This is a genomic window from Amycolatopsis sp. NPDC104775 (assembly GCF_055583325.1).
Genome location: NZ_JBVJOE010000011.1, coordinates 1 through 55,908 on the forward strand (window position 1 = coordinate 1; position 55,908 = coordinate 55,908).

The 55,908-nt window shown below is 70.2% G+C and carries 55 protein-coding genes and 1 rRNA gene (1 of these 56 only partly in view); 26 read left to right on the forward strand and 30 right to left on the reverse strand.

The genetic code is table 11. From position 1 onward, the window contains the following. A 5S ribosomal RNA gene (gene rrf / locus ACZ63D_RS35820) occupies window positions 1–86 on the forward strand; the annotation flags it as partial. A gap of 1,212 nt (window positions 87–1,298) precedes the next feature. On the opposite strand, the gene ACZ63D_RS35825 is transcribed toward rrf, so the two are convergent. The 6 genes from ACZ63D_RS35825 to ACZ63D_RS35850 all read right to left on the reverse strand — a co-directional run bounded on the left by ACZ63D_RS35825 (window position 1,299) and on the right by ACZ63D_RS35850 (window position 6,859). Beyond that, window positions 1,299–2,501 (reverse strand): L,D-transpeptidase, encoded by a 1,203-nt coding sequence (locus tag ACZ63D_RS35825; protein WP_465358767.1) that lies wholly within the window; start codon window positions 2,499–2,501, stop codon window positions 1,299–1,301. A 133-nt stretch (window positions 2,502–2,634) separates the two neighbouring features. Continuing rightward, window positions 2,635–3,504 (reverse strand): patatin-like phospholipase family protein, encoded by an 870-nt coding sequence (locus ACZ63D_RS35830; RefSeq protein WP_465358768.1) that lies wholly within the window; start codon window positions 3,502–3,504, stop codon window positions 2,635–2,637. Between the two features lie 65 nt (window positions 3,505–3,569). Continuing rightward, window positions 3,570–4,238: a DedA family protein gene (locus tag ACZ63D_RS35835; protein ID WP_465358769.1), complete on the reverse strand. Its 669-nt coding sequence runs from the start codon at window positions 4,236–4,238 to the stop codon at window positions 3,570–3,572. 103 nt (window positions 4,239–4,341) lie between these two features. Then, window positions 4,342–5,343 (reverse strand): lipoyl synthase, encoded by a 1,002-nt coding sequence (gene lipA, locus ACZ63D_RS35840; protein WP_465358770.1) that lies wholly within the window; start codon window positions 5,341–5,343, stop codon window positions 4,342–4,344. Between the two features lie 30 nt (window positions 5,344–5,373). Then, window positions 5,374–6,318, reverse strand: a complete 945-nt coding sequence (locus tag ACZ63D_RS35845; RefSeq protein WP_465358771.1) for an oxidoreductase — start codon at window positions 6,316–6,318, stop codon at window positions 5,374–5,376. 19 nt (window positions 6,319–6,337) lie between these two features. Continuing rightward, window positions 6,338–6,859 carry a hypothetical protein gene (locus ACZ63D_RS35850; RefSeq protein WP_465358772.1) on the reverse strand — a complete coding sequence of 174 codons (522 nt, stop codon included), beginning with the start codon at window positions 6,857–6,859 and terminating at the stop codon, window positions 6,338–6,340. Window positions 6,860–6,991: 132 nt separating this feature from the next. On the opposite strand from ACZ63D_RS35850, the gene ACZ63D_RS35855 reads away from it, so the two are divergent. Then, on the forward strand, window positions 6,992–7,612 hold the full coding sequence (locus ACZ63D_RS35855; RefSeq protein ID WP_465358773.1) for a TetR/AcrR family transcriptional regulator: 621 nt from the start codon (window positions 6,992–6,994) through the stop codon (window positions 7,610–7,612). A gap of 25 nt (window positions 7,613–7,637) precedes the next feature. After that, entirely contained in the window at window positions 7,638–8,573 is a 936-nt protein-coding gene (locus ACZ63D_RS35860; protein WP_465358774.1) for an LLM class F420-dependent oxidoreductase, read from the forward strand. 218 nt (window positions 8,574–8,791) lie between these two features. Here ACZ63D_RS35860 and lipB read toward each other — a convergent pair whose 3' ends face one another. The 7 genes from lipB to lpdA all read right to left on the reverse strand — a co-directional run bounded on the left by lipB (window position 8,792) and on the right by lpdA (window position 15,971). Then, a complete protein-coding gene (gene lipB, locus ACZ63D_RS35865) occupies window positions 8,792–9,535 on the reverse strand; it encodes a lipoyl(octanoyl) transferase LipB (protein WP_465358775.1) in 744 nt (247 codons plus the stop codon). Further along, window positions 9,532–10,161, reverse strand: a complete 630-nt coding sequence (locus ACZ63D_RS35870; protein ID WP_465358776.1) for a phosphatase PAP2 family protein — start codon at window positions 10,159–10,161, stop codon at window positions 9,532–9,534. Before ACZ63D_RS35870 ends, lipB begins: the two co-directional genes overlap by 4 nt. Beyond that, window positions 10,158–11,036, reverse strand: a complete 879-nt coding sequence (locus tag ACZ63D_RS35875; RefSeq protein WP_465358777.1) for a TIGR01777 family oxidoreductase — start codon at window positions 11,034–11,036, stop codon at window positions 10,158–10,160. Before ACZ63D_RS35875 ends, ACZ63D_RS35870 begins: the two co-directional genes overlap by 4 nt. A gap of 15 nt (window positions 11,037–11,051) precedes the next feature. Beyond that, entirely contained in the window at window positions 11,052–11,537 is a 486-nt protein-coding gene (locus ACZ63D_RS35880) for an ArsR/SmtB family transcription factor (protein WP_465358778.1), read from the reverse strand. A gap of 5 nt (window positions 11,538–11,542) precedes the next feature. After that, window positions 11,543–12,652 carry a serine hydrolase gene (locus tag ACZ63D_RS35885; RefSeq protein ID WP_465358779.1) on the reverse strand — a complete coding sequence of 370 codons (1,110 nt, stop codon included), beginning with the start codon at window positions 12,650–12,652 and terminating at the stop codon, window positions 11,543–11,545. A 114-nt stretch (window positions 12,653–12,766) separates the two neighbouring features. Beyond that, window positions 12,767–14,542 (reverse strand): 2-oxoglutarate dehydrogenase, E2 component, dihydrolipoamide succinyltransferase, encoded by a 1,776-nt coding sequence (sucB, locus tag ACZ63D_RS35890; protein ID WP_465358780.1) that lies wholly within the window; start codon window positions 14,540–14,542, stop codon window positions 12,767–12,769. 55 nt (window positions 14,543–14,597) lie between these two features. Further along, window positions 14,598–15,971 carry a dihydrolipoyl dehydrogenase gene (gene lpdA / locus ACZ63D_RS35895; protein ID WP_101435013.1) on the reverse strand — a complete coding sequence of 458 codons (1,374 nt, stop codon included), beginning with the start codon at window positions 15,969–15,971 and terminating at the stop codon, window positions 14,598–14,600. A 193-nt stretch (window positions 15,972–16,164) separates the two neighbouring features. Here lpdA and ACZ63D_RS35900 point away from each other — a divergent pair, with 193 nt between their 5' ends. Beyond that, window positions 16,165–16,512, forward strand: coding sequence for an oxidoreductase (locus ACZ63D_RS35900; protein WP_465358781.1), 348 nt, complete (start codon window positions 16,165–16,167; stop codon window positions 16,510–16,512). 391 nt (window positions 16,513–16,903) lie between these two features. Here ACZ63D_RS35900 and ACZ63D_RS35905 read toward each other — a convergent pair whose 3' ends face one another. Further along, window positions 16,904–17,887, reverse strand: a complete 984-nt coding sequence (locus tag ACZ63D_RS35905) for an SMI1/KNR4 family protein (RefSeq protein WP_465358782.1) — start codon at window positions 17,885–17,887, stop codon at window positions 16,904–16,906. A gap of 72 nt (window positions 17,888–17,959) precedes the next feature. Continuing rightward, window positions 17,960–19,462 (reverse strand): leucyl aminopeptidase, encoded by a 1,503-nt coding sequence (locus ACZ63D_RS35910; RefSeq protein WP_465358783.1) that lies wholly within the window; start codon window positions 19,460–19,462, stop codon window positions 17,960–17,962. 102 nt (window positions 19,463–19,564) lie between these two features. Here ACZ63D_RS35910 and ACZ63D_RS35915 point away from each other — a divergent pair, with 102 nt between their 5' ends. Next, window positions 19,565–20,422 (forward strand): sulfatase, encoded by an 858-nt coding sequence (locus ACZ63D_RS35915; protein ID WP_465358784.1) that lies wholly within the window; start codon window positions 19,565–19,567, stop codon window positions 20,420–20,422. After that, entirely contained in the window at window positions 20,415–21,041 is a 627-nt protein-coding gene (locus tag ACZ63D_RS35920) for a ribonuclease FAU-1 family protein (RefSeq protein ID WP_465358785.1), read from the forward strand. Before ACZ63D_RS35915 ends, ACZ63D_RS35920 begins: the two co-directional genes overlap by 8 nt. 1 nt (window position 21,042) lies before the next feature. Here ACZ63D_RS35920 and ACZ63D_RS35925 read toward each other — a convergent pair whose 3' ends face one another. Beyond that, the gene (locus tag ACZ63D_RS35925) at window positions 21,043–21,345 is read right to left on the reverse strand and encodes a hypothetical protein (protein WP_465358786.1); all 303 of its coding nucleotides are present in this window, start codon (window positions 21,343–21,345) and stop codon (window positions 21,043–21,045) included. Window positions 21,346–21,441: 96 nt separating this feature from the next. Between ACZ63D_RS35925 and ACZ63D_RS35930 the strand changes: the two genes are divergently transcribed. Further along, complete coding sequence (locus tag ACZ63D_RS35930) at window positions 21,442–22,545, forward strand: branched-chain amino acid aminotransferase (protein WP_465358787.1); 1,104 nt, start codon at window positions 21,442–21,444, stop codon at window positions 22,543–22,545. A gap of 53 nt (window positions 22,546–22,598) precedes the next feature. Here the strand turns inward: ACZ63D_RS35930 and cobT are convergent, their stop codons facing one another. Beyond that, complete coding sequence (gene cobT, locus ACZ63D_RS35935) at window positions 22,599–23,669, reverse strand: nicotinate-nucleotide--dimethylbenzimidazole phosphoribosyltransferase (RefSeq protein WP_465358788.1); 1,071 nt, start codon at window positions 23,667–23,669, stop codon at window positions 22,599–22,601. Between the two features lie 79 nt (window positions 23,670–23,748). On the opposite strand from cobT, the gene ACZ63D_RS35940 reads away from it, so the two are divergent. After that, complete coding sequence (locus ACZ63D_RS35940) at window positions 23,749–24,450, forward strand: IspD/TarI family cytidylyltransferase (RefSeq protein WP_465358789.1); 702 nt, start codon at window positions 23,749–23,751, stop codon at window positions 24,448–24,450. A 52-nt stretch (window positions 24,451–24,502) separates the two neighbouring features. Here ACZ63D_RS35940 and ACZ63D_RS35945 read toward each other — a convergent pair whose 3' ends face one another. Together ACZ63D_RS35945 and ACZ63D_RS35950 are read right to left on the reverse strand one after the other, a co-directional pair. Continuing rightward, window positions 24,503–25,492 (reverse strand): aldo/keto reductase family protein, encoded by a 990-nt coding sequence (locus ACZ63D_RS35945; RefSeq protein WP_465358790.1) that lies wholly within the window; start codon window positions 25,490–25,492, stop codon window positions 24,503–24,505. 54 nt (window positions 25,493–25,546) lie between these two features. Continuing rightward, complete coding sequence (locus ACZ63D_RS35950; RefSeq protein ID WP_465358791.1) at window positions 25,547–26,206, reverse strand: DUF3043 domain-containing protein; 660 nt, start codon at window positions 26,204–26,206, stop codon at window positions 25,547–25,549. A gap of 144 nt (window positions 26,207–26,350) precedes the next feature. Here ACZ63D_RS35950 and ACZ63D_RS35955 point away from each other — a divergent pair, with 144 nt between their 5' ends. Further along, complete coding sequence (locus ACZ63D_RS35955; RefSeq protein ID WP_465358792.1) at window positions 26,351–26,728, forward strand: HesB/IscA family protein; 378 nt, start codon at window positions 26,351–26,353, stop codon at window positions 26,726–26,728. A 64-nt stretch (window positions 26,729–26,792) separates the two neighbouring features. Here ACZ63D_RS35955 and ACZ63D_RS35960 read toward each other — a convergent pair whose 3' ends face one another. Further along, entirely contained in the window at window positions 26,793–26,981 is a 189-nt protein-coding gene (locus ACZ63D_RS35960; RefSeq protein WP_465358793.1) for a hypothetical protein, read from the reverse strand. Window positions 26,982–27,136: 155 nt separating this feature from the next. Here ACZ63D_RS35960 and ACZ63D_RS35965 point away from each other — a divergent pair, with 155 nt between their 5' ends. After that, a complete protein-coding gene (locus tag ACZ63D_RS35965) occupies window positions 27,137–28,171 on the forward strand; it encodes a carbohydrate kinase family protein (RefSeq protein ID WP_465358794.1) in 1,035 nt (344 codons plus the stop codon). A gap of 48 nt (window positions 28,172–28,219) precedes the next feature. On the opposite strand, the gene asnB is transcribed toward ACZ63D_RS35965, so the two are convergent. Next, window positions 28,220–30,154 (reverse strand): asparagine synthase (glutamine-hydrolyzing), encoded by a 1,935-nt coding sequence (gene asnB, locus ACZ63D_RS35970; protein WP_465358795.1) that lies wholly within the window; start codon window positions 30,152–30,154, stop codon window positions 28,220–28,222. A gap of 212 nt (window positions 30,155–30,366) precedes the next feature. Between asnB and ctaC the strand changes: the two genes are divergently transcribed. Together ctaC and ACZ63D_RS35980 are read left to right on the forward strand one after the other, a co-directional pair. After that, on the forward strand, window positions 30,367–31,314 hold the full coding sequence (gene ctaC / locus ACZ63D_RS35975; protein WP_465358796.1) for an aa3-type cytochrome oxidase subunit II: 948 nt from the start codon (window positions 30,367–30,369) through the stop codon (window positions 31,312–31,314). A gap of 32 nt (window positions 31,315–31,346) precedes the next feature. Further along, window positions 31,347–31,769 (forward strand): cytochrome c oxidase subunit 4, encoded by a 423-nt coding sequence (locus ACZ63D_RS35980; RefSeq protein ID WP_037809532.1) that lies wholly within the window; start codon window positions 31,347–31,349, stop codon window positions 31,767–31,769. A gap of 11 nt (window positions 31,770–31,780) precedes the next feature. On the opposite strand, the gene ACZ63D_RS35985 is transcribed toward ACZ63D_RS35980, so the two are convergent. Next, the gene (locus ACZ63D_RS35985) at window positions 31,781–32,689 is read right to left on the reverse strand and encodes a DMT family transporter (protein ID WP_465358797.1); all 909 of its coding nucleotides are present in this window, start codon (window positions 32,687–32,689) and stop codon (window positions 31,781–31,783) included. A gap of 83 nt (window positions 32,690–32,772) precedes the next feature. On the opposite strand from ACZ63D_RS35985, the gene ACZ63D_RS35990 reads away from it, so the two are divergent. Beyond that, window positions 32,773–33,738 (forward strand): GlxA family transcriptional regulator, encoded by a 966-nt coding sequence (locus ACZ63D_RS35990; RefSeq protein ID WP_465358798.1) that lies wholly within the window; start codon window positions 32,773–32,775, stop codon window positions 33,736–33,738. A gap of 63 nt (window positions 33,739–33,801) precedes the next feature. Here the strand turns inward: ACZ63D_RS35990 and trpD are convergent, their stop codons facing one another. The 3 genes from trpD to ACZ63D_RS36005 form a co-directional block, all read right to left on the reverse strand. Continuing rightward, window positions 33,802–34,845: an anthranilate phosphoribosyltransferase gene (trpD, locus tag ACZ63D_RS35995; RefSeq protein ID WP_465358799.1), complete on the reverse strand. Its 1,044-nt coding sequence runs from the start codon at window positions 34,843–34,845 to the stop codon at window positions 33,802–33,804. A 5-nt stretch (window positions 34,846–34,850) separates the two neighbouring features. Continuing rightward, the gene (locus ACZ63D_RS36000) at window positions 34,851–35,264 is read right to left on the reverse strand and encodes a hypothetical protein (protein WP_009074814.1); all 414 of its coding nucleotides are present in this window, start codon (window positions 35,262–35,264) and stop codon (window positions 34,851–34,853) included. A gap of 61 nt (window positions 35,265–35,325) precedes the next feature. Continuing rightward, a complete protein-coding gene (locus ACZ63D_RS36005) occupies window positions 35,326–35,751 on the reverse strand; it encodes a hypothetical protein (protein WP_465358800.1) in 426 nt (141 codons plus the stop codon). Window positions 35,752–35,858: 107 nt separating this feature from the next. On the opposite strand from ACZ63D_RS36005, the gene ctaE reads away from it, so the two are divergent. Genes ctaE through qcrB form a run of 4 tightly spaced genes read left to right on the forward strand, consistent with a single transcriptional unit; the run spans window position 35,859 to window position 40,165 of the window. Continuing rightward, window positions 35,859–36,485 (forward strand): aa3-type cytochrome oxidase subunit III, encoded by a 627-nt coding sequence (gene ctaE, locus ACZ63D_RS36010; RefSeq protein WP_465358801.1) that lies wholly within the window; start codon window positions 35,859–35,861, stop codon window positions 36,483–36,485. Between the two features lie 55 nt (window positions 36,486–36,540). After that, window positions 36,541–37,359: a cytochrome bc1 complex diheme cytochrome c subunit gene (gene qcrC, locus ACZ63D_RS36015; RefSeq protein WP_465358802.1), complete on the forward strand. Its 819-nt coding sequence runs from the start codon at window positions 36,541–36,543 to the stop codon at window positions 37,357–37,359. Then, on the forward strand, window positions 37,356–38,507 hold the full coding sequence (gene qcrA / locus ACZ63D_RS36020; protein WP_465358803.1) for a cytochrome bc1 complex Rieske iron-sulfur subunit: 1,152 nt from the start codon (window positions 37,356–37,358) through the stop codon (window positions 38,505–38,507). The genes qcrC and qcrA overlap by 4 nt, the downstream gene beginning before the upstream one ends. Then, a complete protein-coding gene (gene qcrB / locus ACZ63D_RS36025) occupies window positions 38,504–40,165 on the forward strand; it encodes a cytochrome bc1 complex cytochrome b subunit (protein WP_465358804.1) in 1,662 nt (553 codons plus the stop codon). Before qcrA ends, qcrB begins: the two co-directional genes overlap by 4 nt. A 63-nt stretch (window positions 40,166–40,228) precedes the next feature. Here qcrB and ACZ63D_RS36030 read toward each other — a convergent pair whose 3' ends face one another. The 4 genes from ACZ63D_RS36030 to ACZ63D_RS36045 all read right to left on the reverse strand — a co-directional run bounded on the left by ACZ63D_RS36030 (window position 40,229) and on the right by ACZ63D_RS36045 (window position 43,261). After that, window positions 40,229–40,681 (reverse strand): GNAT family N-acetyltransferase, encoded by a 453-nt coding sequence (locus tag ACZ63D_RS36030; RefSeq protein ID WP_465358805.1) that lies wholly within the window; start codon window positions 40,679–40,681, stop codon window positions 40,229–40,231. A gap of 30 nt (window positions 40,682–40,711) precedes the next feature. Beyond that, the gene (locus ACZ63D_RS36035; RefSeq protein ID WP_465358806.1) at window positions 40,712–40,978 is read right to left on the reverse strand and encodes a GNAT family N-acetyltransferase; all 267 of its coding nucleotides are present in this window, start codon (window positions 40,976–40,978) and stop codon (window positions 40,712–40,714) included. 196 nt (window positions 40,979–41,174) lie between these two features. Beyond that, window positions 41,175–41,459 carry an Lrp/AsnC family transcriptional regulator gene (locus tag ACZ63D_RS36040; RefSeq protein ID WP_409182262.1) on the reverse strand — a complete coding sequence of 95 codons (285 nt, stop codon included), beginning with the start codon at window positions 41,457–41,459 and terminating at the stop codon, window positions 41,175–41,177. Window positions 41,460–41,542: 83 nt separating this feature from the next. Beyond that, window positions 41,543–43,261, reverse strand: coding sequence for a DEDD exonuclease domain-containing protein (locus ACZ63D_RS36045; RefSeq protein ID WP_465358807.1), 1,719 nt, complete (start codon window positions 43,259–43,261; stop codon window positions 41,543–41,545). A 120-nt stretch (window positions 43,262–43,381) separates the two neighbouring features. Between ACZ63D_RS36045 and ACZ63D_RS36050 the strand changes: the two genes are divergently transcribed. The 4 genes from ACZ63D_RS36050 (at window position 43,382) to ACZ63D_RS36065 (ending at window position 48,689) form a co-directional block, all read left to right on the forward strand. After that, window positions 43,382–44,788, forward strand: a complete 1,407-nt coding sequence (locus ACZ63D_RS36050; protein ID WP_465358808.1) for an NYN domain-containing protein — start codon at window positions 43,382–43,384, stop codon at window positions 44,786–44,788. Between the two features lie 517 nt (window positions 44,789–45,305). Next, window positions 45,306–45,527, forward strand: a complete 222-nt coding sequence (locus tag ACZ63D_RS36055; RefSeq protein ID WP_465359010.1) for a hypothetical protein — start codon at window positions 45,306–45,308, stop codon at window positions 45,525–45,527. Between the two features lie 426 nt (window positions 45,528–45,953). Beyond that, window positions 45,954–47,015 (forward strand): C40 family peptidase, encoded by a 1,062-nt coding sequence (locus ACZ63D_RS36060; protein ID WP_465358809.1) that lies wholly within the window; start codon window positions 45,954–45,956, stop codon window positions 47,013–47,015. Window positions 47,016–47,531: 516 nt separating this feature from the next. Then, complete coding sequence (locus tag ACZ63D_RS36065; protein WP_465358810.1) at window positions 47,532–48,689, forward strand: glycosyltransferase family 4 protein; 1,158 nt, start codon at window positions 47,532–47,534, stop codon at window positions 48,687–48,689. A gap of 7 nt (window positions 48,690–48,696) precedes the next feature. On the opposite strand, the gene ACZ63D_RS36070 is transcribed toward ACZ63D_RS36065, so the two are convergent. Next, window positions 48,697–49,308, reverse strand: a complete 612-nt coding sequence (locus tag ACZ63D_RS36070; RefSeq protein ID WP_465358811.1) for a nucleoside/nucleotide kinase family protein — start codon at window positions 49,306–49,308, stop codon at window positions 48,697–48,699. 307 nt (window positions 49,309–49,615) lie between these two features. Here ACZ63D_RS36070 and ACZ63D_RS36075 point away from each other — a divergent pair, with 307 nt between their 5' ends. From ACZ63D_RS36075 to ACZ63D_RS36095, 5 genes are all read left to right on the forward strand, one after another. Further along, window positions 49,616–50,845 carry a cytochrome P450 family protein gene (locus tag ACZ63D_RS36075; protein WP_465358812.1) on the forward strand — a complete coding sequence of 410 codons (1,230 nt, stop codon included), beginning with the start codon at window positions 49,616–49,618 and terminating at the stop codon, window positions 50,843–50,845. 45 nt (window positions 50,846–50,890) lie between these two features. Further along, a complete protein-coding gene (locus ACZ63D_RS36080) occupies window positions 50,891–52,177 on the forward strand; it encodes an adenosylmethionine--8-amino-7-oxononanoate transaminase (RefSeq protein ID WP_465358813.1) in 1,287 nt (428 codons plus the stop codon). A 140-nt stretch (window positions 52,178–52,317) separates the two neighbouring features. Continuing rightward, window positions 52,318–54,492 (forward strand): SulP family inorganic anion transporter, encoded by a 2,175-nt coding sequence (locus ACZ63D_RS36085; protein WP_465358814.1) that lies wholly within the window; start codon window positions 52,318–52,320, stop codon window positions 54,490–54,492. Window positions 54,493–54,577: 85 nt separating this feature from the next. Continuing rightward, window positions 54,578–55,303 carry a dethiobiotin synthase gene (gene bioD, locus ACZ63D_RS36090; protein ID WP_465358815.1) on the forward strand — a complete coding sequence of 242 codons (726 nt, stop codon included), beginning with the start codon at window positions 54,578–54,580 and terminating at the stop codon, window positions 55,301–55,303. 162 nt (window positions 55,304–55,465) lie between these two features. Further along, on the forward strand, window positions 55,466–55,908 hold the 5' portion of the coding sequence (locus tag ACZ63D_RS36095; protein WP_465358816.1) for a DUF2567 domain-containing protein. It continues 157 nt past the right edge of the window; 443 of the gene's 600 nt are visible here — the first part of the coding sequence; it begins with the start codon at window positions 55,466–55,468; the stop codon falls past the right edge of the window.

The window sequence follows — 55,908 nt, forward strand, 5'->3', positions numbered from 1 at the left end:
GTCCCATTCCGAACCCGGAAGCTAAGCCTGACTGCGCCGATGGTACTGCAACCGAAGGGTTGTGGGAGAGTAGGACACCGCCGAACTCAACATGATGGGAGCGGGGCTCCGGTCGAGAACCAGAAAACGGTTCTCCCGGAACCCCGCTCTCTTTTTTGCGTTGTGGCGTGAAGGCCCGAACCCGTGACCAGGGTCCGGGCCTTTGGCGTATCCAAGCTATTTCCGCAAAGGTAAATGACTGCCGCGGGCGGCGCTTCATACACATGACGGGAGGGCCCGGGAGAAACGTGGCCAGCAGCCCCGTCAGGAGAAGAACTGCCAGTGGCGGAGAGGCGATGCGCAGCCAGCGCGGTACATGGACAGGCGCTATGCGCCAGTAATCAGCCAGCAGGACCGAGGGGCGGCCTTCCCGTCCTGGCTACCTCGACGCTCGAGCCCGCGGCGAGAAGATTCGGTCCGGCATCCGCGGCCTGGCTAGGCATCGTCACCCGGTTCCGGTTGCACGGCTCATCGGTGCAGGAACAATCATTCGGCATGGACTAGCCATGATGCCTGCGGTTTGGTGGAGATGCGATTTGGTCCACGAGCCGCGGACTAGGCATCGTCGCACGGTTCGGTGGCAAGGTTTGTCGGCCGGTATCAGTCGTTCGGGATGGACTAGCCATCATCTCCGCAGTCCGGCGGAGACGCGCTTTGATTCAGGCGCCGCGGCCTGGCAAGGGGCTAGCCCTCCTCGCCTGATCCGGCGGTCACGCGGCTCGGCCCGGGATCCGCGGTCTAGCTTGGGCCGGGCTAAGCCTCGCCCGCTCTCGCTCCCGCCCCGTCCGGGCCTCGCCCCTGCCCCGGGGTGCCCGCACCGCCTCCGCACCGCCGCGGCGTGCCCGCGCCGCCTGCAGCGCGCCGCGCCCCCCGGGGCCTCGCATCTCGCGCCTCGTCGAGGCGAGGCGAAGCGCGCCCGCACCGCTCTGAGGAGTTGCCTCCCGGCTCGGCCTAGAACCAGGGCTCCGAGGCGGGCCAAGCCGCGCTGCCTCGCCTTGCCTCGCCCTGTCCCGCCTTGCCTCGCCCCGGTGCCTCGCATCTCGCGTCTCGGCACAGAACCTCGGCACAGAACCTGGACTCCAAGACAAGCTAGGCCTAGCCGCCCACCCCAACCGCCGCCCAGCTCGATCCCCGGGCCTGCGTCGCACCTGCGTCCAGGCAAAGAAAAAGGGCACCGGAGCAAGTAGCTCCGGCGCCCTTCTCTGTCGAACCGTTCAGCCGAACCCGGCCTCAACCTGGCCCTGTCCGGGGCCGCTGGGTTACTTCAGGGCTGAGCCCTTCTGCCAGTCGGTCCAGGACTTGGACCAGTCGCCGTACAGGTCCCACACCGGGAGCTGCGGGCCGCCCGAGTTGGTGACCTCTACGACGTCTCCGAGGCCGAAGTTGTTGAAGAACCATTCGGCGTTGGCGGCGTTCAGGTTGATGCAGCCGTGCGAGACGTTCGAGTTGCCTTGCTGGCCGACGCTGTTCGGGTTCTCGTGGACGAACTCTCCGTCGTTCGAGATGCGTTCGGAGAACTTCTCGTTCGAGCGGTACGCCTTCGGGTCCGGCGGGCACACGCCATACGTGCAGGAGTCCATCGTGTAGTTCGCCTGCTTGTCCGAGATGACGTGCGGGCCGAGGTGGGTGGGCGTCGCGTCCTTGCCCATCGAGATCGGCATCGACTTCACCATCGAACCGTTGTGGAAGATCTGCATTTGCTCGCTGTTGCCGTCGGCTTTCGCGATCCACGAATCGTGCACCTTGTACGTTTCGGTGCGATCGTCCGCTCCGTAGACGCCATTTCCGAAATCGACGCCGTAAATCTTCGCGGTGACCGTCAGCGTGGTGCCCGGCTTCCAGTATTCCTTCGGCCGGTAGTGGACGTTCTTGTCGTCCATCCAATACCAGCTGCCGTCCTGTTTGGGCGACGACTCGACCGTCAGCGCCTTCTCCACGTCCGCCTTGTTCTTCACCGGGACGCCGAAGCTGAACACGATCGGCTGGCCCACGCCGACACCGGAAGCCTTCACCGCGTTCGGGGCCGGGATCAGGTTCGCGTTCGCCTGTTTCTTCGGCGACAGCGTGGTCACCTGGCCCTGCTGCTCGACGGATTTCCCGTCCGCGCCTTGGGCATGCGCCTTCACCTGGTAGGTGCCGCCGTAGCCGAGGACCTCGGTCGTCTTCCAGCTGAGCTTGTCCGGCGAGAACTCGCCCGCGACGGTTTTGCCTTTGGAGCTCGTGACCGTGACGTCCGTGAGCTTCCCGTTCGCCGCCTTCACGACGATCGGCGTGCTCGGGCTGATCCCAGTCGCGTTGGCCGGTTCGATCGACACCGAGGCCGGTGTCGCGGACTGGTTCGACCCGTCCGGCGCACCGGGCTTGCCGGCGTCGCCGCCGCCGTCCCCGGAGGAACAGGCGGAAAGCAGCAAGGTCGCCGCGAGAATTCCGGCGAGCGGAAAAAATGTCTTCTTCGGGAACATGATGTCTCTTTTGTGAGGGTCCAGGACAGGCAGGGTTCGACTGCAAAACTACGCGATCGGAAAGACGCCCCGACCGGCGGATCGGTGCATCAGGGTGACGCGGATCACGGCCCCGATTCCCGGCCGCGGAGGATCAGGGGCGCAGCAATCCGGGGGCTCCGTACAACCCTGGGCCGTCGACGGTGAGTTCCTTCAAGTGGTCCCGGGCGGCGTGGTAGGCCTGAGCGGCCAGGTCGTCGGTGCGCGAGAAGTCCAGCGGGCTCACCCGGACCGGCGCCGGGCCGGGCAGGTAGACCACCGGCACCGAGCGAGCCGCGACGGGTGCCTCCAGTACGGCCTGGTTGCGCATGCTGATCATCGCGGTGAACATCATCACCTCGGCGAAAGTCCGTGGTGCGCCCGGCATTTTGCCGGGGAACGCGCAGTCGAGGACGACCAGCGATTTCGCGCCCATCCGCAGCGCTTGGCGCATCGGGACGTTGGCGACCAGGCCGCCGTCGTAAAGCAGCCGGTCCTCGTGCGGCACCGGCGGGTAGATGCCGGGGATCGCGCAGCTCGCCAGGAGCGGGGCTTGCAGCGGACCCGAGGTGAGCAGGACCGGCTCGGCGGTGTCGACGTCGGTGGTGACGACGCCGAGCGGCAGCGCCAGATCCTCGAACCGGCGGCCGGCGCCGAGGTGGTCGTCGACGATCTTGGCGAGGCCGGTGTTCGGGAACAGATGCGTCTTGCTGTGCCGGAGCGTCCGGACCTGGCTGAGCACGCCGCCGGGGAAGGCCTCGGCTTTCGTCATGTGCGCCCAGATGTCGCGGAGCCGCTGGATCCGGTCGTCGCCGGGCAGGGCCAGCACCGCGGCGTTCAGCGAGCCGACGGACGTGCCGACCGCCAGATCCGGCGTGATCTCCGCTTCGTCCAGTGCTTGCAGCATGCCCACCTGCAGCGCGCCGAGGCTGCCGCCCCCGCCGAGGACGAACGCGACCGGCTTCGGGAGGTCTAGTGCCTGCATACGGTCGAATCTAATCAGCGGAACGGTCCCCGGGCGGGTGACTTCGCGTGAGTTAGGTCGCCGGGCTAGCTTCCGGCGCGGACGGGCTCTTCCGGTCGCTCGTCCGGCGAACCGGACACGCCGAGGGCTTTGCGTTTCTTCAAGCGCAGCAAGAAGAACACCAGCACCCCGGCCACCAGCGCGGCCACCACCAGGAACCCGGTGTTCATCGCGCTCTCGACCTTCTTGGCCGCCTCGCCCAGCGCGGCGCCGAGGCTGATGTGCACGAGCGACCAGCAGAGCGCGCCGGCTGCGGTCGCCGGGAGGAATTTGCGGAACGGCAGGTTCGACGCTCCCGCGGCGGCCGGGGTCAGCGTGCGCAGCACGGGCAGGAACCGGGCGAAGAACACCGCCCACGCGCCTCGGCGTTCGAGGACGCCGGTGGCCTTGTCCCAGGCGTCAAGGCCGTACTTGCGGATCAGCTTGGTCTCCCGCAGCCGCGGGCCGAACTTCCGGCCGAGGACGTAACCGACCGAATCGCCCAGTGCCGCGCAGACGGTGACCACCGCCCACAGCGTCAGGAAGCGGGGCACGGACGTCGCCGTGGTCGCCGCGATCAGCAAGCCCGACTCGCCCGGGGCGATGAAGCCGAGACCGATCGTGCACTCGGCGAACACGAGCCCGCCGGCTGCCGCGACGAGACCCGGTTGGGGGAGTGCCTGCAACCAGTCGAGGATGTCCGTTACTAAAGCCACACGATCACTTTACTGATTCTTGGGAATTGAGTGCCACGTTCGGGTGACCTGGAGACGAGAGAGGGGCCCCAGTGCGTCACTGGGGCCCCTCACTGGGACGGTGTCAGCGGGTCAGCAGGCTGCTGGCTTCTTGTGCCGCCGGTCCTTCGGCGGTCAGGTGGGCGAGGTTCTCCGGGAGTTCCTCGCCCCGGTGGGCCTTGGTCTGCGCGTACAACCGTCCGGCGCGGTACGACGAGCGGACCAGCGGTCCCGCCATCACGCCCGGGAAGCCGATCGCCTCGGCGGTCTTCGCGTGCTCCACGAACTCTTCCGGCTTGACCCACCGGTCGACCGGGTGGTGCCGGGGTGAAGGGCGCAGGTACTGGGTGATCGTGATGATCTCGCACCCGGCGTCGAACAGGTCCTGCAACGCGACGGTGACTTCTTCCGGGGTTTCGCCCATGCCGAGGATCAGGTTCGACTTCGTCACGAGTCCGGCCGCCCTGGCCTGGGTGATGACGTCCAGCGAGCGGGCGTAGCGGAACCCGGGACGGATCCGCTTGAAGATCCGCGGCACCGTCTCCACGTTGTGCGCCAGCACCTCCGGACGCGACCCGAACACCTCCGCCAGCTGATCCGGCTCGGCGTTGAAGTCCGGGATCAACAGCTCCACACCCGTGCCCGGGTTCAACGCATGGATCTGCCGCACCGTCTCCGCGTACAGCCACGCACCGCCATCGGCCAGATCGTCGCGAGCGACACCGGTGATCGTCGAATACCGCAACCCCATCGCCTGCACCGACTCCGCGACCTTCCGCGGCTCAGTACGGTCCAGCTCAGCAGGCTTGCCCGTGTCGATCTGACAGAAGTCGCAGCGACGCGTGCACTGGTCGCCGCCGATCAGGAAGGTGGCTTCCCGGTCTTCCCAGCACTCGTAAATGTTGGGACAACCCGCCTCTTCACAGACCGTGTGCAGGCCTTCCCGGCGAACCAGGCCCTTGAGTTCGGTGAACTCCGGACCCATCCGCACCCGCGTCTTGATCCACGACGGCTTCTTCTCAATCGGCGTCTCACTGTTGCGCACCTCAAGCCGCAACAACTTCCGCCCCTCCGGTGCAGCACTCACGGGTTCCACCCTACGCCCGGAAAACCGGCCTCACCTCGGGTCGGGTGTGACGCCGGTCAGCTCGGCGGTCAGGTCCCACAATGCGGTCCCGGCCTGCGGATTCCGGGCTGGAGCAAGGGTGGCGACCTTCGTCGGGCGGCCGCGGACGGTGAAGACCGGTCCGAGATAGTCGCCGCCTTCGACGTCGGGTGCGGTCGCGGCGTACAGCTGCGGCAGCGCGCCCTGTTCGACGCGCTGGGCCAGCAGCATTCCGCCGAGCTTGCCGATTTCCCGGAGTGCGGTGCGCAGCAACGGGTTTTGGTACGAGCTGGCCATGTTCGTGGTCAGTCCGGTCGCGCTGTAGCCGGGATGCGCGAGCACGCTGAGCACAGTGGAATCGGCCGCGCGAAGGCGCCGGTCCAGTTCGATGCCGAAGGTTTGGTTCGCCAGTTTCGCCTGGCCGTACGCGGCTGCCGCGCGGTACGGGCGGCGCTCGGCGTTCGGGTCGTCCAGGTGCAGGCGCGCGCCGATAGCGGCGACGCTGGAAAGAGTGACGACGCGGCCGGCGGGTGCGCCGCGAAGAGCGGGCATCAGCAGCCAGGTCAGCGCGGCGTGCCCGAGGTGGTTCGTGCCGAATTGCAGCTCGAAACCGTCGGCGGTGCGGCCCTGCGCGGTGGCCATGACGCCGGCGTTGTTCATCAGCACGTCGAGCGAGTCGCCGGCGAGGTCGCGCACCTTGGCGGCGGCTTCGCGGACGGACGCCAGGTCGGCGAGGTCCAGCCGGACGAGTTCGGGTTTCGCTCCCGAAGCCGCGGCGCGGACCCGATCGAGCGCGGTTTCGCCGCGTTCCGGCGAGCGGCAGCCGAGCAGCACGCGGGCTCCGCTCGCGGCGAGGACTTCCGCCGAACGCAGGCCGAGGCCGGAATTCGCTCCGGTGATCAGGACGGTCCGGCCGCTCTGGTCGGGGATCCGGGCCTCGGTCCAGCGTTCGTTCATCGGGTCAGCTAACTACATCTCACGCACTCGGCGCGAGCAGGCGCAGCAGATGCCCGACCGGGCCGCGCCTGCGGACCGGGCCGGTGCCGCCGGCGCGCAGCAGCGCGTCGAGCGTCCGCCCGACCTGGACGATCTCGTCGGCGGGCTCGTCCGGTTCGGCGAGGCCCGCGGTGAGCGCCAGCATGTGCAATTCGGTGCGGTGCAACGGTTCCAGTGCCGGGCAGCGCTCGAGCGCGCCGTCCAGCACCGTGCGGAGGTCTTCGTGATCGTGCTGCGCCTGCCGCCACGCCCGGGTGACGGCGTCGACCTGGTCGCCCGGAAGCTCGGCCTCGTCGGGATCGGCGAACTCGGCGCGCAGGTAGCCGCTGAGCAGCTGCGTCCACTTGTACTGCAGTGCCAGCAGCAGGTTCTCTTCGGTGCCGAACTCTTCGGCGGCACCGGGGATCTCAGCCAGCGACAGCGGCGCTCGCGGCGCCCGCCTCGCCTGGCGGACAGCGGCATCGAGGATTTCCCGCCGCCGGTAGAAGTCGGTCCAGCTCATGGTGTGGCTCCCCTTCCGTGACCCGGGTCATACTGCCGGTCTGCGGCATACTCCCGGTACGGACCTGACGCAGCCAACATACCACGGGTATGGTCCGGTGGGTCCCGGCGTAAGGTTGTGAGCGTGCCGACAATGAGGTCCCGACGACTCGACTACTCCGAGTCGACCCGTTCCGCCCTGGTCGACAGCGCGGTCGAACTGTTCACCAAACGCGGCTACGCGGGCACCTCGCTCGACGAGGTGGCCAAACGCGCCCGCGTCACGAAAGGCGCGCTTTACCACCATTTCAGCGGGAAGCAGGCGCTTTTCGAGGCCGCGTTCGAACAGGTGGAAAGCCTGGTCTACGACCGGCTCCAGAAGATCATGACCGGCGACGGCGCGCCGTGGGAGCGCGCGATGGGCGGCCTGCAGGCGTTCATCCGCAGCTGCCTCGACCCCTCGTACCAGCGGATCGCCATCCACGAAGGCCCGGTGGTGATGGGCTGGGAACGCTGGCGCGAAGCCGAGGAACAGTCCAGTTTCGGGCTCGTCCGCTCCGGGCTGCAGCTGCTCGTCGACGCGGGCGAGGTGGAGCCGGTGCCGGTCGACCTGACCGCGCGGCTGCTGTTCGGCGCGTTGTCCAGCGCGGCCACCGAGATCGCCGGGGCGGCCGACCCGAAGAAGGTCGGGGCCGAGATCGAGGACGTCATCACGCGGATGCTGTCCCGGCTGCGCCGCCCGGCGGGAGCCGGGGAACGGCCCGCCGCGGGGTGACCAGTCCGCCGTTAGGCTGGCGGACATGGACTTGAGGATCTTCACCGAACCCCAGCAGGGCGCGAGCTACGACGACCTGCTGCGGGTCGCGCGGACCACCGAAGCCGCGGGATACGACGCGTTCTTCCGCAGCGACCACTACCTCAAGATGGGCAGCGCGGACGGCCTTCCCGGGCCGACCGACGCGTGGATCACCCTCGCCGGCCTCGCCCGCGAGACCGAGCGGATCCGGCTCGGCACGCTCGTCACCGCGGCCACCTTCCGCCACCCCGGCCCGCTCGCGATCTCGGTCGCGCAGGTGGACCAGATGTCCGGCGGACGCGTGGAATTCGGCTTCGGCTCCGGCTGGTACGACGACGAGCACACCGCCTACGGCCTCACCCTGCCGCCGCTCAAGGAGCGGTTCGACCGCTACGCCGAGCAGCTCGCGGTGATCACCGGCCTGTGGAAGACCCCGGCGGGGGAGAAGTTCTCCTACTCCGGCGACTACTACACGCTGACCGACTCGCCCGCGCTGCCGAAGCCCGCGCAGTCGCCCGCGCCGCCGGTGATCATCGGCGGGGGCGGCAAGAAGCGCACCCCGGCGCTGGCCGCGCAGTACGCCGACGAGTTCAACCTGCCGTTCGTGGACGCCGAAACCGCGCTCGCGCAGTTCAAGCGGGTGGACGCGGCGGCGGAGGCGATCGGCCGCGACCCCAAGGAAATCCTGCGTTCGGTCGCGCTCGTGCTGGCGGCGGGCCGGGACGAGGCGGAGGTCTCGCGGCGGGCGTCCGCGATCGGCCGGGAGACCGGCGAGCTGCGCGCCAACGGGCTGGCCGGGACCGCGGCGGAGATCGTGGACCGGATTGGGCAGTGGCGGGAGAAGACTGGGATCACCCGGGTGTACTTGCAGGTGCTCGATCTTGCCGATCTCGACCACATTGAGTTTGTGGCTTCGGAGGTTGCGCCTCAGCTGGACTGAGGGGTGCGGTGGGGTGCCCCGAAGGTTGGTTGCGGTGGGGCACCCCGAAGCCCGAGTGTGCTGACGGTTCGGGGGTGCTTGTCAAGGCGGGAAAGATGCCTTGACAAGCACCCCCGAACCGCAGGGAGGCTTCGTATCGGGGTGCAGGGAGGGGGCTGGCACCCCCGAGGCGGGGGCGAGGCTGGTGCCCTGGTGTGCCCGTGTTGTCGTGCCGGGGGTCAGTTCTGCAGGGCGAAGGTGACGCCGGGGGCCTTCGGGGTTTCCGGGCGCGGCAGCCAGCGGTCGTCGCTTACCGGCAGCTCGCCTTCCAGCGCGGCCAGCACCAGTTCCTTCGCCACCGGCAGCACCTCGGCGACCGGGACGTCGCGCTGCAGTTCCCAGGAGAGCGACGTGGTGCCCGCGTCGCGGATGCCGCACGGCACGATGTTGTCGAACGCGGCCAGGTCGGCGTTGCAGTTCAGCTCGAATCCGTGCATCGTCACGCCGCGCTGGACGCGGATGCCGATCGCGGCGATCTTGCGTTCGATGCCGCGTTCGTCGGCGGGGATCCACACGCCGCTGCGGCCCTCGACGCGGCCGGAGTGCACGCCGAACCGCTCGCACACCGCGATCAGCGCCTCTTCCAGCCGCCGCACGTAGTGCATGACGTCGATCGGGTCGGCGAGCTTGAGGATCGGGTAGCCGACCAGCTGGCCGGGGCCGTGCCAGGTGATCTTGCCGCCGCGGTCGACGTCGATCACCGGGGTGCCGTCGGCGGGCCGGTCCTCGGGTTCGGTGCGCTTGCCCGCGGTGTAGACCGACGGGTGCTCCAGCAGCAGCATGGTGTCCGGCCCGGTTTCGTCCGCGCGCGCGGTGAGGATCTCCCGCTGCAGGTCCCAGGCCTCGGTGTAGTCGATCGTCCCGACCTCTCGCACGACGAGGGGAACGGTGGCGATCCGGCAGCTTGCGCTCGAAGAACTCACCCGTCGAGGCTACGCCTTTCGGACGCCGGAAAGGGGAGCAGCCGGAGTGCGGTCGCCGACACCAGGCCCACGCCGAGCACCGCGAGCACGGCCCCGACGGTGTCGGTGACCCAGTGCACGCCCAGCACGATCCGGCAGGCCGCGGCCAGCACGGTCGCGGCGGCGGAAATCCCGATCGCCCACCGCGTGAACCGCGGCCGGAGCCAGGCGCAGAGCAGGACCACGACCAGGCCTGTCGTCGCCACGGAAACGACATGGCCGCTGGGGTAGCTCAGATCCGGGTACACGCGCGGCCGTTGCCGCTGGAACACCGGCTTGAACGCCAGGCTGGTAAACCGGCACAGCAGAAGCACCACGGCGAGCCGCACGCAGAGGGAGAACCGCGACCGGTCCCGCAGCACGATTGCCAGCAGCACCACGCCGAGCACGTACGGCAAAACCGGGCCGAGGACGTTCGTCACCACGCCCGCGATCTGGCCGGGCGGGCGAGTGTCCTGTCCCCGCAAGGCAGTGGCGACCTCGACGTCGAGCTGCAACGGCTGCCGGTCCACCAGCAAGCCGAGGCAGAGGAACGCGGCGAACAGCACCACTCCAGCGACGATCCACCGGACGCGCGGCATCGTCACGTCGCCGCGGCGAGCGCGCTGTCGACGGTGCGGTGCCGGAAGACGTAGCCGCTCGCCTCCAGCTTCCGCGGCACCGCGCGCTGCCCGAACAACACCATCTCTTCGGCGGCCTGTCCGAGGGCGATTTTCATCGCGATCTCCGGCACCCACCAGGGCGCGGGCCGATGCACGGCGCGGCCGAGCGCGCGGGTGAACTCGGCGTTGGCGACTGGGATCGGGCCGGTGAGATTGACCGGGCCGGACAGCGAATCGTGCTCCAGGATGTGCAGGAGGGCACCGATTTCGTCGTCCAGCGCGATCCACGGCATGTACTGGCTGCCGTCGCCGAGCCGTCCGCCGAGCGCGAAGCGGAAAAGCGGGCGCAGCACGTCGAGCAGGCCGCCGTGGCGGGCCAAGACGAGACCGGTGCGTACCGAAACCACCCGGGCGTTGCTCGCCGCGGCGGTCGCGTTCTCCCATTCGACGCACATCTCGGCGAGAAAACCGTTGCCGGCCTTGGTGTTCTCATCGAGCACAGTGGACCCGCCGTTGCCGTAGTAACCCACCGCGGACGCGTTCACCAGCACTCCGATGCCGTGCTCGGCCACTGCTTCGGCGAGCACCTCGGTCGGCTCCACGCGGCTGTCGAGCAGCTGCTGTTTGCGCATTCCGCTCCAGCGGCCGGGCAACAGCGGCGCGCCGCACAGGTTCACCACCGCGTCGATGCCGTCGAACGCGCCGTCGTCGATCCGTCCCGACGGCGGGTCCCAGCCGCGCTCGTCTTCCGCTCGCGCGGTGCGCCGCACCAGCCGGCGTACTTCGTGCCCGGATTCGCGCAGCCGTCCGGTCAAGGCGGTGCCGAGAAAACCGCCGGAGCCCGCGATGAGTACCCGCATGCCTCTGATCGTGTCCTATCGGCCCGGTTCGCGCACACCCGGGCGGAGCTGACCGGCGACGTCGGCGGCGGCGGTCAGCAGCACCAGCGCGGGAATCGCGGCGGTCGGCTTGAGCCGGTAGCTGCCGCGGCGGTCCTGTTCGACCAGTCCGGCCGCGGTGAGCGCCTTGAGATGGTGATAGAGCCGTCCGGGCGAGCTGAGCTCGGCGGCTTCCTGCAGTGCGGCCCCGGTTTGCGCGCCGTCGCGGGCGAGCAGCCGGACGAGCGCGATCCGGTCGGTGTTCGCCAGCGCGGCCAGCACCTCGGCGCGCGGCCCGTCCGGCAGCGACAGGACCGCGGGGGTGGTGAGCCGGATTTCCCAGCGCAGCTCGGGATCGGTCAGTTCGCCCTGGTAACCGACGATCCCCCGCGGGCTGTCCTGGACGGGTTCGGATGGCCGCCCCTCCAATGCGGCCATCCGGCGTTCGAGTGCCGCCACGCGCTCGGCGAGGTCTTCGGTCATACCGGTCAGTGTCCCAGCGCGTGCTCCAGCGCAGCGAAGGTGTCCGGGCGGTACAGCGCGTCGATGCACAACTGCATCAGCACTTCGGCGTGCTGCAGGTCCTCCGGGGTGGAGTTCTTCAGGAAGATCGTGCTGGTGCCGGGGCGGCGGTCCGGCCAGAGCACGTCGAAGCCGAGCACGAGGTAGCCGGGAAGGTTTCCGCCCTTGTACAGCAAGGCTTTCGAGCCAGGCGGTCGTTTCGCCGCGAGCGGCGTGCCGAGGATCTGCTGCGCGAGGACGGCCGCGCGGTCGCGGCTCGTGGCGATTTCGTGGTGCAACCCGAACAATTGCGCGGCGCTGCCCTGGCCGGTCGTCGCGGACCAAGCCATGATCGCCTCGACGGAGGGCGGTTTTTCCGCGGCCCGCGGGAGCACTTGGGCGCGGAAGGACGGGTCGCACGCGAACCGGTCCGACAGCGCGTCTCCCGCCGCGCGGCGCACCGCGACGGGGCTGCCTGGCGGTGGGCAGTACTCGGGGAAGAACAGCAGCAAGACCTCGCCGCCGAACATCCGGACGTCCGGTCGCGGCCAGCCGCCGCGTGCCGCGGCCGCCCGGAGCGCCCCGTCGCCGAGCCGGGCGCGCAGGTAGTCGGCGGCGGCGTTGTCGCTGAAGAAGATCATCATTTCGGCGATGTTCCGCAGCGGCACGCGTCGCTCCGGGTCCTTCGCGACGCCGTGCTCGTCGCACGGGATTCCCAGGTAGGTCAACGCGTTCAGATGACTGCCCGCACCGACCGGGCCGTCGCCGAGATACGGATGCCGGGCATCCCAATCGCCGACGCGCACCTGTTCGGCCGGATCGAGCCGTCCTTGCGCGACCGCGGTCGTGTAGGCGAGCAGATGCACCGCCTTGATCGCGGACGCGATGGTGAGCGAGCGGTCCGGGAGCTGGCCGAACCGGCGGCCGGTGCCGTCGGAGATCACCGCCGACACGTCGTCGCGGTGGGCGGCGAGCCGGGCGAGCCAGCCTTCGGGAGTGGATTGGTCCGGGGGAGCGGCCAGAGCGAGCGAGGGCGCGGCGATCGTGGCGGCCCCCGCTGCTGCGACCGACGCGAGCAAGCTTCGTCGAGTGAGCATGCCGCCGAGCTTACTCCGTTATTCCGGAATTTCGGAATGACAGAACCCGGGAAAAGACGGCGGCCCCCGCACTCGGGGAGAGTGCGGGGGCCGCCGGGGCGAGGGCGAGGCGGATCAGAGACCCAGCTCGTCCTCGAAGTTGCCCTCTTCCAGCCGCTGCTTGATCGTGGTCAGGAAGCGGCCGGCGTCCGCGCCGTCGACCAGGCGGTGGTCGTAGGTCAGCGGCAGGTACGCCATCGAGCGGACCGCGATGGTGTCGTTGCCGTCGGCGTCGCTCACCACGACCGGGCGCTTCACCACGGCGCCGGTGCCGAGCATGCCGGACTGCGGCTGCACGATGATCGGCGTGTCGAACAGGGCCCCGTTGGAGCCGATGTTCGTGATGGTGAAGGTGCCGCCGGTCAGCTCGTCCGGCTTGACCTGGTTGGCCCGGGCCCGCGCCGCCAGGTCGGCGATGCGGTGCGCGAGACCGGCCAAGCTCAGCTCGCCCGCGTCGTGGATCACGACCGAGAGCAGGCCGCGCTCGGTGTCCACCGCGATGCCCAGGTGCACGGCGCCGTGGTAGGTGATCTCCTTCGTGTCCTCGTTGTAGGACGCGTTGACGTTCGGGTGCTGCTTGAGCGCCTCGACCGTCGCCTTGGCGAAGAACGGCAGGAACGTGAGGTTGACGCCCTCGCGCTCCTTGAACGCCGCCTTCGCGCGCTGGCGCAGCTTGGCGATCTTGGTGACGTCCACCTCGTGCACCTGCGTGAGCTGCGCGGAAACCTGCAGCGATTCGCGGGTCTTGGTGGCGGTGATCTGCCGGATCCGGCTCGCCTTCTGCACGGTGCCGCGCAGGGCGGCGACCTCCGGCGAAACCGCGGCGGTGCGCGGCGCGGCCGGAGCGGCGGCGGCCGGAGCAGCGGGAGCGGCTGCGGCCGGGGCCGGAGCCGACTTCTGCTTGGCCTCGGCGGCGGCGAGCACGTCCTGCTTGCGGATGCGGCCGCCGACTCCGCTGCCGGTCAGCGACGCGAGGTCGATGCCGTGCTCGGAGGCGAGCTTGCGCACCAGCGGCGTGACGTACGGGCCGTCCGCGGAGCCGTTGTCCGCCGGGGCCTGCGCGGCCGGAGCGGGCTTGCTCTCCTGCGCGGGGGCCGGAGCGGCGGGCGCGGGGGCCGGAGCCGCCGGAGCCGGGGCGGGCTTGCTCTCCTGGACCGGAGCCGGAGCGGGCTCGGGCTTGCTTTCCTGAGCCGGGGCCGGGGCGGGCTTGCTTTCCTGGGCGGCCGGGGCGGCGCCGGCGTCGCCGATGACCGCGAGCACCCCGCCGACCTCGACGGTCTCGTCCTCGCCCGCGCGGATCTCCAGCACGGTGCCGGCGACCGGCGACGGGACCTCGGTGTCGACCTTGTCGGTGGAGATCTCGAGCAGCGGCTCGTCGACCTCGACGGAGTCGCCGACCTGCTTCAGCCAGCGGGTGACGGTGCCCTCGGTGACGCTCTCGCCCAGCTCGGGCAGCTTCACCTCGGTGCCCGAACCGCCCGCGGCCGGAGCGGTGTCCGGCTGCGACGGAGCGGATTCGGCCGCCGCGGCAGGGGCTTCCTGCTGCTGCGGGGCGGGCTCCGGCTCCGGCTCGGACTGCTGGGCCGGGGCGGAGGACTCGGGCACGCCGCCGGTGCCGTCGTCGATCACCGCCAGCTCGCCGCCGACCTCGACGGTGTCGTCTTCCTTGGCGCTGATCTTCACGACCGTGCCTGCCACCGGCGACGGTACTTCGGTGTCGACCTTGTCGGTCGAGATCTCGAGCAACGGCTCGTCGACCTCGACGGTGTCGCCCTCCTGCTTCAACCACCGGGTGACGGTTCCCTCGGTGACGCTCTCGCCGAGCTCCGGCAGCGTGACGGAGTAGGCCATTGTTCGCTGGCTCCCTTGATCGCTAAGACGTGGTCTGGATTGTGCTGGTTGCGCGTCAGCTGTGCACGTGCAGCGGCTTGCCCGCGAGGGCGAGGAACGCTTCGCCGAGTGCCTCGGTCTGCGTGGGGTGCGCGTGGATCAGCGGGGCGACGTCCTCCGGGAACGCCTCCCAGCTGTAGATCAGCTGCGCTTCGCCGATCAGCTCGCCGACCCGGTCGCCCACCATGTGCACGCCGACGACGGGGCCGTCCGGCGCCTTCACCAGCTTCACGCCGCCGGAGGTCTTGAGGATCTGGCTCTTGCCGTTGCCGCCGAGGTCGTAGGTGAACGTGGTGACGTCCGAACCGTACTTCTCCTTGGCCTGGGACTCGGTGAGCCCGACCGAGGCGACCTCGGGGTGCGAGTAGGTGACGCGCGGGATGCCGCGCTCGTCGATGGCGCGCGGGTTCAGGCCGGCGATCTCTTCGGCCACGAAGATGCCCTGCTGGAAACCGCGGTGCGCGAGCTGCAGGCCCGGCACGATGTCGCCGACCGCGTAGACGTTCGGCAGGTTGGTGCGGAGCCGGTCGTCGGTGAGCACGAAGCCGCGGTCGATCTTGACGCCCGCCTCCTCGTAGCCGTGCCCGGCCGAGTTCGGGCCGCGGCCGACGGCGACCAGCAGCAGGTCGGCTTCCAGCGTCTCGCCGGACTCCAGCGACACGCTGACGCCGTTGTCGTCCTGCTTCGCGCCGGTGAACCGCACGCCGGTCTTGAAGGCGATCTTGCGGCGGCGGAACGCGCGCTCGAGCTGCTTGGAGGCGTACTCGTCCTCGTTCGGGACCAGCCGCGGGAGCGCCTCGACCACGGTGACGTCGACCCCGAAGGAGGCCCACACGCTGGCGAACTCCACGCCGATCACGCCGCCGCCGAGCACGACGACCTTCTTCGGCACGTAGTCCAGCGTCAGCGCCTGCTCGCTCGCGATGATGCGGCCGCCGAGCTCGAGGCCGGGCAGGGTGCGCGAGTAGGAACCGGTGGCGAGGATGACGTTCTTGCCGGTGTAGCGGGTGCCGTCGACCTCGACGGTGGTGCCGCCGACGAACCGGCCGGTGCCCTCGACGAGGTTCACCTTGTGCGCCTTGGCCAGGCCCTGGAGGCCCTTGTAGAGCCGGGAGACGATGCCGTCCTTGTACTTGTTCACCCCCGCGATGTCGATGCCCTCGAACACGGCCTTGACGCCGAAGGTCTCGGCGTCGCGGGCCTCGTCGGCGACCTCGGCGGCGTGCAGCAGGGCCTTGGTCGGGATGCAGCCCCGGTGGAGGCAGGTCCCGCCCAGCTTGTCCTTCTCGATCAGCGTGACGGAAAGGCCCAGCTCGGCCGCGCGGAAGGCCGCGGCGTAGCCGCCCGATCCGCCTCCCAGGATCACGAGGTCGGCGGAGGTGTCGCTCACTTCAATAACTCCTCGGCAGCGATAGGGGTGGAGCTTCGGTCGCCGCGGCACCCGGTATAACCGCGCGCGCGACAACAGCCATCTTGTCACTACGCCGATCGGCGTTGCGACCTAGCCGGGCCAAGGCGGCGCTGCGACACCGGCCACACGCGCCGCCGGGAATAATGAAGTCCGGACTCTCGCCGGAAGAAAGGTGGTCGAAGTGGGGATCTTCGACTCGTTGCGCCGCCGCGGCAGACGCGGCCCGGCCGCTGGAGCAGGCCGCTCCGGAGGCTCGGGCGACACCCGCTACCTGGAGGAATGGGCCGCCGCGCGGCACGGGGTGGAGGCGTTTGTCGAGCCGAAAACGACGGTGACTGATACCACTGTGGTGCTTGTCGCCCACGACGGCGAATGGACTCGCCGCCGGATCGGCAGTTTGGATGCTGCGCAGCGGTTTGGGCGTAAGCACACGATTCCGGTGTATGAGGTCGCGCGGGTTGGTTATCCGAAGCGGATGCGGGAGTACACCGAGCGGCGGAAGCGGCGGCCGGGTGGGTGAGGCGGGGGTTTTGTGGACTGCTCGTCGCCTGGGGGCGACATTGCGTGCGGGGGTTGGCGTGGGGCACCCCGAAGCCCGAGTGTGCTGACGGTTCGGGGGTGCTTGTCAAGGCGGGAAAGATGCCTTGACAAGCACCCCCGAACCGCAGAGAAGGCTTCGTATCGGGGTGCGGGGGTGGTGTGGGTGCCTCGATGAGTTGGGTGCGTGGGCTGCGGTTGGTGGGGTGGTGCGCGGGCTTGGGCGGTCGGCTGCGTTCGGTTCGCGGGCGGGGGTTTGCGCCCCAATGTGGCATTGGGTGCGCGCTGGAGGCGGTGTGGGGTGAGTCGTGAGGGGAACCCTGGGGGAATCAGCGTCTGTGAGGGTGGCCCTCACGGACGCCGCGGGTGGTGAGTCAGGTGCTCGCTTCCAGCAACCGGTGATGGTGTTCCAGCAGTGCGCGAAATGAGGCGTGTGCGGTGCTGCCGTAGGTGAGGTCCACTTCGATCGTTCGCCAGCTGTCGCCGGTGTGGGTGAGCAGGATTGTCGCGGGGTCGGAGACGATCACGACGGTTCCGTCGGCGCGCAAGTCGCGCGCGGGCAGCAAGCGCGGGAAGACCACGTCTGCGGGCAGTCCGTCGGCGATGGCCAGGAATTCCCGGTAATCGTCGGGCAGGCGGAAGCCGAGGCGGTGTTCGGCGGCGGCCAGGTCGGCGGCTTCGGCTGGGGCGGGGGCTCGCTGGCCGCGCAGTCGCAGGATCGCGGCGACCAGTTCCGGCAGGCTGGCAGGGCCGGTCGGATGGCGTTCGCGCAGTGCGGCGATCAGCGCGCCCGCGCACTGGTCCGGCCACTCCGTGCCGAGGCCGAGCGGGTCCGCGCCGTCGACCAGTCGCGCGGCTAGCGGGCGGGTCGCGGCGAGCGTCGCGACGTCCGGGTTCGGGTGGTTTTCCACGAGCGCGGCCCACGCGTCGAGGTCGGCGGCGGCCAGTGCGTCGCGTACTGGATCCGGTCGTTGCGGGGCGATCGCGGAGACCACGCCTGCCACTGGCGAACCGTCGAAGAGACCGTCCAAATCGGACGCTCGGCGGGTGAGAAAGGCTTGGTGGGAAAGCTCTTCCGCGTCGAGGTCCAGTGGGACCAGGGCGTCTGCCCACTGTGGACGGTCGCCGCGCGCCTCGAAGAGCATTGCCCAGGCGCGGGCGCGCACCGCGTCGTCGGCGAGTACGGACGCCGGGCGTCCGGTCACTGCGTGCCATTGCGTGACAAGGCGATCTGCGGCGTCGGCTGCGCCCGCAGTGGCGAGAAGGAGCGCGGCGTGGCCGATTCGGCGGTCTGCCGTGGCCTCGTCGCCGGTGAGCACGTCGCGGACGGCGGTTTCGAGGTAGTCGTCGCGCTGCATGAACGCGAGCGTGCCACACGACGGAGGCCCCGCACCGAGCGCGGTGCGGGGCCTCCGGTCAAAGCACGGGAATCAGCCTTGGTCGGCGATGTCCGCCAGCACCGCGGCGATGGTGCGGACCGGGACGCCGGTGCCGCCCTTGCCGGTGTAGCCCCACGGGCCGCTGGAGTTGAAGGCCGGGCCGGCGACGTCGAGGTGCACCCACGGCAGGTCCGCGGGCACGAACTCGCGCAGGAACACGCCCGCGACGAGCATGCCCGCCCAGCGCTGGCCGGTGACGTTCGCGATGTCGGCCAGCCGCGAGTCGAGGTCGCCGCGCAGCTCGTCCGGCAGCGGCATCGCCCAGCCGCCCTCGCCGGTGGCCTGCATGATGCCCGCGACGCGGTCGCGGAACTCGTCCGAGCCCATCACGCCGGAGATCCGGTTGCCCAGCGCGACCACCTGCGCGCCGGTCAGCGTCGCGGTCTCGATCAGGTAGTCCGGGTTCTCCTCGGCCGCGCGCACGATCGCGTCGGCCAGCACGAGGCGGCCTTCGGCGTCGGTGTTGAGCACCTCGACGGTCTTGCCGCCGTACATGGTCAGCACGTCGCCGGGACGGTAGGAGGTGCCCGAGGGCAGGTTCTCCGCCAGCGGGATGTGCGCGGTGACCTCGAGCGGGTACTTGAGCTTCGCGGCCAGCACGACCGACGCGAGCACGGCGGCCGCGCCCGACATGTCGGAGGTCATGTGGTCCATGTTCGCGGCGGGCTTGAGCGAGATGCCGCCCGAGTCGAAGGTGATGCCCTTGCCGACCAGCGCGACCTTCTTGCGCGCCTTCGCCGGCTTCCAGCTGACCCGCAGCAGGCGCGGCGGCCGCGACGAACCGCCGCCGACGCCGAGGATGCCGCCGAAGCCCTTGCGCTTGAGCGCCTTCTCGTCGAGCACCTCGAACTCGAGGCCGTTCTCGTCGGCGAGCTTCTTCGCGCGGTCGGCGAAGGACGCCGGGAACAGGTCGTTCGGCGGGGTGTTGATCAGGTCGCGGGCGATGATCACCGATTCGGCGATGAACCCGGCCGCCTTGAGCGTGGCCTTGTGCTCGCGCGCGGCGCCCTCGGCCGGGCTGACCAGGTCGGCCTTCGCCAGCGGGCCGTCGCCCTTCTCCGAGCGGTATTCGGTGAAGACGTACGCGCCCAGCGCGATGCCCTCGGTGGCGGCGTGCAGGTCGATCGCGGACAGCGTGACGAACGCCCGCTCGGTGCCGCTCAGCGCGCGGGCCGCGGCGCCGGCCGCGCGGCGCACCTGCTCCGGGGTGATCGCCCCGTCCTTCGGCTTGCCGAGGCCGACGGCCAGCACGACGCCCGCGGGCAGCTTGCCCAGCGTCGGCAGCTTGACGATTTCCTCGGCCTTGCCGGTCGCGCCGAGCGTGCCCAGCACCTCGGCGAGTTTGCCGTCGAACGCCGCGTCGGCGACCTCGGAGCCGGCGGCGAGCTCGAGGCCGTCCTCGCCCTGGAGGGTGCCGATCACGACGACGTCGGCGCGGGTCTTGCCCAATGCCGCATCCGTGTTCTCGGAGAGGGCAAGCTTCGGCACGGTCACTTCTGGCTCCTCGCGACGTCGCGGTGGCGCCGGGCGCTCTGCCCGGTCGATCGTGAGCCATGCTAATGACAAAGCCATCCGGATGGGGGAAGGGGGATCGCCGTGCGCCTCGCGGGAGCACTCCTGGTGACGCTGGCGGCGGGTGCCGCCGGGGCCGGATATTGGCTGCTCGCTGGGGTCGTGCTCGCCGCGCTGGCCGCGATCGGCGGTTCCCGGCTGCCCGCGCTCGGCGGCGATCCGGGTGGCCGGATCGTCGGCGGATTATCCCGGCTGGCGCAGGTCGTCGTGCTCGCGCAGGCGTTCGGCGCGTACGTGTTCCCGCTGCGGCCCGGGTATGCCGCGGCTGCGCTGGTCGTGTTCGTTGCCGCTGCGGACTTCGCCGGGCTTCGGCTGCCGAATCTGCTGGTCAAGTGGGTAGTCGGCATACTGCTGGCCGCCGCGGCGGTCCTGGTGGCTATATGTCTCGCGGTCGCTCCGGTGCCGCAGGCGGGCGGAATCGGGACGCCGAACGCGGCCGGGATCGTCGTCGCGGCGTTGTTCCTGCTGCCGTTCCTGATTCCGGAACCAGGGAAGCGGAGCACCGGACGCGCGATCGTGCTGAGTCTCGTCGCGGCCGCCGTCACGGCGGTGACGTTGCTGCAGCTGGGTCCGACCCGGCTCGGGTTGTCCGGGACCGCGATGCGGGAACTGCTCTCCGCCGCGGACGCCGGACAGCTGCAGCCGTTGCTCACGGTGATCGCAGTGCTGGCGACACTTCCCGCGGCATTCACGACTTTCGTCGGTGCGCGACAGCGGTTCGCGCCGTCCGGAGGGGCGCTGGTCCCGGTGGGTGCGCTGCTGGCCGCGGCCGCCGCGGCGTTCGTTCCGCTGTCGGCGGCGCTGCTCGCGGCCGGACTGGGCGCGGTCGTCGAACTGCTGCTGCGGGTGCGGGTTCGCCGCTACCGTGGCGGGCATGGCTGAGCACCGCTGGGCGCCGGGACAGACAGTCGTCGAACGTTTCGTCCGCCCGGACGGCAGCGTCGGCCAGCATCATCCGCTGCGCGTGATCTCCGACGACGGCGAGACGCTGCTCGGCTGGCTCCCGCTCGGCACACCGATCGTCGGCAGCAGGCTCGCGGACGGCCGGTCGCTGCGCGAAGCGCCGCTGGACCAACGGTTTCGCATCCCGCGCCGGATGGTGCCGGACGTCTGGCACGGCACCTCGACGCTGCGGCTGATTCCCGACCGAGCCTGGTCGTCGGTGTGGTGGTTTTTCGAAGCGGACGGGCGGTTCCGCGACTGGTACGTGAATCTCGAAGTGCCGCGCGGCCGCACCGGAACCGGCCCGGACCGGATCGACGGCATCCTCGACCTGGTCGTGACGCCGGGCGCGGGCTGGAAATGGAAGGACGAGGACGAAGCCGAGGCGGCGGTCGAGGCGGGTCGGCTCACCCCGGCCGAACTCGAAAAGCTGCGCGCCGAGGGCGAACGGCTGGGCGCGCTGGCCGAGCGGGGCGCGTTTCCGTTCGACGGCACGCACACGGACTTCCGCCCGGACCCGGACTGGCCCGCTCCGGAACTGCCCGCCGCTCTCTGCTGACCTACTGGGCCAGCAGCACCAGCGCGATGAACAGCACGATGTTGACGACGAGCAGGATCACCACCGATTTGGTCGGCAGGTTCTTGGCGATCACCTTGCCGTGCAAGTTCTTCCACCAGTAAATGCCGAATCCGGCGACGACCAGGCCGAGGAAGAAGCCGAACCCGCTCGACAGCAGGCCCCAGCCGACCATCCCGAGCAGCCCCGCGCCGAAGGTCAGCAGGGCGGCGGTGCCGAAGGTCTTGACGTCCGGCCCGGCTCCGGGCCCCGTCCGGCGTGCTGGTTGAGTGCTCACGCCGTCCATCGTAGTGGGGTGACGCTGCGAGCGCGGGGCAGTGCGGCGAGTAAAACCACAGGACTTCCGACTAACGTGCTTCCGACCAAGCGTTATTGTTTACCCATGACGACAGCGACGCAGTTCACTCACGTTCCCAACCCGAGCCCCGCGAGTGCTGAACGCGTCGCCGAGGTACTTGCCAAGCCGGGGTTCGGCACGCACTTCACCGACCATATGGTCACCATCCGCTACAGCGCCGAGAAGGGCTGGCACGACGCCAAGGTCGGGCCGTACGAACCGTTCACCCTCGACCCGGCCACGTCCGTGCTGCACTACGGGCAGGCCATTTTCGAGGGCCTCAAGGCCTACCGCCAGCCGGACGGCACGATCGCCGCGTTCCGGCCGGACGCCAACGCGCAGCGGTTCCGCGAATCCGCCGAGCGGCTGGCGATGCCGCAGCTGCCGGTGGAGACCTTCGTCGACTCGCTGCGCGAGCTGATCGCCGTGGACGAGCGCTGGGTGCCGACCCGCGAGGGCGATTCGCTGTACCTGCGCCCGTTCATGATCTCCACGTCGGCGGGCCTGGGCGTGAACAGCCCGGCCACTGAGTACGTCTACGCGGTGATCGCCTCGCCGGCCGGTTCGTATTTCAGCGGCGGCGTGAAGCCGGTCAGCGTGTGGCTGTCCACCGAGTACGTGCGCGCCGCCCCCGGCGGCACCGGCGCGGCGAAGTGCGCGGGCAACTACGCGGCGTCCTTCGTGGCGCAGGCTCAGGCCGTCGAGAAGGGCTGCGACCAGGTGGTGTGGCTGGACGCGGTCGAACACCGCTGGGTCGAGGAAATGGGCGGGATGAACCTGTTCTTCGTCTTCGGCTCGGGCGACGACGTCCGCGTGGTCACGCCGGAGCTGACCGGTTCGCTGCTGCCCGGCGTCACCCGGAAGTCGTTGCTGCAGCTGGCGAAGGACGCCGGGCACAAGGTCGAGGAACGCCGGATCTCCACCGACGAATGGGAGAAGGCGGCCGCCTCGGGCGAGCTGACCGAGGTGTTCGCGTGCGGCACGGCGGCCGTCATCACGCCGGTCGGCCACGTGAAGCACGGCGGCGGCGAGTTCTCGATCTCCGGCGGGCAGCCGGGCCCGGTCACCATGGCCCTGCGCGAGCAGCTCGTCGGCATCCAGGAAGGCGCCCGCCCGGCCCCCGAGGGCTGGATGACCCCGCTCACCTGACGTTCCAGCTGTCCGTGAGGGGAACCCTGACTCCGGGGTTCCCCTCACGGCTTTCAGGACGAGAGCGGGCCGGAGACGCCGGATTGCTCGTGCGTGGTCATTTCCGCGAGCACGCGGGTGGCCATCATCAGCAGCGGCAGCGCGGTGACCGCGCCGGTGCCTTCGCCGAGGCGGACGTCGAGGTCGAGCAGCGCGCCGAGGTCCAGATGCTCCAAGGCGAGCGCGTGCGCGGGTTCGCCGGTGAGCTGTCCGGACATCCACCAGCGGCGCGCGCCCGGCGCGAGTTCTTCGGCGACGAGCGCGGCGGAGCAGACCACCAGCCCGTCGAGCACCACCGGCGTGCGGCGAACTGCCGCCTGGGCAAGGAATCCCGTCATCGCGGCGATGTCGGCGCCCGAGGACGTCCGCAGCAGCGCGAGCGGGTCGGCCAGCACCGCGCGGGCCCGGCGCAGCGCGTCGCGGACCGCGGCGGCCTTGCGCATCCAGGTGTTGTCGTCGATGCCCGAACCGCGGCCGACCACGGCGACCGGCTCGCTGCCGGTCAGTGCCGCGACCAGCACCGACGCCGGGGTGCTGTTGCCGATCCCGAGATCGCCCGCGATCAGCAGGTCCGCGCCGCCGTCGACCTCGGCGTCGGCGATCTTCCGGCCCGCGGCGACCGCGGCCCGCACCTCCGAGTCGGTGAGCGCGTCCTCGACGTCGATCGAACCGGATCCGCGGCGCACCTTGAACTCGCCGATCGACCGCATCGCGGATTCCTCGGTGTCCACGGCCATGTCGACCACGCGCACGCCCGCGCCCGCCGCCGCGGCGAGCACGTTGATCGCCGCGCCGCCGGTCAGCATGGTCCCGACGAGCTGCGACGTCACTTCCCGCGGATACGCCGAAACGCCCTTCTTCGCGATGCCGTGATCGCCGGCGAACACGACGACGCGCGGACGGGTGAACGGCCGCGGCGGCGCCTGGCCCTGGCACGACGCGATCCAGACGCCCAGCTCTTCGAGCCTGCCGAGCGAGCCGGCGGGTTTGACGAGCTTGTCGTGGAGCGCGATCGCGCCCGACCGGGCCTGGTCGCTCGGCGGTTCGATCTCGCCGAACTCGATGCCCGTTTCGCCGGTGTCCACAGCCAGGTTTCCTTTCGCCGCTGGGCGTCCCGGCGCCCAACCTACCGCCGCCGGGCAGCGGCCCTTAGGGTCGGTCGGCGTGCGGGAATCGACGGCGGCCGGGGTTGTGCTGGCCAGTGGTGCGGGGACCCGGGTCGGGGCCGCGCTGAACAAGGTGTACCTGCCGGTCGCCGGCAGGCGCGTAGTGGCGTGGTCGCTGGACGCGTTCGCCGCCGCGCCCGGGATCGGCGTGCTGGTGCTGGTGATCCGGCCCGAGGACCGGCCGCTGGCCGAAGAGGTGCTAGCAGAGCTGTCGATTTCGGTGGAGATCGTCGCCGGCGGCCCGACGCGGCAGGCGTCCGAGCTGAACGCCCTGCGCCATCTCGCGTCGCGGATCGCCGACGGGACAGTGGATTCCGTGCTGCTGCACGACGGGGCCCGGCCGCTGGTGAAGCCGGAGCTGATCGCCGCGGTGCTGGAGCGGACCCGGGAAGACGGGGGAGCGGTGCCGGGCCTGGCCGCGGACGACGTGGTCTCGATGGCCGGGCCGGAGACGGTGGCCGGCCCGCTGCGCGGCGCGATCCGGGTGCAGACGCCGCAGGGCTTCCGGGCGCGGCCGTTGCTCGCGGCTTACGAACAGGCTGCCGCGGAAGAATTTCTCGGCACCGACACGGCTTCGTGCATGGAGCGGTTCTCCGCGCTGCCGGTGCGGTGGGTGCCCGGCAGCGCGGAGAACGTGAAAATCACCTATCCGCACGACCTCGCGGTGGCGGAACGGTTCTTGCTGCGGCCTTCGCCGTAGCCGCCGCAGTGTTCGCACGGACTTTCCGCCCGGGCGAACCCTGCCGCGGTGGTCAGGGGGAAACGGTGAGCGCCGGGTCGGTGACCACGACGTCGCCGAGCGCCTCGTCGATCGCGGTGAGCAGCTCCGGTTCGAGCTTCACGCCGGCCGCCTTGACGTTGTCGTAGACCTGCTCCGGCCGCGAGGCCCCGATGATCGCCGACGCGACGTTCGGGTTCTGCAGCACCCACGCGACGGCCAGCTGCGCCATCGTCAGCCCGGCGTCGGCCGCCAGCGGCTCCAGCTTCGCGACCGCGGTGAGGGTCTTCTCGTCGAGGAACCGCTTCACCATGTTCGCGCCGCCGTTCTCGTCAGTCGCGCGCGAACCGGCGGGCAGCGGCTGGCCCACCTTGTACTTGCCGGTCAGCACGCCCTGCGCCACCGGCGACCAGACGATCTGGCTCAGGCCCTCGCGCTCGGAAGCGGGCACGACCTGCGCTTCGATGACCCGCCACAGCATCGAGTACTGCGGCTGGTTCGACACGAACGGGATCTTGAGCTCACGGGCCAGCGCCGCGCCGCGGGCGATCTGCTCGGCGTTCCACTCCGAGACGCCGATGTAGAGCGCCTTGCCCTGGCGGACCAGGTCGGCGAACGCCTGCATCGTCTCTTCCAGCGGCACCGTGCGGTCGAAGCGGTGCGCCTGGTACAGGTCGACGTAGTCGGTGCCGAGCCGCTTGAGCGACGCGTTCGCCGACTCCATGATGTGCTTGCGCGAGAGGCCCTTGTCGTTCGGGCCCTTCGGACCGGTCGGCCAGAAGACCTTGGTGAAGATCTCCAGGCTTTCCCGGCGCTGCCCCTTGAGCCCGCGCCCGAGCACCGACTCCGCGGCGGTGTTGGCGTAGACGTCAGCCGTGTCGAAGGTCGTGATGCCCGCGTCGAGCGCCGCCTTGATGCAGGCCTGCGCCTGGTCCTCCTCGACCTGGGACCCGTGGGTCAGCCAGTTGCCGTAGGAGATCTCACTGATGTTGAGGCCGCTGCGGCCGAGACGTCGAAACTCCATGCCGACAGCGTAAACGTTTCGTTCGCGAGGCTAACGACCTGTGTGCCGCACGGCTCAGTCCGGGATCGGGTCGCCCGGCTTGAGCCGCGGCTTCGGGACCCGCAGCTTGCGGATCTGGCTCGCCCGGACGAAGGCGTACCAGCCGACGCCGCGCTTGGCCGTCGCCGGTTCCTTCGGGAAGCGCTCGCGGACCAGCTTCGAGATCTTGCGGCCGTTCACGACGCCCTCGATGGCCATGACCAGCAGCATCGCCATGCAGACCAGGGTGATGTACTGCTGCACCGCCGGCGCGGGGACCAGCAGCGCGAGGAACACCAGGATCGCGAGCGGCATGAACAGGCCGAGGATGTTGCGCCGCGAGTCGACCAGGTCGCGCACGTACGCCTTGACCGGGCCCTTGTCGCGCGGCGGCAGGTACTTGTCGTCGCCGGACATCATCCGCTCGCGGCGCTGCCGGGCGGCCTCCCGGCGCTCTTCCTTGCTGACCGGGTTGGCCTTGCGCAGTTCCTTGTTGCGCTTCATCGCCTCGCGCATCGAGGTGGGCGGCGGCGCGACCGGCCCGCGCTTGCGCCCCTCGGCCTCGCGCCGCTTCGGCGTCGCCTTGCCCTTGCCCGGCGTATAAGCCTTGCTCGCGACCGGGGATTCGACAGTGGCAGCCTCGGCCGCGGACTCGTCGGCGGCGGGGTCAGTGGTGCTTCGGCGCAGGAACCTCACCTCACCAGGGTATTGCAGGCGTCACGGCTTTGTTCACCAGGCCGTTCCATATGCGACGATGGAGGGGAACAGATCGGGCGAGTCGCGTGTTGTGCCTAGGACACGAGATGTACCCGCAGCGAGTTCGACCTAAGAGGGAGTGCCATGACGACCGCTGAGCAGACCGGTGCGGCCCCGGCCGAGACCGCCGAGGAGACCCACGGCGTGACCTTGACCGACGCCGCGGCCGCCAAGGCGAAGGCGCTGCTCGAACAGGAGGGCCGCGACGACATGCACCTGCGCATCGCCGTGCAGCCCGGCGGCTGTGCTGGCCTGCGCTACCAGCTGTTCTTCGACGAGCGCACGCTCGACGGCGACCTGTTCCGCGACTTCGACGGCCTTCGGGTCGCGGTCGACCGGATGAGCGCGCCGTACGTGTCCGAGGCCGTGATCGACTTCGTCGACACCATCGAGAAGCAGGGCTTCACGATCGACAACCCGAACGCCACGGGCTCCTGCGCCTGCGGCGACAGCTTCCACTGAGCCCAGAGCAGGCAAACGGGCCCCAGCGCGTGTGCGCCGGGGCCCGTTTGCCGTGTTCGCGGGCTTAAACGTAAGCGTCGAGGTCGGCGACCTGTGCGTGGCAGGCGTCGTCGACGGTCCACGGCCGCGCGACCCTCCTCGGCAGGGGCAGCCGGCCCTGGTCGGCGGGGCGCTCGGGCTGCAGCGCCGGCGGGAGGTCGGCGCAGTCGGCGATCAGGTCGCCGAGGGTTTCCGGTTCGGTCGCGAGGTTCACGAAAGCCACGCTATTCAGCCGAACTCGAACGGGATACGGGTACCGGCCGGTAGTGTCGGAACGTGGCGCGGAAACTACCCGGAAGGGTCATGGCCAGCGGGTAACTTGCGTCAGGGCGCGAAAACGACAGTTCATCCACCTCGTGAGGAGAACCGGTGGCAGACAAGCCCAGGATCGCCGTGTCCGGAAGCATCGCGACGGACCATCTGATGCACTTCCCCGGGAGGTTCGCCGAACAGCTCGTCGCCGAGCAGCTGCACCGGGTGTCGTTGAGCTTCCTCGCCGACGACCTCGTCGTGCGCCGCGGCGGCATCGGCGCGAACATCGCGTTCGGTCTCGGCGTGCTCGGCGTGCGGCCGGTGCTCGTCGGAGCCGTGGGCCAGGACTGGGCGGACTACCAGTCGTGGCTGCAGCGGCACGGTGTCGACACCTCGGGCGTGCTGGTGTCCGAGGTCGCGCACACCGCGCGCTTCGTGTGCACCACCGACGACGACATGTGCCAGATCGCGACGTTCTACGCCGGCGCGATGGCCGAATCCCGCAACATCGAGATGGGCCCGATCGCCGACCGCGTCGGCGGCCTCGGACTGGTGCTGATCAGCCCGGACGACCCGGAGGGAATGGTCCGGCACGCGCAGGAATGCCGTCAGCGCGGGTACACGTTCGCGGTCGATCCCTCGCAGCAGCTGGCCCGGATGGACGGGGCGCAGGTGCGGTCGTTCGTCGAGGGGGCGAAGTACCTGTTCAGCAACGACTACGAGTGGGAGTTGCTGCTGCAGAAGACCGGGTGGACCGAGGCGGACGTGCTGGAGCGCGTCGGGCTGCGGATCACCACGCTCGGGGAGAAGGGCGTGGAGATCGTCGGCCGCGACGGGACCGCGTTGCAGATCGGGGCGGTGCAGGAGCGGGGGAAGGCTGATCCGACCGGGGTCGGGGACGGGTTCCGGGCCGGGTTCCTGGCGGCGATCGACGGCGGGCTCAGCTTGGAGCGCGCGGCGCAGCTGGGGTGTTTGATCGCGGTTCTGGTGCTGGAGACCGTAGGAACGCAGGAGTGGCGGCTGGATCGCGCGGACGGGCTGGCGCGGCTGGGAGAGGCGTTCGGGCCGGAGGCCGCTGAGGAGATCTCGGCGGTTTTGCCTGGCGGCGACGTCGCGCCCCGCGTCGGCGGAGGACCTCGACGGCCGTTGTGACGTCGTGCGGGGAACTCTGAGGGAATCAGAGTTCCCCGCACGGACGGTTCAGAGTTTGACCGGGTAGACCGGTTCCGGGATTTCCGGCTTGATGCGGTGTTCCACGAAGATGCCGTGCCACAGCATGAAGACCAGCAGCGCCCACAGCTGGCGGCTGCGGTCCAGCTGGCCTTCCTTGTGCTCGTCGAGCAGGCGCAGGACGGCGTTCTTGTCCAGGAGCTCGTCGGTCTTCGAGTCGTTGATGATGCCGCGGGCCCAGTCGTACATCTCGTTGCGCAGCCACAGCCGGATCGGCACCGGGAAGCCCAGCTTCTTCCGGTTCAGGACGTGGCCGGGGATGATTTTCGCCAGCGCCTGGCGCAACGCGTACTTCGTGGTGCCGTGCGCGAGCTTCTGGTCCAGCGGGATCGAAGCGGCGACCTTGAACACCTCGGCGTCCAGGAACGGCACCCGCAGTTCCAGCGAGTTCGCCATGGTGACCTTGTCCGCCTTGACCAGGATGTCGCCGCGCAGCCAGGTGTAGAGGTCGACGTGCTGCATGCGGGCCACCGGGTCCCAGCCGCGGGACACGTCATACCAAGGGGCGGTGACGTCCTTGAAGCCGACGCCTTCCTGGTACGTCCGCAGCACGGCGCGCAGCTGCTCGTCGCGGAAGTTGCGGGCGTTGCCGTAGTAGCGGTCTTCCAGCGGAAGCGCGCCGCGGCGCAGCAGGTCCTTGCCCCGGGTGCCCTCGGGGATCTTCGTGGACACCTTGCCCAGCAGCTTGCGCACGCTGCCGGGGATCTTCTCGAACGGGGCCAGCGAAATCGGCTCGCCGTAGATCGTGTAGCCGCCGAACAGCTCGTCCGCGCCTTCGCCGGACAGCACCGCCTTCACGTGCTTGCGGGCTTCGCGGGCGATGAACCACAGCGGGACCAGCGCCGGGTCGGCGACCGGGTCGTCCAGGTACCAGACGATGAGCGGCAGCGCCTCCATCATCTCGTCCGCCGACACCGTGCGGACCACGTGCTTCACGCCGATCGCCGCGGCTGATTCCGCGGCGACGTCGACCTCGGAGTAGCCCTCGCGCTCGAAGCCGGTGGTGAAGGCGATGAGGTTCGGGTTGTGCTCCTTGGCGAGCGTCGCGGTCGCGGTGGAGTCGATGCCGCCGGAGAGGAACGCGCCGACCGTGACGTCCGGGTCGGAGATCATGTGCTTGCCGACCGAATCGCGCATCACGTCGGCGATGCGCTCGTACAGCGCTTCCGCCTCGGCCGGGCCGTTCACCGGCTTCGCGGCGAACTTCGGGTGGAAGTAGCGGGTGAACTCGGGCTTCCCGCCCGGCGAGAGCCGGAACGACGTGCCGGACTCGACGCGGCGGATCGCGGTGTGCAGCGACTCCGGCTCCGGCACGTACTGCAGGACCAGGTAGTGCTGGAGGGCCGTGCGGTCCAGCTCCTGCGCGACGCCGAGCGTGTCCGACAGCTCCAGCAGGCTCTTCTTCTCGCTGGAGAACGCGGTGCCCTTCGGGCCGGCGCTGTAGTAGAGCGGTTTGATGCCGAACGGGTCGCGCGCGCCGAAAACGACCTTTTCCGCGGAATCCCAGATCAGGAACGCGAACATGCCGCGCAGCTTTTCGACCGCTTTGTCCCCGAGATAGTGATAAGCCGCGACGATCGCCTCGCCGTCGCCCTCAGTGGCGAATTTCGCACCGAATTTTTCGGCCAGCTCGTCGCGCAGCTCGCGGTAGTTGTAGATCTCGCCGTTGAAGTTCAGCGTGTACCGGCCGGGAGCCTCCGGCGGACCCCACACCAGCGGCTGGTGCGCGTGGTCGACGTCGATGAAGGCGAGCCGGTTGAAGCCGTACACGACCTCGGCGTCGGCCCAGGTGTCCTGCTCGTCAGGGCCGCGGTGACGCTGGCAGCGCATCGCCGCGCCGACGCTGCCGCGGGCGTCCGCGGCGTCGTTTTCGGTCGCGCAGATCAGTCCAAGCAGGCCGCACACGTGTACTCACACACCTCAGGGTCGGGCCGGTCCGGGGAAGGGCCCAGTATGCCGGGGCGGGGCGCCTCGCCCGGAAAGCGGGTGACGCGTGGCGCAACTGGTTACCCCTTGGTCAGCGGGAGCGGCGAACTCGGCTAGGCTCCGCCTGTCACGAAGATCGGTCGAAGAAGGCCCGGTGTGAGAGGGCCTGTTGGGTGAAAGGGCAGGGCGCAGTGGGAAAACCAGAGCGCACCCCGGTGGGTAAGCGGGTCGGGCGGGTCGCCGCGCTGGCCGTGCTGGTGGCGCTGACCGCGACGGGCTGCTCGGGAGACGAGATCCTCCGCTTCGGCTGGCCGAAGGGCGTCACGCCGCAGGCCGACCAGATGCGCACCCTCTGGACGTGGACGGTCATCGCCGCGCTCGTCGTCGGCGCGATCGTGTGGGCCCTGATCTTCTGGACCGCGATCTTCCACCGCAAGAAGAAGGGCGCGGCCGCCGAGGGTCCCGAGGACCTGCCGCGCCAGTTCCAGTACAACATCCCGCTGGAGATCTTCACGGTCGTCCTGCCGACGATCATGGTCTGCGTGCTGTTCTTCTTCACCGCGACGACCGAGAGCAAGGTCCTCGACAAGAAGCCGAACCCGGACGTCGTCGTCGACGTGATCGCCTTCCAGTGGAACTGGGAGTTCAAGTACGAGGGCGACAACGCCAAGCGTCCGGACGGCACCCAGGTGAGCACCGTCGGTTCCTCCGGCGAGATCCCGCTGCTCGTGCTGCCGACGAACAAGACGATCGAGTACCGGCTCCGCTCGACGGACGTCATCCACTCGTTCTGGGTCCCGGAGTTCAACTTCAAGCGCGACGTCATGCCGGACCCGGAGAAGAACAACCAGGACAGCTCGTTCCAGAACTCGATCGACCGCGAGGGCTCGTTCGTCGGTCGCTGCGCCGAGCTGTGCGGGACGTACCATTCGGTGATGAACTTCGAGGTGCGGGCGCTGTCCCCGGACAAGTACGACCAGTACCTCAAGCTGCGCACGGAGACGAACCCGAAGACCGGCAAGCCGAACACCGCGTCCGAGGCGCTGGCTTCGATGAACTGCGGCGAGCTGTGCAGCCCGTACGCGGTGACCACGAAGCCGTTCAACACCGACCGCACCGCGCGCACCGCGTCCAACTGACGGCGAACCAGAAGGAGCAGGGGACCAATCCCATGAAGGTCGAAGCCCGGATTTTCTACATGGTGGCGGGGTTTGCCGTCCTCATGACCGCCGTCTACTGGGTCATGACCGCGCTCTTCACCACCGACCAGAAGGCTGAGCCGGTCGGCATCGTCGCGCTGTTCCTGACCGGCGGCCTCGCGTTCCTCGCCGGCAGCTACATGCAGTTCGTGTCCCGCCGGATCGAGGAGCGCCCGGAGGACCGCGAGGACGCCGAGATCAGCGACGGCGCCGGCGAGCTGGGCTTCTTCAGCCCGGGCAGCTACTGGCCGGTCGCGCTGGCCGCGGCGGCCGGGCTGGCCGGCCTCGCCCTCGCGTTCTTCCACATCTGGCTGCTCGTGATGGCGATCGTGGCTCTGCTGATCGCCGTCGGCGGGCTGGTGTTCGAGTACCACACCGGTCCCGAGCACGACTGAGCCTTTCCGCTTCACCGAGACGCCCGGCTGGGAACCCCTGGCCGGGCGTCTCGCGTATCGGCCTTGGTGCGCTGCGGGGCCAGCGCGGCGGCGAGCACCGCCAGCATTCCGAGGCCTTCGGGCCAGGTGAGCCGGTGGCCGAACGCCAGCATGTCCACCACGACCGCGACCACCGGGTACAGGTAGGACAGCAGCGCCACCGTCGTGGTCGGCAGCTTGCCGATGCTGGCGTACATCAGCACGTACATCACCGCCGTGTGCACAGTGCCCAGGAGCAGCAGCCACAGCAGTCCTGGAGCCGAGCTCGGCAGCGGCGTGAACATCAGCGCGGGTGCGAGCACGATCGCGCCGACCGTCAACTGGACGGCCGCGAGCAGATGCGGCCGGATGTGCTTGAGCTGCTTCGCGATGAAGGACGCGCCGGCGTAGAGCAAGGCCGCGCCGAGCGCGAGCGCGATCCCGGCAAGCCGTACGGGTTGTCCGTCATCTCCCTGTGCGGAAAGGGAAATCACCACCACTCCGGCGAACGCCACGCCCGCTCGCGCGAGGTGTGAGCGGCCGACCTTCTCGCCGAGGAACATCGCCGCCATTCCGACCAGGAGCAGCGGTTGCGTGTGGTAGACGACGGTGCTGACGCCGATGGACGACAGCGAGTAGGACGCGAACAGCAGCACCCAGTTGCCGACCAGCAGCAGACCGCCGGCGACGGCGAGCAGCAGGTCGCGACGGCTCGGCCGCCAGTCGCGGAACCAGCCGCGGGCGAGCGACCACACGACCAGCAGGACTCCGCCGACGAGGCAGCGGGCGAACGCGACCGCGGGGGCGGCCGCACCGCTTTCGAGCACGACCGCGCCGATCGTTCCGGACAGTGCCATCGCCGCGGACCACTGCAGGACCGGGCGGGATTCAGGGTTCGTCATGCGCCCCAGATTCGTCTTCGCGACGACGTTCAACCAGTGTCAGAGATGACAAGGACCGCAAAACTTGTGACATCCTGGGCAGCATGGACGTGGAACGGGTCGCCGTACTGCTCGCGGACCGGGTTTCGCCGTTCGAGCTGGGAGTCGCGTGCGAGGTGTTCGGCACCGACCGCAGTGCGGACGGCATGCCCGGCTGGGACTTCGGCGTGTGCTCGCCGGGCGGGGCGGAAGTGGCCAGCTGGTCCGGATTCGGCCTCGCCGGGCTGCGAGCCCTCGACTTCGCGGCGTCAGCGGATTTGGTGATTGTGCCGACACAAGCACCGCGGACCGCACCGCCGCCAGAGCCGTTGCTGGACGCGTTGCGCGCTGCTCGGGAACGAGGCGCGTGGGTGGCCGGATTCTGCGCGGGAGTGTTTTCCCTTGGCTACGCGGGACTTTTGGACGGCCGTCGTTGCACGGTGCACTGGATCTACGAACCGGAATTCCGCCGGTTGTTCCCCTCGGCGGAAGTGGACCCGCAGGCGCTCTACGCGGACGACGACGGCGTGTTCACCAGCGCTGGCACGGTGGCGGCGGTGGACCTGTGCCTGCACCTCGTGCGGCGGTTGCGCGGAGTCGCGGCGGCGACGGCGTTGGCGCGGCGGATGGTGGCCGCGCCGCATCGCGCCGGCGGGCAGGCGCAATTCGTCCAGGCACCCGTGCCAGCCACGGCCGCGCCGGACGACGCGGTGGTCGCGGAAGCGCTCGAATGGGTGGAACGGAGGCTGGATCAGCCGTTCACCGTCGCGGAGTTGGCTCGCCGCAGCGGGTTGGGGGAGCGGACGTTCCTGCGCCGGTTTTCCGCCGCCACCGGGACGACGCCGCACCGCTGGCTGACCGAACGTCGCCTCGACCGGGCCCAGGCGCTGCTGGAGGAAGGTTCGCTCTCGGTGGAGGACATCGCGGTGGCTTGCGGGTATGCCTCGGCGGCGGCGTTGCGGCACCAGTTTTCGCGGCTGCGCTCGACTACGCCCAGCGCTTACCGGACCGCCTTCCGCAGAAGTCCGTGAGGGGAACCCTGGGGGAATCGGAGTCCCTCAGGGTTCCCCTCACGGACGTTGGCTGCGCCGAGGTCAGCGGCTAGCAGAGGAGAACGCGATCCACCGGTCCAGCAGCGCCGCTGCCGCACCGCTGTCGATGGCCTGGCGTGCTCGGTCCAGCCCGGCGGCCAGATCGTCCTCGAGCGACTCGGAGAAGCCCGCGAAGGCGGCCAGCGCAGCGGCGGCGTTCAGCACCACCGCGTCGCGCACCGGGCCGGTCTTGCCGCTGACCAGTTCCCGGACGACCTCCGCGTTCGCCGCGGCGTCGCCGCCGCGCAGGTCCTCCGCCGTCGCGCGCGGGATGTCGAGCGCTTGCGGGTCGAGCGTGCGTTCGGTCACCGTGCCGCCGGAGACCACCAGGACCGACGTCGTCGTCGTGGTGGTGATCTCGTCCAGCCCGTCGTCGCCGCGCGCGACCAGCACCGACATCCCGCGCGTGGCGAAAATCTCCGCCAGGGCACGGGTTTTGTCGGCGTAGGCGCAGCCGATCAGCGCACTCTGCGGCTGCGCCGGGTTGGTGAGCGGGCCCAGCAGGTTGAACGTGGTCGGCACGCCCAGTTCGCGCCGCGGCGGGCCGGTGTGCCGGAACGCCGGGTGGAACGCGGGCGCGAAGCAGAACCCGATGCCGATCTCCTCGAGCGACGCGAGCACCGCCTCGGGCGGCAGATCGATCTTCACGCCGAGGGTCTCCAGCACGTCGGCCGCGCCGGACTTCGACGACGCGCTCCGGTTGCCGTGCTTGGCCACCGGCGCGCCCGCCGCCGCCGTGACGATGGTCGCCATCGTGGAGATGTTGACCGAGTTCGACCGGTCGCCGCCGGTGCCGACGATGTCCACCGCGGGACGGCTCAGCGTGATCCGCCGGGCGTGCGCGAGCATCGCGTCGGCCATGCCGGAGATCTCCGCGGGCGTTTCGCCCTTGGCGCGCAAAGCGACCGCGAAGCCGCCGATCTGCGCCTGCCCGGCACTGCCGGACATGATCTGGTCCATCGCCCACGCCGTGTCCTCCGCGGACAGGTCCTCGCCCGCGATGAGCCGGGTGAGCAGCGCGGGCCAGGTGTGCGGGGTGGCGCCCACCGGGCTCAGCCGCCGTTGACGGCGGGGACCCGCCCGGCGCGCAGCACGCCGGCGACGGTTTCCGCCGCGGTCAGCGGGTCGAGGGGGTGCACCAGCACGGCGTCGGCCAGCGCCCAGGTGGCGAGCCATCGGTCGTCGCGGCGGCGGACGGCCACCACGATCGGCGGGCAGTCGTCGATCTCGTGCTTGAGCTGGCGGGTCAGGCCGATGCCGCCGGTCGGCTGCGCCTCGCCGTCGAGGATCGCGAGGTCGACCGAGCCCGCGTCCATTTCGGCGAGCACGTCGGCGATGCCGGCCGCCTCGACCCACTCGACGCGGCCGAGGTCGGCCGCCGGGCGCCTGCCGACGGCGTTCATGATCGCCTCGCGGACCTCGGCCTTGTGGCTGAACACCAGGATCCGCTGGGACTGCTCGCTCATTGAGCACGCCTCCGTCTCGTCACGGGTGGAACAGCCGCGATCGTATCCGCCGAGACGCATCTCACGCGGACGCGGTGGGCGAGTCACCCGGTTGCCACGCCTCCCAGCCCGGAGCGTCGCCGCCGAGCCGCTGCGCCAGCCCGGCCATCCGCGACCGTTCCTGGGCGCAGTGCAGGGCGTCCAGCACCTGCACCCGCCGGGCGTGCGCCAGCACCCGGCCGCCCTCGCGGCTTCGCTCGCGCAGGTCGTAGCCGTCCTGCGCGAGAATCGCCGCCGCCTCTTCGATCCGGTCCGCCGGAAGGAGGAGGTGATGGACGAGCACCGCGGGCGCTTCGCTTGCCCAGCCGGGTGAATCGGCGAGCACTTTCGAGTCCGCGACTGCCGGATCGAACGCCGAGACGACGACCCGCAGCCCGGGCGCGTCCGGGTCGAGAACCGCTTTTTCCGGCCTTCTCACCAGGTCACGGAGCTTCTCCAGCCAACTCACGAGTAGCTCCCTCCGCCGCCGGCCCGCGTCTCGCGCGCGGGTGTGACGCGAAGCTCCCACGACCCGCCGCCGACCCGGCGGGCGGGGTGCCGTCGCGAGAGGACATAATGCGATCCGTGACAACGGCAGCTCCCACCATCAGCCAGCGGGTCCACTCGCTGAACCGGCCGAACATGGTCAGCGTCGGCACAGTCGTGTGGCTGTCCAGCGAACTGATGTTCTTCGCCGGATTGTTCGCCATGTTCTTCACCGTCAAGGCGCAGAACCCGGCCGGGGCGTCCTGGCCGCCGCCGCTGCACGGCGAGGAGTTCCACCTCAACGTCGCGTACGCGATCCCGTTCACGGTGATCCTCGTGCTGTCGTCGCTGACCTGCCAGTTCGGCGTGTTCGCCGCGGAGCGGGGCGACGTCTACGGCCTGCGCCGCTGGTACATCGTGACGCTGATCATGGGCGCGATCTTCGTGGCCGGGCAGGGGAACGAGTACCACAACCTGGTCGAAGAGGGCCTCACCATCCCGTCCGGCCCGTTCGGCACGGTGTTCTACCTCGCGACCGGTTTCCACGGCCTGCACGTGATCGGCGGGCTCATCGCCTTCGTGTTCCTGCTGATCCGCACCAAGCTCAGCAAGTTCACTCCGGCGCAGGCCACCTCGGCGATCGTCGTGTCGTACTACTGGCACTTCGTCGACATCGTGTGGGTCGGCCTCTTCGCGGTGATCTACATCCTTCCCTGATCTCCGCACCGCCCACCACAAAACGGCCTGAACTGACAGCAAGGGTTGCCGCAAGATGACCACCAGCACCAAATCCTCGGAGCGCCGGTTCCGCGCGCGCTCGAAGATGCGCAGGCGCCTCGCGGGCGTGCTCGCACTCGGCGTCGCCCTGGTGGGGGCCGGCGCCCTGTACGCCGTCTTCGCCCCGGAACCGCAGACCGCGCAGGCACAGGGCGACCCGGCGCTGCTGCGCCAGGGCGAGCAGGTCTACAACAACACCTGCATCGAATGCCACGGCGCGAACCTCGAGGGCGTCAAGGACCGCGGTCCGAGCCTCATCGGCATCGGCGACGCGGCCGTCTACTTCCAGACTTCCTCCGGCCGGATGCCCGCGGTGCGCCAGGAGGCGCAGGCCGCGCGGAAGCCGCCGAAGCTGACCCCGAGCGAGATCGACGCGGTCGGCGCCTACGTGCAGGCGCACGGCGGCGGCGCGCAGCGCCCGGAGGAGCGCGGCGAGGCGCTGCGCGGCAACGACCCGGCGCGCGGCGGCGAGCTGTTCCGCCTCAACTGCGCCTCGTGCCACAACTTCACCGGCCGCGGCGGTGCGCTGTCGGCGGGCAAGTACGCGCCGCCGCTCGACCCGGCCACCGAGGAGCAGATCTACGACGCGATGCTCACCGGGCCGCAGAACATGCCGAAATTCTCCGACCGGCAGCTCAGCCCGGAGGAGAAGAAGGACATCATCGCCTACGTCAAGTCGGTGTCCGACGGCAACAACGACCCGGGCGGCAACGGTCTCGGCGGGGTCGGCCCCGCCTCCGAAGGCGTCATCGCCTTCGTCGTCGGAATCGCCGCTCTCGTCGGCATTACGCTGTGGATTGGATCGAAGGCATGAGTGCCGAAGGGCCCAAGCCGCCCTCGGAGGCGGAGCTGGCTGAGATGGACCGCGACGAGCTGCTCAAGCTCGGCGGTCAGCTCGACGGCGTCGAAATCGTCGAGTACCCGGAGCCGTGGCCGGTCAAGGACACCCGCGCGGAGCGGCGCGCCCAGCGCCACGTCGCGTTCTGGTTCGCCCTGTCCGCGCTCGCCGGCCTGGCGTTCGTGGTCGTGATGGCCTGGCCGAAGTGGTGGGAGTACAAGGACCCGAGCGACCCGAGCGGGCACTCGACCTACAGCCTCTACACCCCGGCGCTCGGCGTCACGCTCGGCCTCGCCGTGCTGTCGCTCGGCATCGGCGTGATCCTCTACACCAAGAAGTTCGTGCCGCACGAGGTCGCGGTGCAGCAGCGCAGCGACGGCCCCTCGGCCGAGGTCGACCGGGCCACCATCCTGGCGCACCTGGCCGACGCCGGGACCCGCAACGGCATCGCCCGCCGGTCGCTGATCAAGCGCACCGCCGGCGCCGGCGCGGGAGCGCTCGGCCTCGCGGTGGCGGCGCTCCCGATCGCGTCCTTCATCAAGGACCCGTGGAAGGACACCGAGAACAAGGACGGCCTCTGGCACACCGGCTGGCTGCCGAACTTCCCGGGCGAGAAGGTCTACCTGCGCCGCAACACCGGCAACCTCGAAGAGGACGTCAAGAACGGCGTCGCACTGGTCAAGGCCGAGGACCTCGACGCGGGCGCGATGGAGACGGTCTTCCCCTACCGCGAGTCGGAGAAGGGCGACGAGAAGAAACTGGCCGCCGCCCTGATGCGGGTCGACAACCCGGTCATGCTCATCCGGCTGCGCCCGACCGACGCCGCGCGCGTGGTCAAGCGCAAGGGCCAGGAGGACTACAACTTCGGCGACTACTACGCGTACACGAAGATCTGCAGCCACGTCGGCTGCCCGACCTCCCTGTACGAGCAGCGCACGAACCGCATTCTCTGCCCGTGCCACCAGTCGCAGTTCGACGCCCTGCACTACGCGAAGCCGATCTTCGGCCCGGCGACCCGTCCCTTGGCCCAGCTTCCGATCACGGTTGACGAAGAGGGATACTTGATCGCGAAGGGCGACTTCAACGAGGCCATCGGACCGGCCTTCTGGGAGCGTAAGTCATGAGTTCACTCACCACGCCGACCAAGGGCACGAGCGCACTCCAGAAGCACCTGGGCGAGGCCGCGGACAACGCGGACCAGCGGTACAAGCTGGCCAAGGGCCTGCGGCACCAGATGAACAAGGTGTTCCCGACCCACTGGTCCTTCCTGCTGGGCGAGATCGCGCTGTACAGCTTCATCGTCATCCTGCTGTCCGGGGTGTACCTGACGCTGTTCTTCGACCCCTCCATGCAGGAGGTCACCTATCACGGCAGCTTCACGAACATGCAGGGCATGCAGATGTCCCAGGCGTTCAAGACGACGCTGGACATCTCGTTCGACGTGCGCGGCGGCCTGTTCGTGCGGCAGCTGCACCACTGGGCGGCGCTGATCTTCGTCGCGTCGATGATGGTGCACATGCTCCGGATCTTCTTCACCGGCGCGTTCCGCAAGCCGCGCGAAGCGAACTGGGTCATCGGCGGCCTGCTGCTGATCCTGGGCATGTTCGAGGGCTTCTTCGGCTACTCGCTCCCGGACGACCTGCTGTCCGGCACCGGTATCCGCGCCACCCTGTCCGGCATCGTGCTGTCGGTGCCGGTGGTCGGCACCTGGATCCACTGGGCGCTGTTCGGCGGGGAGTTCCCCGGCGACCAGATCATCCCGCGCCTCTACACGCTGCACATCCTGCTGGTCCCGGGAATCATGCTGGCGCTGATCGGCGCGCACCTCGCGCTGGTCTGGTACCAGAAGCACACCCAGTTCCCCGGTGTGCGGCGCAAGGAGACCAACGTCGTCGGCGTGCGGATCATGCCGTACTTCGCCCTCAAGGGCGGCGCGTTCTTCACCCTGGTCGTGGGCGTGCTGGCGCTGATGTCCGGCCTGTTCCAGATCAACCCGGTGTGGAACTTCGGGCCGTACAACCCGTCGATGGTGTCCGCGGGGTCCCAGCCGGACTTCTACATGGCCTGGGCAGACGGCATGCTCCGGATCTGGCCTGCCTGGGAGGTCTACCTCGGGAACTACACGATCCCGGCGGTGTTCTTCCCCGGCGCGATCGGCATGCCGATCCTGTTCGCGCTGCTGCTGACGTATCCGTTCCTGGAGCGCAAGCTGTCCAAGGACAACGCGCACCACAACCTGCTCCAGCGGCCGCGCGACGCACCGGTCCGCACCGCGCTGGGCATGATGGCGCTCGGGTTCTTCGCGGTGATCGAGCTGTCCGGCTTCAACGACATCATCGCCGACCAGTTCGACATCTCGCTGAACGCGACGACGTGGGCCGGGCGCATCGGCGTGCTGATCGTGCCGCCGCTGGCGTACTACTTCACCTACCGGATCTGCCTCGGCCTGCAGCGGTCCGACCGGGAGGTGCTGGAGCACGGCGTGGAGACCGGCATCATCAAGCGGCTGCCGCACGGCGAGTTCATCGAGATCCACCAGCCGCTGGCCGGCACGGACAGCCACGGCCACGCGATCCCGCTCGAGTACCAGGGCGCGGCCGTGCCGAAGAAGATGAACAAGCTCGGCACCGCGGGCACCGCCGTCCCGGGTTCGTTCTGGACGCCGGACCCGGCGGAAGAGACGAAGGCGCTCGAGCGCGCTCGCGGCAACGGCCACGGGGCCGGGCACGGGAAGCTCGAAGGTTCCGAGGAATCGACCACCGAGGTCGGGTCCGGGCACTGAGCCGCTAGTCCTGATATCGCCGGAAGGCCCCTTCCTCGTCGCGAGGGAGGGGCCTTCCGGCTGTTAGAGCTGGATGCGGGCGACGATTTCGTCGTCGTCCATTTCGCCGGTCGGCTGGAAGCCCAGTCGCTGGTAGAAGGGGCCGGGGCTGTGCTTGCCCGGCATCCAGCTGACCGTCACGGATTCGGCGTCGCGGCGGCGTGCTTCGGCCAGCACCGCTTCGACCGCGAACCGGCCGTAGCCTTTTTTCTGGTGCTTGGCGGCGATGTTCAGCCGCCAGAGGTAGCTGCGGTAGTAGGCGGTGGGGTTGTCCGGGTCCCAGGCGGCCATCACGAAGCCGACGAGTTTCTTCCCGGCGTAGATCAGCCTCGGCCAGGCGATGTCGTACTGGGCGTAGGCTTCGGCGAGCGAATAGGCGACCGGGGCTACGTAGTCCCGTTGGTGTTTCGCCACTTTCAGCTCGCAGGCGTCTTCCACATTGTCGACCGTGACTTCGACCAGTCGCAGGGTCGTCATGCGAAATACGGTAGCGCGGCCGGAGGGGTTTCAGAGCCGGATGCGGGCGACGACCTCGCCCTCGTGAATTTGGCCGGTGGGCTCGAATCCCCGCCGCGAGTAGAACGGTTCCGGAGTGTGCTCGCCGGGCACCCAGAGCACCGTCGCCGAGTCGGCGCCGCGACGGCGGGCTTCGGCCAGCACCGCTTCGACGGCGAACGTCCCGGAGCCCTTTTTCTGGTACTCGGCGGCGATGTTCAGCCGCCAGACGCCGCAGCGGAAGCAGTCGATGGGACAGTCCGGATCGAAGGCGGCCATGACGAAGCCGACGAGGTCGTCTCCGGCGTAGGCCAGCCTCGGCCAGGCAATGTCCGGCTGGGTGTAGGCCTCGGCCAGCGAGCGGGCGACTGCGGAGCCACCGCCGGATCGCAGGCCGAGGCCACGTTGTCGCTGGTGACCTCGACCAGCTGGAGCGTCGTCATGCCCCGACGCTAGCCCGGGGGCACGACAATTCTCAGGCCCCTTCGACGCCGATCTCGAACGCGGAGTCGGTGTCGGCGCGCGAGTAGGACCGGAACGCGATGTGGGTGACGGTGTCGAGCACGCCGCGGACCTTGCCGATCCGGCCCGGGATGAGGTCGGCGAGGTCTTCGTGGGCCTGCACGCGCACGGTGGCGATAAGGTCGACGTCCCCGGCGCACGAGTAGACCTCGGACACCTGGTCGAGGTCCGCGATCGTCTGCGCGGCCTGCGGGATTTCCTCGGCCTCTACGTTGATCAGCACGATCGCCGTGATCACAGGGTTCCTCCCACTTGCTGGCGGTGACTCGTCGAGCGCGATCGTAGCCGGGAACGCGCCCGCGCACGCCGCTGCGGGGCGGCTCAGCCCGCGACATGTTCGAGAGACCGGGCGTCCGCGACCCGGGCGAGCCAGGATTGCCAGCCCGCGACGGCGGCGGGCTCCGCCCACGGCCGGGTGGTGCGGACGAGCCGGGTGCCCGGCCGGGCGAGCCAGCGCAGCAGGATCCCGACCTCCTCGCCAGGAGCGCCCCGCAGCGGACCGTCGCCGGGCAGCACCGTTTCCCCAGCGGCGACCAGGGATTCGACCACCGGCATCGGCGGGACCCCGCGGCGGGCGACCCCGGCGGAGGCGAGCCTGCCGTAGCGGATGACTGACAGCTCCCAACCGCCGTTGCCGTCCGGAGCCGCGGCGATGAGTTCCGCGACCGACGCGAGCGCGGCCTGGCGGTGCGCGCGGCCGACGGCACGGACCAATCCGGCCAGTTCGTCGCGGTGCCGGGCGGCTTGTTCGTAATGCCTTCGCTCCGCCATCTCCTCCAGCCTCGCCGCGGCCAGGTGCAGCGGACGGCCGTCGTGGCCGGCGATGAGCCCGCGAGCGGCTTCCACTGCGGGGGAGTACTCGGCGACGGTTTGCCTGCCCGCGCACGGCGCTCCGCAGCGGCCGAGTTCCGCCAGGACACACGGCGTGCCGGACGCCTTGGTGGCGGAGATGCGCTGCGTGCAGGTGCGCAGACCGGAGGCGTCGGCGAGGGTTTCGGCGGCGGTGCGGGCGTCGGCTTGGCTCCGGAACGGCCCGAGCGTGCCCGAGCGCGGCAGGCGGACCACGGAGAGCCGGGGGAAAGCCTCGTCGGTGAGGCTGATCCACCAGGCGTGGTGCGGGTTTTTCGAGCGCCGGTTGTAGGCAGGCCGGTGTGCGGCGATCAACCGCAGCTCGCGGATCTCGGCTTCGAGGGAATGCGCGCACTCGATAGCGTCCACCCGCTCCGCCAGCGCGACCATTTCCCGGATCCGGCCCCTGCTCTCGGAACCGGTGAAATAAGTCCGCACGCGCCGTCTCAGGTCCCGCGCGGTGCCTACGTACAGCACTTCGTCGCGCGGTCCCTTGAAGAGGTACACGCCGGGCCGGGAGGGAAGGTCGGCGGCGAGGTTTCGCTTGCGGCGCTGGGCTGGCGTGACGTCCGGGAGGTAGTCGATCAGTTCCTCGACGGTGTGCACGCCGAGGTTGCCGACCCGCTCCAGCAACGCGTGCAGGACGTCGGTCGTGGCGCGGGCGTCGTCGAGCGCGCGGTGCGTCGGCCGGGTGCGCGCGCCGAGCAGCATGGACAGCGACGACAACCGGTAGCTGCGCGCTTCTTCCCGCGGGATCACGCGGCGCGCGAGCTTCACCGTGCAGACGACGGTGGGGCGCGGCCAGACGTAGCCGTGCCCCTCGCAAGCGGCCTTCATGAAGCTGGTGTCGAAGCCGGAGTTGTGCGCGACCAGCACGGCACCCGAGATGAACTCCAGGAACGCGGGCAGCACGCGGTCGATCCGCGGCGCGTCGTAGACCATCGCCTGGGTGATCCCGGTCAGCTCGACGATCTGCGGCGGGATCGGCGAGCCCGGGTTGACCAGGGTCGCGAACTCGCCCAGCACCTGTCCGGCGCGGACCTTGACCGCGCCGATCTCGGTGATCCCGTCCGGGCCGGGTTTGGTGCCGGTGGTCTCGAGGTCGAACACCACGAACGTGGTGTCCCGCAGCGGGGTGCCGAGCTCGTCGAACGCCAGCTGAGCCTGCTGCGGCCGCGGTCGCGTCTCCATGATCGCGCACAGTAGGACCGACCACCGACAATCTTCGCGCCCGCCGCCCGCGGCCCGATGGTGACCAGCGGAACGGCCCGGTGCGGCGCGGGATCCGGCGGCGGGGCCTACCCTGGACCAATGCACCCCCAGCCCGTCGAACCGGAAGAAGCCGCGGAGGCCGTCGGCCCCTCGGCGGTTCCGGCGCGGGCGGGGGAGGACGCCGAGGTCCCGGAAGCGGGGACGTGTCCGGAACCGGCGACGTGGACGAGCCTGCCGGAGGCGGTGCGCGAGCGGATCGCCGAACTGGCCGCGGCCGCGGTCGCGAAACTGCCGGTCGCGGACGTGCCGCGGCAGCTGCGGCCGGTCGCGAAGTTCGCCCCGGCCAAGCGCGCGAAGCTCGGCGGCACCGCGCTGCTGACGGCGCTGGGGGACTCCGCGCAGTTCCGGACCGCGGTCCTGGAATGGCTGCGCGAGCACCGGACCGACGCGCTGGACCCGAACGTTTCGGATTCCGTCGCCGCTGCCGCCGCCGCGGTGCTGCTCGGCGAATCCGGTGCGGCCGGCCGCGTGCGGTTGGTCGCGAAGAACGCTGAAGAAACCGCGTTGCGCGCTGAGCGGGACGCGGTGCTGGCCCGGAACCAGCGGCTGGAAGCCGAGATCGCCGAATTGCGGGTCGAGCTGGAAGAGGCGCGCGGAGCCGTCGAGAGCGCGCGCGGCGAACGCGAGGCCGAGGTCGAGAAGCTGCTGCGCCGGCTGCGCGAGCAGGGGGTGCTGCTGCGGCAGGCGAAGGACGCGGCCGAGGCGGCGCGGGCCGAGCTGGCCGCCGGGGGCGCGACGCGGGAACGCGAGATCGAGATGCTGAACGCGCAGCTCGAGCGGGAACGCCGCCGGGTCGCCGCGGAACGCACCCGTGCCGAACGGGCGGTCGCGGAAGCGGAGATGGCCCGGCAGTCGGCGCGCGAGGCCAGGGAGGCCGACGAGGTCCGGCTGGCGCTGCTGGTGGACACCATCGACGGCGCCGTGCACGGCCTGCGCCGCGAACTCGCTTTGGGCGACCGGGGCGACCGGGGCACGCGGCCCGCCGACCTGGTGAGCGGTGCGCGGTCCGGGCTCGGCCCGGGCGGGCGGATCCAGGATGTCACGGCGCTCGACCGGCATCTGGCGCTGCCCAACGTCCATCTCATCGTCGATGGCTACAACGTCACCAAAACGGGTTACCCGGAGCTGGCGCTGGCCGATCAGCGGGACCGGCTGGTGCATCAGCTTTCGGCGCTGGCGGCGCGGACGTCGGCGGAGGTCACGGTGGTGTTCGATGGGGCAGGCGTGCTGTCCGTGCCCGCCGCGGTGCCGCGCGGCGTCCGAGTGCTGTTTTCCGAGCGTGGCGTGCTCGCCGACGACGTGATCCGGTCTCTGGTCGCGGCCGAGCCGAAGGGCCGTCCGATGGTCGTCGCGACGTCCGACCGGGCGGTGGCGGATTCGGTCCGCGCGGGCGGCGCGCACCCGGTGGCTTCGGCGGTGCTCGTCAGCCGATTGGGTCGAGTCTGAGCCTGCCGCGGAGCGCGGGCGGGCGAAATTGTCGGTGGTGCTTCCTACCGTTTGTTCCCGAGGCGATTCCCGGAACCAGTCCGGGGCCTCGCGGAGGAACGGAGGCTGGGCGATGGGCGAGAACGAGCGGGAGTGGTTCGGGACCGGGTTCGGAACGGCTGAGGGCGCCGCGGGAGTTCGGGCCGCGGCTGGTCCGGGGGAGCTGACCGGTGGTGCGGAGGCCGGTGCGGCGGAGCGGTCTCGGCCGCCGGACCGGGGCGGTCACCCGGGCGGGGCGGGTTCGGCGGTGAGCCTTGCCACTGGAGTGAGCCCGGCCACCGCTGAGGCACGGGACCGGGACCTGGAGGCGTGCCGGGAAAACGGTGTTTCGGCTGGTTCCGGCGGGAGTGCTGAGGCCCCGGCGTCGCCAGGCGAAGGCGAGCGGGCTGGAGCCGCTAGCCGACGGCGGTCAGGGCGGCGGCACGCGGGGGCGACACTCGTTCCCTCCCGCCAGGAAGAGCACCGGCCGGCCGGCGCGGTGGACGTCGCGATCGAGGACATCGACACGTGCGTCGTCGACTGCGACCGGTGTGCGGTGCGCGGGGCGGCGTGTGCCGATTGCGTGGTCAGCGTGCTGCTCGGGCCGCCGGTCGGTCTCGTCTGGGACGCGGACGAACGGCGGGCTGTCGACGCGCTCGCCGAGGCGGGGATGGTGCCGCGGCTGCGCCTGGTTCCGGAGCCCGACAGTAGGTCGGCGTGACCCCAGCGGGTGACACTGACTCGCCGAGCGGTCGCCTCGATGCGGTGAACGGTAAGTAGTCGAAGGGGTCGTTTGAGCTGCCACGGCGTGTGACCTAAGTCACGTGTAACTGCCTTGCTGGTCCGATGGTGTTTCGCCGGACTACGGAGAGTTTTTACGGGGGGCCCGGTGGACGCGCCGACGGTCTTTTCGTAACCTGGCCGAGATCTCGCGCCAGTCAGCTGTCGGACGACGGCGACGCGGGATCGCCGCCGGTACGGCTTTGTCGGGGAGTCAGACCGGAACCAACCACCGTGCGCGGAAAAGCTGTCGGGATACACGACGGCCGGAACGCGGACGGGCAGCGTGCGCGAAGAGGGCCCCCGACCTCTTCCGCGCCGGGGTTCCGGCCACGGCGGCCGACGAGCAAAGGAGACCCGCGCGGCCGTGCAGTCGCATCCAGTCAAGCGCGTGGTGTCAGGTGCCCTCGCGGCAGCCTCGGTGATCGCAATCGTCACCGCGGCGCAGCCGGCGGGCACCGCAGCCGCTTCCCCCCTCCCCGTCCTCCAGGCCCCGCCGGACTCCGGTTCGGACGCTCTCGCCAAGTACCGCGACCTCGCGGCGCAGGCGGAGAAGGCGAACGAGGACCTCCTCAAGGCCAAGGACGACCTCGCCGCCCGCCAGGGCGACCTCGACAAGGCCAACGGAGACGTGACCAACGCTCACAACCTCTCCGCGCAGGCCGCCGAAAACGAGAAGAAGTACCGGGTCGACGTCGACAAGTTCGCGAACGCGTCGTTCCTGTCCGGCGTCCAGATGAACAAGCTCTCCGCGCTGCTGGCGGGCACGTCGACGCAGGAGTTCCTCGACCGTTCGTCGGCGCTGGACCAGATCGCCTCGCAGAAGGCCGCCGCGCTGGAGAAGCTCCAGGGCGCGGTCGACCAGGCCAAGGCCGCCGAGAAGCTGGCCGCCGACGCCGCGCAGCGGGCCACCGCGGCGCGCGACGCCGCGGCGAAGCTGACCGAGGACATCACCGCCAAGAAGAAGACGCTCGACGACCAGGTCGCCGAGCTGAAGCGGACGCAGCCGCTGCTGAGCGCAGCGGACCGCAACGCGCAGAAGGACACCGGCGGCGACGTCTCGGTGGATCTCGCGAACGCCGGCCCGGCCGCCGCGGCCGCGGTCCAGGCCGCGCTGAGCCAGCGCGGCAAGCCCTACGAGTGGGGCGCCACCGGGCCGAGCTCGTACGACTGCTCGGGCCTGATGCAGTGGGCCTACAAGCAGGCCGGTATTTCGCTGCCGCGCTCGAGCCGCGAGCAGAGCACCACCGGCACGCCGGTTCCGCGCAGCCAGCTGCAGCCCGGCGACCTGGTGTTCTACTACACGCCGGTCTCGCACGTGGGCATGTACATCGGCAACGGGATGATGGTGCACGCGCCGACCACCGGCGACGTCGTCAAGATCTCGCCGCTGCAGAGCCAGTACGTGGGCGCGCGCCGGGTCGCCTGACCGGACGTTCTCGCTTTCACCGGGGCGGTGCCGCATTGCGCGGCGCCGCCCCGGTGTCGTTTGCGGAGTACGCGTCGGTTTCCCGTAGTGGGCGCGAGGGGTCGATCGCCGTGGTGGTGGCCGGGAGTTCGGCGGGGTCGTGCCTCCGCTGCTCGGGAGTCTCGCCGACGCCGAACACCGGCTCCGCCTTGGAGCGCGTCGGCTGTGCGGGCTCGGGGCGGCAGGAAGACCGGCGACAGCGCGGCGAAGACCGGCACGCGGGCCGGTGTCGTTTGTGGGGGGACTGTGCGTCGGTGGACCCGCGAGCCGGTCGCCGTTGAGGTGACTGGGGTTTCGCTGCCGCTGGCCGTGCTCGGGTTTCGTGCGGGATTGCGCGCTGACGACGGGCGATGCGGGGCAAGACGTTGCCGTGCCAATGCGCGCCGGGCAGTCCGACCGACGTTCGCACTCAGCCAAGGCCGCCCCGCGCGGCCCCGTGTCGTCTCCCCGGCAACTGCTCGTCGGTAGCCTGCGGGGGTGCTGAGGACCCTGCTCGTGACGAACGACTTCCCGCCGCGCCCCGGGGGCATCCAGAATTACCTCAATTCGCTGGCCACCCGGCTGCCCGCGGACGACCTCGTCGTTTATGCGCCCTCCTGGGAGCGCAGCAGCGGTTCGCACGTCGAGTTCGACGCGGCCGCGCCGTTCGAGGTGGTGCGCCATCCGACGTCGCTGATGCTGCCCACGCCGGACGTCCTGCGCCGTGCGAAGCAGATCATGCGGGCCCGTGACTGCGAGGCCGTCTGGTTCGGTGCGGCCGCTCCGCTCGCGCTGCTGGGGCATCCGCTGCGGCAGGCCGGTGCGCGCCGGATCGTCGCGTCCACGCACGGCCACGAAGTCGGCTGGTCGATGCTGCCGGGCTCGCGGCAGGCGTTGCGGCGCATCGGTGAGACGGTCGACGTCGTCACGTACGTCAGCAAGTACACGCGCACTCGGTTCGCCGCCGCGTTCGGCCGGCATGCTGGGCTGGAAATGCTGCCGAGCGGGGTCGACACCACGGTTTTCGCGCCGGACCCGGCCGGGCGCGAGGAAATCCGCGCGCGGCATGGGCTTGGGGACCGGCCGACTGTCGTGTGCGTTTCGCGGCTCGTCCCGCGCAAGGGACAGGACATGCTGATCTCCGCGCTGCCCGCGATCCGCGAGCGCGTGCCCGGTGCGGCATTGCTGCTCGTCGGCGGCGGTCCGTATCGCAAACGGCTGACGCAGCTGGCCGAGGCGCTGGGTGTGGCCGACGACGTGGTCTTCACCGGCTCGGTGCCGTGGGAGGAACTGCCCGCGCACTACAACGCGGGCGACGTCTTCGCGATGCCCGCTCGCACGCGCGGCAAGGGGCTCGACGTGGAAGGACTCGGCATCGTCTACCTGGAGGCGTCCGCGACCGGGCTGCCGGTGGTCGCGGGGACGTCCGGCGGCGCGCCGGAGGCGGTGCTGGACGAGGTGACCGGGCACGTGGTCGACGGCCGCGACCCAGCTCAGCTCGCGGAGACTCTGTCGGCCCTGCTGTCCGACCCGGTGCGCGCCCGCAGGATGGGTGAGGCGGGCCGTTCGTGGGTCGCCGAGCACTGGCGGTGGGACACGATGGCGCGGCGCCTCTCGACGCTCCTGGACGGCGATCCGGTGGCGGCGGTGCGCTGATCCGGGATCAGGGTTCGTAGATCGCCGGGTGGCGCGGGTCGTCCACGCGGACCACGACGTCCGCCAGGGCACTCGGGTCGACTTCGTTTTCGTAGCGTTCGTAGGCGGGCAGCGCCCATTCCTCGGCGACCTGGCGGCGCAACGCACCCGGTGAAAGCCACAAATGCACCACGAAATCGAACGCCAAGCCCGCGCCGAGCAAGAATTCCCCGTCGACCAGGACGACGCCGCGGTCCGGGACCGGGACGCGCGGCAGTCTGGTCGCGCGGTCGCGTTCGGCGTCCCACAGCGCGGGCAGCACTTCGCCGCTTCCGTCGTCGGCGAGCGGATCCAGGACTTCCCGGCGCAGACCGCCCAGATCGAGCCAATCGGTATAGCGCGCGTCCGGATTTTGTTTCCCGTGCTCGAAACGCAGGGATGCTGGTCGCAGAAAGCCGGCCGCGGGCACGTGCAGCGCGGCGCGGCCGAGCAGCCTCAGCGGGGCGGTCAACGCTTCGGCGAGCGGGCCCGTACCGGCTGCGCCGTCGATCGCGACCGCGATTCGGCGGCGGGTCAGCGCGTTGACGCGCTCGGTCAGCTCGGCGGCGAGCGCGTCGGGGGAAATCGGGCGGTAGCGCACGATCCTATGATCCCGCACTGGTTCCGCCATGAGGTCGGCATGGCCCACGAGGAGGGTGAGACCGGGCGAAGTGGTTGGGAGACAGCGGTTTCCCGCACGATGCTGTAGCCGGGCAGCCGGGTGTGGGAGTTCCTGCTGGAGCTCGAGGTCGTCGATCTCGGCCAGCGCGGCACGCTCAAGATCCGCCAGGACCGGCTGGCGAACGTGGCGGAAAAGGCCGAGCGGCGGGCATAGTGGAAACACGTGGTCGAGCGCGTCGAGGCGGCATTGGCCGAGCGCTGACCGAACTGCTCAGGGGGTCTCAGCAGTGAGCGTCGACGAACATACCGAGGAACTCCCTTTCGCGGACGAGGAATTCTGGCAGAGTCCGCACGAATGGCTGGCGCAGCGGCGCGAATCCGGCGCGGTGTGCCCGATAATCGCCCGGCACGGCATCCCGTCCTACTTGGTCAGCGGATACGAGCAGGCACGCGAACTGCTCAACGATCCGCGCGTCAGCAAGGACAGCGCGGACGTGCAGCGGGTGGTCGCGGCGAAGGTCGGCCAGGAGGTCAAGGGGCCGGACTTCAGCACTCTGCTCACCCGGCACATGCTCAACAGCGATCCGCCGGTGCACACCCGGCTGCGCAAGCTGGTGAACAAGGCGTTCACCGCCCGCACCGTCGCCCGGCTGGGGCCGCGGATCCAGGAGATCGCCGACGCGCTGCTGGACGGGATGGCCGGGCACGAGCAGGTCGATCTCGTCCAGGCGTTCGCCGAGCCGTTGCCGATCACCGTCATCTGCGAACTGCTCGGCGTGCGGATCGAGGACCGCGGCGAGTTCACCGCCTGGTCGCACCTGCTGCTGTCGTTCGCCGCGGAAGAGGAAGCACAAGCCGCGGCGGCGCACGACATGCAGCGCTACTTGCAGCAGCTGGTCGAGAGCAAACGCGCCGAACCGGCCGAAGACCTGCTCTCGGATCTCGTGCACGCCAGCGACGAAGGCGATTCGCTCGACGGGGACGAACTGATCTCGATGGCGTTCCTGCTGCTGATCGCCGGGCACGAAACCACGGTCAACCTGATCGCCAACGCCGCGTTCGCGTTGCTGCGCGAGCCCGGACAGGCGGAGAAACTGCGCGCCGATCCGAGCCTGATGCCGGGTGCGGTCGAGGAATTCCTCCGGTACGACGGACCGATCAACTTCGCGACGCTGCGCTACACCGTCGAGGAAATCGAGGCGGGCGGCGTCACCATTCCGCGCGACGAATTCCTCAACATTTCTCTGCTGTCGGCCAATCGGGATCCGGAGAAATTCCCGGACCCGGACAAGCTCGACGTCACGCGGCCGCCCGGCGGGCACCTCGCGTTTGGGCACGGGATCCACTACTGCGTCGGCGCGCCGCTGGCCCGGCTGGAGGCGCAGATCGCGCTGGGCTCGCTGCTGGCCCGGTTCCCGAAGCTGAGTCTGGCCGTTCCGGCCGAACGCGTCGTCTACCGGCCGAGTTCGCTGGTGCACGGCGTGCTGGCGCTGCCGGTGCGGCCGCACGGGGCGTAGCGGCTGTCACTGCGATTCCGCCCGCCGCCCGGTTAGGGTCGGCGGGTGGAACCCAGTGCTGCCGATCTCCTCGCCCTCGATGCCGCGCACGTCTGGCATCCCTACGCGCCGATGCCGGGCCGGGTGCCGCCCCTGCTCGTGGAAGAGGCGAGCGGGGTGCGGTTGAAGCTCGCCGACGGACGGGAACTGGTCGACGGCATGTCGTCCTGGTGGGCGGCGGTGCACGGCTACCGCCACCCGGTGCTCGACGCCGCGCTCGCGGAGCAGGCCGGGCGGATGAGCCACGTGATGTTCGGCGGGCTTACCCACGAACCCGCGATCACGCTCGCGAGGACTTTGGTCGAGATGACGCCGGACGGGCTCGAGCACGTGTTCCTGTGCGATTCGGGCTCGGTGTCGGTCGAGGTCGCGGTGAAAATGTGCCTGCAGTACCAGCGTTCCCGCGGACTGCCCGGCAAACACCGGCTGCTGACGTGGCGCGGCGGCTACCACGGCGACACCTTCACGCCGATGAGCGTCTGCGATCCGGACGGCGGCATGCATTCCCTGTGGCGCGGCGTGCTGCCGGAGCAGGTTTTCGTGCCAGCGCCGCCGTCCGGGTTCGGCACTTCGGTCGATGAGTCCTATGTGGACGAATTGGCGAAGGCGATCGAGCGGCACGCGGGCGAATTGGCCGCGGTGATCGTGGAGCCGGTGGTGCAGGGTGCGGGCGGGATGCGGTTTCACCACCCCGGCTACCTGCGCGCGTTGCGAGACCTGACCAGAGAGCACGACGTGCTGCTGGTTTTCGACGAGATCGCGACCGGATTCGGCCGTACCGGAAAGCTTTTCGCGGCTGAGCACGCCGGCGTGACGCCCGACGTGCTGTGTGTCGGCAAGGCGCTCACCGGCGGCTACCTCACGATGGCCGCCGCGTTGTGCACGCCGGAAATCGCCGGCGGCATCGCGCGCGGCGAACTTCCGGTGCTCGCGCACGGCCCGACGTTCATGGGAAATCCGCTGGCTTCGGCGGTGGCCAACGCTTCGCTCGGGTTGCTGGCCGAAGGCCAGTGGCAGGCCGACGTCGCCCGGATCGAAACCGCGCTGCGGCAAGGACTGGAGCCAGCCGGGGAGCTGCCGCACGTCGTGGATGTGCGCGTGCTGGGCGCGATCGGGGTGCTGCAGCTCGATCACGAGGTGGACCTGGGCATCGCAACCGAAGTGGTGACAGCCGAAGGCGCGTGGTTGCGGCCGTTCCGTGATTTGATCTACGCGATGCCGCCGTACCTCAGCACCGACGCCGACCTGGCGGTGATCACGTCGGCGATGCTGGCCGCCGCGACGAAAGCCTGAGGTTCCTTCGGGTTTCGCGTGGCTGCCCGTAGTGGATCTTGCCTGGTCGCGCAACCCGATCGTGGGTAATTCGATAAAGATCCACTCCATAGAGTGGGACATAGCGGACATTTCACAGGAATCCCGGTTTCCTGGTCGGCATGAGACGACTTGCCGTGCTTCGCCACGACGTGCCCGCCTCGCTCGTGGTTTTCCTCGTCGCGGTCCCGCTTTCGCTCGGGATCGCCCTCGCGTCCGGCGCCCCGATCGTCGCCGGCCTGATCGCCGCCGTCGTCGGCGGCGTGGTCGCCGGTGCCCTCGGCGGCTCTCCGCTGCAGGTCAGCGGGCCCGCGGCCGGGCTGACCGTGCTGATGGCCGAGACGATTTCCACCTTCGGCTGGAAGGTCACCTGCCTGATCACCGTCCTCGCCGGGGCGCTGCAGATCCTGTTCGGCCTGAGCCGGGTCGCCCGGGCGGCGCTGGCCATCTCGCCGGCGATCGTGCACGGGATGCTCGCCGGCATCGGCGTCACGATCGTGCTCGGCCAGCTGCACGTGCTGCTCGGCGGGAAGGCGCAGAGTTCGGCGCTGGAGAACATCGCCCGGCTGCCCGCGCAGATCGCCGCGCACCACGACGCCGCCGCGCTGATCGGCGTCCTGACCCTCGCCATCCTGCTCGGCTGGTCCAGACTTCCCTCGGCGGTAAGGAAAATCCCCGGCCCGCTGGCGGCGATCGCGGTCGCGACGCTCGTGTCCCTGGCCGCCGGGATGACGCTGCCGCGCGTCGAACTGTCCGGCGATCTGCTGCAGGTCCGCTTCACTCCGCAGCTGCCCGACGGCGGATGGGGCCAGGTGGCGGTCGCGGTGCTGACCATCGCGCTGATCGCCAGCGTCGAGAGCTTGCTGTCCGCGGTCGCGGTCGACAAACTCCAGAACGGCCCGCGGGCCGATCTGAACCGCGAGCTGATCGGCCAGGGCGCGGCGAACATGGTCTCCGGCGCGCTCGGCGGGCTTCCGGTCACCGGCGTGATCGTGCGCAGTTCCACCAACGTCGCGGCCGGGGCACGCACCCGGGCGTCCGCGGTCCTGCACGGCGTGTGGGTCCTGGTGTTCGTGGTCGCGCTCGCCGGGGTGCTGGAGTCGATTCCGCTGGCCGCGCTGGCCGGGCTGCTCGTGCACGTCGGCGCGAAGCTGGTCAATCCCGGTCATCTGCGGCAGGTGCTGCGGCACGGCGATCTGCCGCTTTACCTGGTGACGGTCGCCGGGGTGGTCGTGTTCGACCTGCTCACCGGCGTGCTCGCCGGGATCGTGCTGGCCGTGCTGCTGATGCTGCGCCGGACCGTGTGGTCGGGCGTGCACGCCGAGCACCACGGCGGCGAATGGCGCGTGATCGTCGAAGGCGTGCTGACGTTCCTGTCGGTGCCGCGGCTGACGAAGGTGCTCGGCACGATCCCGGAGGGGTCGAAGGTGACGCTCGAACTGGTCGCCGACTACCTCGACCACGCGGCGTTCGAAAGCCTTTCCGCCTGGCAGCAGGCGCATGAACGGACTGGCGGCACGGTGGTCGTCGACGAGATCGGGCATCCGTGGTTCGCCAAGGGCAAGGAAGGCCGTCCGACGCTCCGGCGCACCGCGGCGGCCGGTGCGATGCCGAGGTGGCTGGCTCCCTGGTCGGCTTGGCAGGCCGCGGACGTGCGGGTGCCCGGGCAGCGCACGCACCGGGGCGCGACCGAGTTCCAGCGCCGGGCCGCGCCGCTGCTCAAGGACGTCCTCAGCGGGCTCGCGCACGCGCAGCAGCCGCACACGCTGTTCATCACGTGCGGTGATTCCCGGATCGTGCCGAACCTGATCACCACGTCCGGTCCGGGCGACCTGTTCACCATCCGCAACATCGGCAACCTCGTGCCGCCCGGGCAGGCCGACCCGTCGACCAACGCGGCGATCGAGTTCGCGGTCGGGGTGCTGGGAGTGCGGGAAATCGTGGTGTGCGGGCATTCCTCGTGCGGGGCGATGGGCGCGCTGGCCAGCGGTCCGCCCGCGGACACCGCACTCGCGACCTGGCTGGTGCACGCCGAACCGAGCCGGAACCGGGCCGGGGCGGTGACCCTCGCCGGGGAACGGCCGGAGCGCGAACCGGACCGGCTGGCGTTGCACAACGTCCTGCAGCAGCTGACGCATTTGCGGCAGTACCCGCTGGTCGCCGAGGCCGAAGCGCGCGGCGAGCTGGCGCTGACCGGGCTGTACTTCGACGTGGGCGCGGCGCAGGTGTACCTCGCCGACCCGGCGAAGGGCGAGTTCGTGGCCGCGGGAGCGCCCGCGGCGGCCCCGGCCGGCTGACTCGGGCCCTCGCGCGTGCCGCCGGGCGCGCGCGAGGGAACCCCGAGTGTTGACATCGGAGAGCACGTCAATATCTTGATGGCTCGTGACGACGCTCGTGATGACCGGAACCGGGACCGACGTCGGCAAAACGGTCGCCACCGCGGCGATCGCGGCGCTGGCCCTCGCGCAGGGACAACGCGTCGCGGTGCTGAAACCCGCGCAGACCGGCGTGCTCCCCGGCGAGGCGGGCGACCTCGCCGAGGTGGAGCGGCTGGCGGGCAAGGACCTGACGACCCGCGAACTGCGGCGGTACCCGGATCCGTTGTCCCCGGAGGCCGCGTCCCGGCGGTCCGGGTTGCCCACGGTGGGGCCTGGCGAAATCGCGGCTGCCGCGAGCGAGCTGGCTGCGGCGCACGACCTGACGCTCGTTGAGGGCGCGGGCGGGCTGCTGGTGCGGTTCGATCCGCAGGGGAGCACGCTGGCGGACGTCGCGTGGTCGTTGGGGGCACCGGTGGTTCTCGTGGCCCAGGCTGGGTTGGGGACGCTCAATACGACCGCGTTGACCGCTGAGGTCGCTACTCGGCGTGGGTTGAATGTCGTCGGGGTGATCATCGGGTCCTGGCCGGAGGATCCGGACTTGGCCGCGTTGGAGAATCTTCGGGATTTGCCGGTGGCGGCGGGGGCGCCGTTGCTGGGGGCGCTTCCGGCTGGGCTGGGGGCGGTGGATCCGGAGACGTTCGCCGAGCGGGCCCGGCTGGGGTTGTCGCCGTGGTTTGGCGGGGAGTTCGACCCGGAGGCTTTCACCGCTGCTGCTTTTGCGCAGAGCTGACTTTCTGGCGTCCAGGGCGGTGAGTTTTGGGCGGTTGGCCTAGGGCGAGACCGCGGGTTTTTATCACCCGGACCGCGGGCCGTTCGCGGCTGGGTTGGGTGCAACCGGTTACTCTCAGTCCTGCATACGCTGGGAACGCACGGGCAGGGAAGGGAGCCTCGGGTGGTCGATTCCGCGGGCAGGGCGGCGCATCGGTCGTCGGGGGTGGCCGAGGGGTGGTCGGTGCCGGTGTTGTTTCCGCCGCAGCGGCCGCGGGTCGTGGTGAAGGCTGATCTTCTTCCCGCGGTGAGTGTTCTTTCCACCGCTGCGTTGCTCGGGATTCCGATGGGGTGGTTGTGGTCGGTCCTCGCTCCGGCTGAGCGGGTGCGGGTGGTTGGGCCTGGCGGGCAATTGGCTCCGTTGGAGCTGGAGAGCTGGCATCGGTTCGACGATCTGGCTGTGTTCGGGTTTTTGGCCATGGCTGGCGGGTTGCTGATCGGGCTGGTCGTGTGGTTCCTGCGGGAGCGGCGGGGGCCGGTGGTGCTGGTGGCGGCGACGGGCGGGGCGTTGCTGGCGGCTTGGCTGGGGACGCAGATGGGGCCTGCGTTCGCCAATTCCCGGTATTC

Bases quoted from the DNA above. Each gene is read 5' to 3' on its own strand.
- ACZ63D_RS35825 (WP_465358767.1), bottom strand. From the start codon at position 2,501: ATGTTCCCGAAGAAGACATTTTTTCCGCTCGCCGGAATTCTCGCGGCG.
- ACZ63D_RS35830 (WP_465358768.1), bottom strand. From the start codon at position 3,504: ATGCAGGCACTAGACCTCCCGAAGCCGGTCGCGTTCGTCCTCGGCGGG.
- ACZ63D_RS35845 (WP_465358771.1), bottom strand. From the start codon at position 6,318: ATGAACGAACGCTGGACCGAGGCCCGGATCCCCGACCAGAGCGGCCGG.
- ACZ63D_RS35850 (WP_465358772.1), bottom strand. From the start codon at position 6,859: ATGAGCTGGACCGACTTCTACCGGCGGCGGGAAATCCTCGATGCCGCT.
- ACZ63D_RS35855 (WP_465358773.1), top strand. From the start codon at position 6,992: ATGAGGTCCCGACGACTCGACTACTCCGAGTCGACCCGTTCCGCCCTG.
- ACZ63D_RS35860 (WP_465358774.1), top strand. From the start codon at position 7,638: ATGGACTTGAGGATCTTCACCGAACCCCAGCAGGGCGCGAGCTACGAC.
- ACZ63D_RS35875 (WP_465358777.1), bottom strand. From the start codon at position 11,036: ATGCGGGTACTCATCGCGGGCTCCGGCGGTTTTCTCGGCACCGCCTTG.
- ACZ63D_RS35880 (WP_465358778.1), bottom strand. From the start codon at position 11,537: ATGACCGAAGACCTCGCCGAGCGCGTGGCGGCACTCGAACGCCGGATG.
- ACZ63D_RS35885 (WP_465358779.1), bottom strand. From the start codon at position 12,652: ATGCTCACTCGACGAAGCTTGCTCGCGTCGGTCGCAGCAGCGGGGGCC.
- sucB (WP_465358780.1), bottom strand. From the start codon at position 14,542: ATGGCCTACTCCGTCACGCTGCCGGAGCTCGGCGAGAGCGTCACCGAG.
- ACZ63D_RS35905 (WP_465358782.1), bottom strand. From the start codon at position 17,887: ATGCAGCGCGACGACTACCTCGAAACCGCCGTCCGCGACGTGCTCACC.
- ACZ63D_RS35920 (WP_465358785.1), top strand. From the start codon at position 20,415: ATGGCTGAGCACCGCTGGGCGCCGGGACAGACAGTCGTCGAACGTTTC.
- ACZ63D_RS35925 (WP_465358786.1), bottom strand. From the start codon at position 21,345: ATGGACGGCGTGAGCACTCAACCAGCACGCCGGACGGGGCCCGGAGCC.
- ACZ63D_RS35930 (WP_465358787.1), top strand. From the start codon at position 21,442: ATGACGACAGCGACGCAGTTCACTCACGTTCCCAACCCGAGCCCCGCG.
- ACZ63D_RS35945 (WP_465358790.1), bottom strand. From the start codon at position 25,492: ATGGAGTTTCGACGTCTCGGCCGCAGCGGCCTCAACATCAGTGAGATC.
- ACZ63D_RS35955 (WP_465358792.1), top strand. From the start codon at position 26,351: ATGACGACCGCTGAGCAGACCGGTGCGGCCCCGGCCGAGACCGCCGAG.
- ACZ63D_RS35980 (WP_037809532.1), top strand. From the start codon at position 31,347: ATGAAGGTCGAAGCCCGGATTTTCTACATGGTGGCGGGGTTTGCCGTC.
- ACZ63D_RS35985 (WP_465358797.1), bottom strand. From the start codon at position 32,689: ATGACGAACCCTGAATCCCGCCCGGTCCTGCAGTGGTCCGCGGCGATG.
- ACZ63D_RS35990 (WP_465358798.1), top strand. From the start codon at position 32,773: ATGGACGTGGAACGGGTCGCCGTACTGCTCGCGGACCGGGTTTCGCCG.
- ACZ63D_RS36000 (WP_009074814.1), bottom strand. From the start codon at position 35,264: ATGAGCGAGCAGTCCCAGCGGATCCTGGTGTTCAGCCACAAGGCCGAG.
- ctaE (WP_465358801.1), top strand. From the start codon at position 35,859: ATGCGATCCGTGACAACGGCAGCTCCCACCATCAGCCAGCGGGTCCAC.
- qcrC (WP_465358802.1), top strand. From the start codon at position 36,541: ATGACCACCAGCACCAAATCCTCGGAGCGCCGGTTCCGCGCGCGCTCG.
- qcrA (WP_465358803.1), top strand. From the start codon at position 37,356: ATGAGTGCCGAAGGGCCCAAGCCGCCCTCGGAGGCGGAGCTGGCTGAG.
- qcrB (WP_465358804.1), top strand. From the start codon at position 38,504: ATGAGTTCACTCACCACGCCGACCAAGGGCACGAGCGCACTCCAGAAG.
- ACZ63D_RS36030 (WP_465358805.1), bottom strand. From the start codon at position 40,681: ATGACGACCCTGCGACTGGTCGAAGTCACGGTCGACAATGTGGAAGAC.
- ACZ63D_RS36035 (WP_465358806.1), bottom strand. From the start codon at position 40,978: ATGGCCGCCTTCGATCCGGACTGTCCCATCGACTGCTTCCGCTGCGGC.
- ACZ63D_RS36045 (WP_465358807.1), bottom strand. From the start codon at position 43,261: ATGGAGACGCGACCGCGGCCGCAGCAGGCTCAGCTGGCGTTCGACGAG.
- ACZ63D_RS36050 (WP_465358808.1), top strand. From the start codon at position 43,382: ATGCACCCCCAGCCCGTCGAACCGGAAGAAGCCGCGGAGGCCGTCGGC.
- ACZ63D_RS36085 (WP_465358814.1), top strand. From the start codon at position 52,318: ATGAGACGACTTGCCGTGCTTCGCCACGACGTGCCCGCCTCGCTCGTG.